The sequence below is a fragment of the Acidovorax sp. Q11 genome, from assembly GCF_054950075.1.
In genome coordinates this window covers 57,407-98,354 of sequence record NZ_JBUDZG010000018.1, presented here as the reverse complement: position 1 = coordinate 98,354, position 40,948 = coordinate 57,407, and the positions used below count along the sequence as shown (strand labels likewise).

The window sequence follows — 40,948 nt, the reverse complement described above, 5'->3', positions numbered from 1 at the left end:
CCGCCACAGACCACCAAGAAGGAGAAGACAGCCAAGAACTTATCCACAACGTGAGCGTGAAGTTCACGAGCCAGGGTGGGTCAGATCGAGATGGAAATGGTGGGTTACGGTTGCATGGAAATCAACAGCGATTCTGTCCAGTGGCTGCTGCACGCTGGGCTGCCAATCGGGGACCGGCGGAAACCGCTTTGGCGGCTCAGGCGGTTGTGGCGGCGCCTTCTTGAATAGTCCGAACAACGGTTGTCTCTCCTGATGGCTAACGATTAACTAAGCGGCGTCGCGTAGCGACGTCCGGCGGAACGAAGTGGAGCGAACTTGAGTGGTTTGTTATGTGTCATTACTTGTACGCCTCAAGCGTGTTAAAAATTTCTTTTGATACCGAGCCAAACGCACTGTGAATGGACTTTGACAATTTTTTGAAATTGTCAAAGTCAGGAGCAGGCAACAAGACAATTTCAAAAACTGAATACTTTGGCATCGACTCTTCGTTTACCCACTTTGAACCTTTTAATTTTTTCCAATTGCTAATCTGTACGTTCTTTGTTTGACCAAGCAGCCAAAGCTCGAAGTGCGCCTGCTGGTGATTTAGCACAATAGCGAACTTAAGTTTTCGTTTTTTAAGGTAATCGTTTTGCAGGTAGAAGTAGGTAAAGTCGATGTAACCGTGCAGTACATTTGCGACCGTATAATTGCCCTCACATGTTTTTAAGAAATCAGTTCTAAGGCTTTGAGCGATGCCAACTAAACTTTGATAAGTCTTTTGAATTTCCCCACTAGCAAAAGCCTTCTTATAAGCTGGTATCAGAGAATTTAAACCCTTATCTGACATAGAAATCGCTTCCTGATTTGTACTGACACATAACGTAATGTAGACCGCACCAAGCCGCAGGCCATATCTGGCGCTTGCGGTCTAAATTGGCGCGAAAAAAATGCGGAAATGGGCTTGTAGCCTAGCTTGGCGGCGTATATGCTGTATGAAAATACAGTACCAAATTCAGCCATGAAACCCGCCTCCCCTCCTGTGTTGCGCGCCACACGGTTGCTGGACCAGGTTCGTGAGCGAATTCGTTACAAACACTATAGCCTGCGCACCGAGCAAGCCTACGTGCAATGGGTGCGCATGTTCGTGAAATGGCACGGCTTGCGGCATCCACGAGACATGGGGCAGCTGGAAATCGAAGGTTTTCTAGCCATGTTGGCTAACGAGCGGCGGGTGGCGGCTGCCACACACAACCAAGCGTTGAGTGCACTGCTATTCCTCTACCGCGAGGTGTTGGGCATGGACCTGCCATGGCTCGATGGCGTGCAGCGCCCGCGCACGCCCAAGCGCATCCCCTCGGTTTTGACGGTAGCCGAGGTGGCTGCTCTGCTATCGGCGTTGCCGGCCGATATGGCCTTGCTGGGCCGCATGCTGTACGGCACGGGCATGCGGCTGATGGAAGGCCTGCGCTTGCGGGTCAAGGACGTAGATTTTGACCGTGGGGTGGTCGTGGTACGCCAGGCCAAGGGCGACAAGGATCGGGTTGTGATGCTGCCGCGCAGCCTGGCAGCCGAGTTGCGCCAACAGGTGCTGGCTGCACGCGCGCTGTGGGAGCAAGACCGGCAAGCGCAGTGCGGTGGCGTGGACGTTCCGCATGCATTGGAGACCAAATACCCCGGCGTGGGGCAGCGCTGGGGATGGTTCTGGGTGTTCCCCGCTTCATCCCTGTCGGTGGACCCTCGCACGGGTGTTTGGCGGCGGCATCACGTCTATGAGGAGCGATTGCAGCGCGCACTAAAGAAGGCTGTGGCACAGACGGGCATTTGCAAACCCGTTTCTGTGCACACCTTGCGCCACAGCTTCGCCACGCACTTGTTGCAGTCGGGCACCGACATTCGCACGGTGCAGGAGTTGCTGGGGCACTCGGACGTGAGTACGACGATGATCTATACCCATGTCCTGAAAGTCGCTGCCGCAGGAACCGCCAGCCCGTTGGACTCCTTGGCCTTGCAGTTGCGGCCTGGCTGAATGACGGCTTTGGAGCTCCTAACTGGTTGGCGGCTCAGGGCCCAAAGCTGTCCCACCCCGGCCAAGCCATATCACACGTTGTGCAGCACGTCCCCCTGCCGCACCGCCGCCCCCGACCTTACGAGGTCATCCACCAGGCTCAATAGCCACTCCCCCTCGGGCTGATCACCGAAATGCCGCTGGTGCAGCATGCCGAAATACGGCGTGCCCTGCGCCCAGGCCGTGAGGTCGGCCATGCGGATCTGCTGCCACTCCAGCAGCTTGTACTTCAGCAGCACCTTGGCCGCATACAGCGCGTGTTTGCCGGGGTTGCGCACAAAACTGTCCAGGCGGCGGCGGGCGCCGTCGATGGCGCGGGGGGTATCGGCAAACACGGGGCCGTGGCCGGGGATGATGACCTGGGGTGACAGTTTTTCGATCACGTCCAGCGTGGCGGCGACCTCGGCAAACGCGTTGTCGCCCTCCAACTCGGGGAACACCACGCCAAAGCCGTTTTCCCACAGCGCATCGGCCGAGATCAGCACGCGGCCCTGGGGCTCGAACAGCACCACCGAATGTGGGTCGTGCCCCGGCGCCGCATGCACTTGCCAGGGCTTGTCGCCCAGCAGCACACACGAGTCCGGCATCAGCAAGGTGTCGGCCCGGAACGGCGGGCATTCCTGCCCCGTGGGGGTGTAGCTGAGCGCATAGGCGTCCCACTGGCGCACATGGTCGGCCTGGCCGGGCGGGATGGCGGTGAGCACACCGGGCCAGGCCTTTTGCAGCGCCGCGTTGCCGCCGCAGTGGTCGCTGTGCAGGTGGGTGTTGAGCACGCGGTCCAGCGCGCGGCCAGCCAACGCGCCGCGCACCAGGTCCACGGTCTGGTCGGCATGGCTGCAGTAGCCGGTGTCCACGATGGCCGTGTCGTGGTGGCCGATGAAGAGGATGTTGTTGGCCGACAGCCAGCCGCGCTCCAGGACGGTGATTTCGGGGGGGAGCAAGTCGTGGGGGGCAGAACTGGGCATGGGGGCAGGCAGACGGTACCAACCCAGCGTACCGCAGGAGCACCCCTTCAGACCTTCTCCAAAACCCGTAAGCCATCGCCCCCGGCGGGGGCAGGTGGTGTCAGAACGTGACGCCTGCCACCAGGATCACGTTGGCGTACGGCGTGCACTCGCCCGTGCGCACCATCACACGGGCCTGTTGGGTCAGGCGCTTGAAATCGTCGTGCGAAACCGCCTGGGGAGTGACCGGCAGCTGGCACCAGGCGGGCAACTGGCCCCCGTTGCGTTCCACTGCTTCGGTGGCGATCACGGCTTTCTCGATCTGCATTTCTTCCAGCACCACGCGCAGCACATCGGCCACGGCCGGGATGCCGGGCGTGAGCGCCAGGTCGATGCGGCGCGGACCGGGGGGAATGGGCAGGCCCACGTCGCCAATCACCAGCATGTCGCCATGGCCCAAGGTGGCGATGGCGTGGGAGAGTTCGGCGTGCAGCAGGGCGGTGCGTTTCACAGGGGGCTCCAGGCGGGCGGTTGGGGGCTTTGCACCACGGCGGCGCGGGTGGGGATGGAGGGCTGGGCGCCCGGCTGGGTGACGCACAGCGCCGATGCGCGGATGCCTTCGCGCACGGCGGCATCTAGTGGCTCGCCGCGTGCCAGTGCCACGGTCAGCGCGCCCAGAAAGGTGTCGCCTGCGGCCGTGGTGTCCACCGCCTGCACGACCAGACCGGGGTGGTAGCGGTTGCCTGCGGCATCGGCCGCCACGGCACCGGCGGCGCCCAGGGTCACCACCACCTGGGTGGGGCCCTTGGCGCGCAGGGCCTGCGCGGCCTGCGCGGCATCGGCGGGCGTGGTCACGCTCTGGCCTGCCAGGGCGGCGGCTTCCACCTCGTTCACGACCAGCGTGTGCACCAGCGGCCACATCGCATCGGGCAGGGGCTGGATGGGTGAGGGGTTCAGCACCACCGGGCAACCCGCCGCATGGGCCATCTCGGCGGCGGCCAGTACCTGGGGCAGGGGGGTTTCGAACTGCAGCACCAGGCCGCCTGCGCCCTGCAGCGCAGCGCCCAGCGCGGCGGCGTCCAGCACAAAGCGGCCATTGGCGCCGGGCACGACCACGATGCGGTTTTGCCCTGTCGCTTCCACCGTGATGGCGGCCACGCCTGTGGTGGTGTCGGTGTCGGTCTGCACGCCGCTGTGGTCGATGCCGTCGGCATCGAGCCCGGCGCGCAGCGTGTGGCCGTAGCCGTCATCGCCCACGCGGCCAAACAGGGCCACCTGGGCGCCTTGGCGCGCGCAGGCCACTGCCTGGTTGCCGCCCTTGCCGCCGGGCACCAGGTGCAGGGCGTCGGCCAGCACGGTCTCGCCAGGGCCCGGCGCGTGTTGCACCTGCAGCACCAGGTCCATGTTCAGGCTGCCGACGACGGCGATGCGAGGTGAGGCATTCAATGGGTTGTTGCTCATGCTGCGGCCCCCGGGGCTGGCGCGGTGGAAGAGCGCACGCGCAGCTCGGGCTGCAGCATCACCTTGCGCGCGTCCTGGCGCTTGCCGTCGATGCGCTCCAGCAGCATGTCCACGGCCAGCGCGCCGATGCGTTGCTTGGGCTGGGCCACGGTGGTGAGCGGTGGGCTGGTGAAGGCGGCCAATTCGATGTCGTCAAAACCTACGATGGACAGTGCCTCGGGCACACGCAGGTCGCGCTCGTGCGCGGCGCACAGCGCGCCCATGGCCATGAGATCATTGCAGACGAAGACGGCGGTGGGCGGCTCGGGCGCGCGCAACACGGCGTGCATGGCTTCGTAGCCGCCTTGGCTGGTGAAGTTGCCGTGCCACAGCAGGCCTTCGCCGGTGCCGCAGCCCGCGTCGGCCAGGGCCGTGCGCCAGCCGGCAATGCGCTGCTCGCTGGGCGCAATGCCTTCGGGGCCGCCAATGCAGGCAATGCGGCGGTGGCCCAGCGACAGCAGGTGGCGCGTGGCCAGCAGGCCGCCCTGCATGTGGGCGGTTTCCACCAGGTCGCAGGGCTGCTGTCCGGCGATGTCGATTTCGCGGTCCACCAGCACGGTGGGGATGGACAGGCCCGCCAGCTGCGTGGCCAGCGTGGCGTCATGCCCGGTAGAGACCACGATGAGCCCGTCGATGCGCCGCTCGGCCAGCACCTGCAGGTAAGTGCCCTGGCGGTGTGCCTCGTCGTTGGTGTTGCACAGGATGACGTTGTAGCCCGCGCCAAAGCAGCGGTCTTCCACGCTGTGCACGATCTCGGCGAAGTAGGGGTTGGAGCTGTTGGGGATCAGCATGCCCAGCGTGCGCGTGTTGTTGCTTTTGAGGCTGCGCGCAATGGCGCTGGGCACATAGCCCAGGGCGCGGATGGCGGCCTCGACGCGCTCGCGCCCCTCGGGGCTCACGCGGCGCGTGCCGTTGACCACGTGCGACACCGTGGTGACCGACACCTCGGCGTGGCGCGCAACGTCCTTGATAGTAGCCATGCAAAAAAGAAAAATGAGGTCGTTGGTAGTGGGGCGGCTGGATGCGGGATCAGTCTCTCAGACCTTGGCGCGGCGCTGGCGCAGCGTGTCCACGATGACGGCCGCCACGATCACAAAACCCGTGATGATGCGCTTGCTGGGCTCGCTGGCGCCGACCTGGGCCAGGCCTGCCTCCAGCACCGCGATGATGAGCACGCCAAACGCGGTGTTGATCACCGAACCGCGTCCGCCCATGAGGCTGGTGCCGCCAATCACCACGGCCGCAATCACCTGCAGCTCCATGCCGGTTCCGGCGTTGGGGTCGGCGGCTTCCAGCCGGGCCGACTGCATCAGGCCCGCCAGGCCCGCCAGCAGGCCGGTCATGGCAAACACGATGACGCGGATGGGGCGCGGGTCCACACCGGCCAGGCGCATGGCTTCTTCATTGGTGCCAATGCCCACCACGCAGCGGCCAAACACGGTGCGCGACAGCACCAGCTGTGCTACCACCACCAGCACCACGGCCAGCAAGAACGCGAACGAGATGCCGCCAAAGAAGGGTGCCGACAGCCACGAGATCGCATCGCCCACGTACTGCGTGCGCGAGTCGGTCACCACATAGGCGCTGCCGCGCACGGCTTCGAGCATGCCCAGCGACACGATGAACGAGGGCAGCCGCCACGCCACCGAAATGGCGCCCGTGATGGTGCCGCACACCAGGCCTGTGGCCAGCGCCAGCGCGGCGGCGGCGGGCACCGTCCAGCCCCATTGCAGGATGGCGGCGGCCGAGGTCGCAGCGGCCAGCGCCATCACCGAGCCCACCGACAGGTCGATGCCCGCGATGATGAGCACAAAGGTCATGCCCACGGCCATCACGGCCAGGGCCGGGATCTCGTTGGCGATGGTGATGAAGGTTTCGGCGCTCCAGAAGTATTCGGACAGCGACGAGAACAGCGCCACCATGCCCGCCAGCACGGCCAGCAGGCCCAGGTAGGTGCCCAGCTGGCTGCGCCAGACCGAAGCGGAGGACGGCGCCGCAGCGGGCGCGGCAGATGCGGTGGGGGCGTTCATGCGGTCACAGGAGAAGAGGTTGAAGGGGTGGTGCTGGTGCGCCCGCCGGGCTCGGAGAACGCGGCCGCCAGCAGCGATTGTTCGGACCACTCGCCGCGCTCGAACACGGCCACCAGGCTGCCTGCGCTCATCACGCCGATGCGGTCGGCCATGGCCATGAGTTCGCGCAGGTCGGACGACACCATGAGCAGCGCGCGGCCTTCTGCGGCCATGCGGTCCAGCTCGCCATACAGCTCGGCGCGCGCGCCCACGTCCACGCCGCGCGTGGGTTCGTCGAGCAGCAGCACGCGGCCTTCGCGGTGCAGCCAGCGGGCGAACACCACCTTTTGCTGGTTGCCGCCCGACAGCTGCCCCACGGGCTGTTCGGCGCTGCGGCAGCGGATGCCCAGTGTGCGCACAAAGCCCTGCACCAGGCGGCTTTCGAGCCCGCGCTGCAGCCAGCCGCCGCGCGACACGGCCGACAGGTCGGACAGCGTGGCGTTGATGCGGATGGGCTGCGAGAGCAGCAGGCCCTGCGATTTGCGGTCTTCGGTAACGAGGCCCACGCCAGCAGCGATGGCCTGCAGGGGCGATGCAAAGCCCCGGGGCAGGACGCGAGAGGCAGGTGCTGCTACTGGAGTTGAATTTGCTACTGTTTTGATAGCTGATTGGGCTTGTCCATCGCGCGCAGAAGGCTGTTTTTGTTCAAATTCCGGGTGCAAGGTGACGCTTCCCTGGTCCGCCCGGTCGGCGCCAAACAACAGGCGAACCAGCTCGGTGCGGCCCGACCCGACCAGCCCGGCAATGCCGAAAATTTCACCGGCCCGCAGCTCCAGGCTCACGTCCTGCACGGCGGTGCCCCGGCCCAGGCCCTGGGCGCTCATCACCACGGGGCCGACGGGGCGGCGCGGGCGGTGGTCCAGGTCGCTCACCACGCGGCCCACCATGCGCTGCACCAGGTCGTCCTCGCTCATGCCCGCCATGGGGCGCACGTCCACCAGGCGGCCATCGCGCAGCACGGCCACGCGGTCGGCAATGCGGCGCAGTTCTTCGAGCCGGTGCGACACGTAGATGATGGCCACGCCGCGTGCGGTGAGGTGGGCGATTTGCTCGAACAGGTAGTTGGTCTCGCGCGGCGTGAGCATGGCCGTGGGCTCGTCGAGCACCAGGATGCGCGTGTCGTCCTGCAGGTTGCGCGCGATCTCGACCATCTGCTGCTGGCCGATGCCCAGCTGCGAGACCGGGGTGGCGGGGTCGATGCTGTCGAGCCCGATCTTGGCCAGCTGCGCACGGGCGGCGGCGTGCAGCACATCGCGCTGTAGCCAGCCCAGCCGGTGCGGCAGGCGGCCCATCAACAAATTCTCGGCCACGGTGAGCGTGGGCACCAGGCCCAGTTCCTGCATCACCATGCGCACGCCGTGGCGCTCGGCATCGCGGCGCGACGTGGGCGTGTAGGTTTGGCCCGCCAGCACCATGCCACCGCGCGTGGGCTGCTCCAGCCCGCAGAGGATCTTGGACAGCGTGCTCTTGCCCGCGCCGTTCTCCCCGGTCAGCGCCAGCACCTCGCCCGCAAACAGCTCCACGTTCACGCCATCGAGCACGGTGGCGGTGTAGTCCTTGCCAATGGCCTGGATGGCGAGCAGGGGTGTGGACGGGTTGGCAGGGGAGGATGTAGGCATGGTCGAAGCAGTATGGGGCGCACCCATGGCATCCCGCAATCCGTTCGGGCTGAGCTTGTCGAAGCCAACTGCGCGACGGTAGCGCAGCCCTTCGACAGGCTCAGGGCGAGCGGCAGGGGATGCTCAGCGGTGCGTTGTCGCAGTGGCCGTGGCCGGGTTACTTGCTGCCCTTGGTCACCAGCACCACGTCGGTTTTGACCAGCGCGGGCAATTGGGCTTGGGGCGTCTTGGCGGCCAGGGCCTTCTGCGCCAGCTCGATGCCAAACACGGCCTGCTTGGCGGCGTACTGGTCGGCGGTGGCCAGCACGCGGCCGTCCTGCAGCATGGGCTTGATGGCGCCGATGTTGTCGTAGCCCACCACCTGCACCTTGCCGGTCTTGCCGGCGGCCTTCACGGCGGCCACGGCGCCCAGGGCCATGCTGTCGTTGCCGGCCAGCAAGGCCACGAGGTCAGGGTGCTCGCGCATCATGCCGGCGGCCACGGTGTTGCCTTTTTCGATCTCCCAGTTGCCGGACTGCACGCCCACCACGGTGATGTTGGCGGCCTTCATGGCGTCCTGGTAGCCCAGGGTGCGCTGCTGCGCATTGAAGGTGGTGGACACGCCTTCGATGATGCCGACCTTGTCGCCCGCCTTCAGCGTCTTGGCCAGGTGGTCGCCCACCAGCTTGGCGCCTGCACGGTTGTCGGGGCCCACGAAAGGCACGGTGATGTTCTTTTCCTTCAGCGCGTCGGCATCGAGCTGGTTGTCGATGTTGACCACGAGGATCCCCTTGTCGATGGCCGTCTTGACCACGGGCACCAGCGCCTTGGAGTCGGCAGGGGCCAGCACGATGGCGCTGACCTTTTGGGCCACGGCCTGCTCGATCATCTTGATCTGGGCTGCCGTGTCGGTCTCGTTCTTGATGCCATTGGCCACCAGCGTGTATTCCTTGGCATGGGCCTTCTGGTGCGCCTTGGCGCCGTCTTCCATGGTGCGGAAGAACTCGTTGGCCAGCGACTTCATGATGAGCGCGATCTTGGGCTTGTCCTGCGCAAACGCAGGGCTGGCCAGCAGGCTGCCCACAACGGCGAGGGCGGCGGCGGTCTGAACGGAACGGCGGGTGAATCGCATGGGTTTTGTCTCCAGGTTGGAATGTGGACGAAGGCGACCGACAGCGTGGAGGGAAATCCTTGGCAGACCTTTTGAGGAAGAGCGGCTGCGGGTGCCCGGTGCCTTGTCGCGAACTGAATGATAACGAAAGCAAACGTTTGCGCAAACGTTTGCTAATCGGTAAAAACCCGGAGAAGGGGCCTGTGGTGGTCGCTGCCTGGCCCTCGCCGTCTGGGGCGCGGGGCGGGCTGCTCGTTCTCAGAGGTTGTAGCGGCCGGGCGAAAGAATGCCCTCTGGGTCCAGCAGCTGCTTGACCCTGCGGGCCAGCGCAAGCGCCGGGTCGTCCCCTTGCGATGCCAGCTTGTGGAACGCCTGCGAACCCATGCGGTAGGGCACGATGCCATGCTGGCGGCCTTCGTCGAACAGCATGTCGAAGCAGCGCTGGGCGCGCTCGTGGTCGGCGCTGGAGCGGCCGTCAAACAGCAGTGGCACGGAACTGTCGAAGCAGCGGTCAGACAGGCTGGTGAGCGTGATCAGCGGCTCAAACCCGTGCTGCAGGCAGACACGGTCCACCAGGGCTTCGAAAGTCTGCACGGTGTCGGGCACCATCGGCACCAGGGGGGCGTACCACATCAGCCCCCGCTCGCCACTTCGCAGAGCGCCGGTCAGGTCCTCGGGCAGCGGGGCGCCGGATTTCCAGTAGGGCAGGCGCAGCGCCACATCGTCGGGGATGCCCTCCATGAGGTTCAGCGCGCTCAGCATGCGCGCGGCCTGGTCCGGGCCGAAGCCCAGGCGTGCCGCGATGCCAGGAAAGCGTCCTGCAAGGCTCTGCAGCAGACCGGCTCTGCCGCGGTTCAGGCGCACGCGGCGGCCGCTGCAGTGGGCAAAGGCGCGCAGGATGGTTGCCACCGCAGCACGGGCCACGGGCGCCTCGCCATACACGCTGCCCACCACCAGGTAGGCGCCCAGCCCGTGGTCCCGCAGCAGTTCGTCCAGCTCGCGGGGCTGCAGCGGCGTGCCGCGCGCCAGGGCCGCTGCGGGGTAGGGGCAGGTCATCGACGCGAGGCGGTAGCCGTTGAGGATGTTCACACCGCCCATGACCCCGCCCGTCGTGCGCAAGAGCCCGCGCAGTGTTTGCACGGTGGGTGCCAGCTGGTCTGGCCGGTCCAGGAAGATGTAGAAGGCCTCGACATGCGGCGGGCGTTGCGCCAGGGCAATGGTCATCTGGGTGACGACCCCGAAGTTGGACTGCGAGAACAGGCCATCCAGGTACGGGCCGATGCCCCACTTGTAGCCATGCCCCACGCGGTCGCCGCCCAGCGCCCCCAGGCGCGGCCGGTACACACAGCCGTCCGACAGCACGGCCTCCAGCGCCATCACGGCGCCGAAGTGGTCTGCATGTGGGGTGATGCCATAGCCGCGCTCCAGCGCATTGCCCACCAGGCTCACGCTGGGGCCGGCGCCCGTGGTCGGGACCATGAACGGCAGGCCCCGCTGATCCAGGTGCGAGCGCAGTTGTCCCTGGGTGACGCCGGGCTCCAGCGTGGCGGTGCCCAACTCGGCGTCCACCGCAATGATGCGGTTGAGCTGGGACAGGTCGAGGACCACACAATCGTCCGAGGGCGGGAGCGCCCCCCCGTAGCCCCAGTTCCTCCCCGTGCTGATCGGGTGCAGGGGCACGCGATGCCGTGCCGCGATGCGCACGATCTCTGCCACGCTGCCAGAGCGCGTGGGGCGCAAGGCGGCGGGGATGCGGCGTGTGCCACCTGCGCCGTACAACGCGGCCGCGCTGGGGGCGGACAACACGCTGTCTGTGCCGAGCACGGAGCGCCAATCCTGCAGCGCCTGGTCCAGCGCCGATACCTTCAGCATGCAGCGGGCTCCTGTTGTTGCAGCGCGGCCTGGATGCGGTGGCGTATGCCCTGCGCTTCTGCCTTGGAGAAGCTGTGCGAGAAGAACGGCGGGGGCTCGCCCGCATCGCGGGAGCCGTGGGCATCGCGTGCCAGGAGCTGGCGCCCGATGTGATGGAAATCTGCCACCAGCAGAACCCCTGGTGCCTTCACACGCGGGTTGGACTGGGGGGCCCCGTGCGGTGTGAAGCCCAGCACTCGCGTGTAGAACGCGACATGCCGTGGGTTGACTTCCACCACCGCATGCGTGGCATGGTTGATCTGGTGCGCGAAGATGAAGGCCACGTGGAACAGGGATGCCAGCGTGGCAGGCGTTGGGGCATGGGGCGCGGTAGCGAGTTTGGTGAACTCGCACAGCGAGGCGCCACGTGCGCGGAATCCGTCAAGCTGCTCTTGAAAGCACTCGTCAGACAGCAATCCGTGCCCCCGATCCAGCTGGACGGTGAGCGTGCCGGTCACCTGCTTGTTTTCATAGGCCACGATGGTCATGCGTTCAGGCGACAAGGTCAGAGTCTGGAATCCATAGCCCCGTTGCCGATAGCGGCGGTTGAGCAGCCCCAGCGCGTCTTGCAGCACCGAAGTGCGGCGGGCGATCCGGATCTTGAACCCCATGCCGCTGGGCTGTGGGGGGAACGCCGAGTGCAAGAACAGTGTACTGGAGGGTGGGTCGCCGACCGGCGTGGCCTGCGATGGGATGCCGTGCGGGAGATAGGCGCGCTTTCGGAGTGCCTGGACCAGGTGCCTGATCGTCAATGCGTTGCTGCGGTCATGCATGGCGGGCCCCCCGCTGTACCAGCCATTCGGCCAGCGGGACAACGAAGCGTCGGCCCAGAAGCCCCACCGACAGCCACATCAGGCCCGACCAGGAGGGGATAGAGGCAGCCTCCGGTTCGGGGTAGGACCACAGGCCCTGGCTGAGGCCCACCCACTCCACAAGCAACCCAAGCACCACCGCGCACAGGCCATAGGCCAGGTCGCCCGGGCGGTGGAACATGGCGAGCAGCAAGGCGCTGGATACCGATGCGGCCAGGGTGAGTGCCTGTGTGTCGCCGCCGAACGCCGAAAATGCGATGACTGTGGCCAGCAGCCCCACCCAGGCCGTCCCGTGCAGGCGGACAGACTGGGGCGGCTGGCCCACAAAGCGCACCAGGTGCAGGTACCAGCCCATCCACAGCACAGGCTCGTGCCAGGGCATGAGCAAAAAGTCCTGCTGGTGGAAGGCAAAGGCACCCGCGCGCAGCGCCATGTAGTTCTGCAGCACAAAAAAGGGCGCGACCAGTGCGCACAGGGCCCACTCTCTGTGCTCCAGCGGGCGGAACACCAGTGCCCATTGCACGGGCAGCATGAAGGCCAGCAGCCAGGAGGTCTCGATGGTGCTGATCTGCACCAGGGTCAGGGCGAGGCTGGCGGCCACCACCACACGCTCGGGAGTGCTTTGCAGGCTGCGCGTGCTGCATGGCCTCTGGCTGTTGGCTCCTGGTGGTGGCGCATCCCCATGGCAGGGGGCACACCGGGCGATGCTGGGGGTGTCGTTCATGCCCCTGATTTCAGGCCAAAGCGGCCCGATGGGCCATTGCACTGAACGGCTAATACCTAAGTCGTAGGCCGAACGTCCAGCAGGTGCAGCAGCAAGGCGCGCAGCTTGCCGGGGCGCACGGGTTTGTGCAGGACCGCGTAGCCGCTGTGGGCGGCTTCCCGCAGGCGCTCGGGTGCGGTGTCGCCCGTCACGAGCACGCCCGGCAAGGGGCGTCCGCAGAAGGCCGTGACTTTGGCAATGGCCTGTGCGCCGGTTTCGCCGTCGCGCAGGCGGTAGTCGCTGATCACCAGGTCTGGCACCGACCCCTCCTTTGCCAGGCGGTCCAGCAGTTCGTCGGTGCTGGCTGCCGCAACCAGCGTACAGCCCCAGTGTTCGAACAGCTGGCGCATGCCTTCCAGAACGATGGGGTCGTCGTCGATGGCGGCGATGCGCCGGCCTTGCAGCGATGGCAAGCCCTCGGCCACTGGAGTGGTCGTGGCTGCTGTGGTCGGGGCTGGGGCTGTGCTGCGCGGCAGCACGATGGTGAAGGTGGAGCCGCAGCCGGGCGCCGAACGCAGCAGCACCGGATGACCGAGCATGCGGCCCACGCGCTCCACGATGGCCAAGCCCAGGCCGACACCGTTGCTGCGGTCCCGCTCCGGGTTTCTGATCTGGTAGAACTCCTGGAAGATCTCCTTGTGCAGCGGCTGCGGAATGCCCGGGCCGCTGTCGCGCACCTCGATGAGCACCTTGCCCGGGCGCAGGCGGCAGGTCACCAGCACCGTTCCTTGCCGGGTGTGCTGGATGGCATTGCTCACCAGATTGCGCACCATGCGGTCGAGAAGCGCCGCATCGCTGTGCACAACGGGCCCCTCTGCAGGCAGGCGCAGGGCAAAACGCAGGCCCTTGCTTTCGGCAACGGGGCGGAACTCTGCCTCGATCCGTGCCAGCGTTTGCTGTAGCGCAATGGCCCGCACGTCGCGGGGGATGACCCCCGCATCCAGCTTGGAGATGTCGAGCAGGGCGTTGAACAGGTCTTCCAGCGTGTGGATGGTGGCGGTGATGCTGTGCACCAGGTGCTGCGAGGCTTCGTCCTGGATGCGCGGGCGCAGCGATTCAAAAAGCAGGCCCAGTGCATGCATGGGCTGGCGCAGGTCGTGGCTGGCGGCGGCGAGAAAGCGTGACTTGGACAGGTTGGCATAGTCGGCCTGTTCCTTTTGCCGCTTCAGTGCGTCGATGAGGTCCATGTTCTCGAACCGGAGCACCAGCGAACGCTGGATCATCGCGCGCACGTTGTGCGCGAAGGCCAGTGTGGCGAAAGCCAGGGCCAGCGTCAGGCTGGCAAGGATGACCCCGTTGCGCCCCTGCATGCCTGCCGCGCCAACCAGGGTGAGGGCGAGCATGGGCACGATGTACCCATAGAACAGCCGCCGGTCGGTGGACAAGAAGGCCGCACCGCCAAAGGCCATGCCGGTGATCGCCGGGAACACGATCTGGTGGAAATGTGCGGACTGCACGAAGAATGGCAACAACCCGGCGGCGCCCCACATCGCGCCGGTGCACCATGCGATCTCTGCGAAATGGCGCGCTGCGGTCTCGACCGCCTGGGGGGCGGGCCCGGCCAGCGCATGCCGGTAGCGCCGGTAGTCCCACACTCCTTTGAGGGTGAGTGCGCCACTGAAACCACCCCATCCCACCAGCATGCTGGTGGATACCGTCCCCCACAGCGCGCCGATCACGAGCAGGCTGAGAACGAAGTTCGCGCTGAGCGTGAACGGGTAGTTGCGGTAGATCAGCCGCACCTGCTCGGTGCGCATGCGTTCGGCCCAGGCGGAGTCCGGCGGCGTCATTGCAGTGCCGTCAGGAGGGGCCGTCACCGCGCTGGAACAGCGCCACGATGGCCTGGGCGCGCGAGGTCACATTCAGTTCGCGCAGGATGGCCGTCACATGCACCTTGACGGTGTTTTCGGCCAGGTTCAGCCGGCGTGCAATCTGCTTGTTCGACTCGCCCAGCACCATGAGGCGCATCACCTCTTTCTGCCGCTGCGTCAGGTCGAGCACGCCGTTCTTCGGCAGTGCGGCAGGCGCCTGCGGGTCGAGCAGGATGTGCGAAGGCAGGTAGGTGTCGCCCGCGAGCACCAGCCGCAGCGCATGCTCCATCACCTCGGCCGAAGAGGCCTTGGGCACGAAGCCGAGTGCACCCAGGCGCAGCACAGCCATCACCTCGTGCGGGTCCTCGGAGGCCGAGACCACCACGATGGGCAGTGCCGGGTGCTGGGCACGCAGCGTGGCCAGGATCTCCATGCCGTCCAGCCCTGATAGACGCAGGTCGAGCAGCACCAGGTCCACATCGTCGGCCAGCAGGGCCTGCGCCTCGTCGTAGGAGGCGCATTCCAGCACCGTGGCCTCAGGGTCCAGCCGCAGGGTGATGGACCGGAGTGCCTGGCGGAACAGGGGATGGTCGTCCAGAAGAAGGAACTTCACGGTGCGGAAAAGGCGGCTTGGGGTGTTCTGGCGGGTGGGGCGGCGCCCGACGCGGCGCCGGGCGTGCGCAATGTAGCACCGGATGCGTGTGGTGCACAGAAGCTATGGCACCGGAGAAAAGACAGTCCGCCACTTGCGCCGAGTGCAAAAAGAGGGCACCCCGTTGCGTTGGTGCTGGAGAGACTGCTTGCCGCAGGGCCCAGGCGCGTTGGGTCGACCCCAGCCTGCGCGGGCTTGGACGATGGCCCCGAAGGGCCGACTGCAGCGGCCGCACTGCATGGCGCAGCCGCTCAGGGGGGGCCTTTACTTGCGCAGCTCCCTGCGCAGGATCTTGCCCACGTTGCTCTTGGGCAGTTCGTCACGGAACTCGATGTACTTGGGGCGCTTGTAGCCGGTGAGGTTCTGGTGGCAGTAGTTGGCCACCTCGTCCTCGGTCAGGGCCGGGTCGTTCTTGATGATGAACACCTTGATGGCCTCGCCCTGCTTCTCATCGGGAACGCCAATGGCAGCGCATTCGACCACGCCGGGGCACAGGCTGATGACCTGCTCCAGCTCGTTGGGGAACACGTTGAAGCCGCTCACCAGGATCATGTCCTTCTTGCGGTCGATGATGCGGGTGTAGCCCTGTGGGTCCATGATGCCGATGTCGCCCGTGCGCATGAAGCCGTCGGGCGTGAAGGCCTTGGCGTTTTCTTCGGGCTGGTTGTAGTAGCCCACCATCACGTTGGGGCCGCGAATGCAGATCTCGCCCGACTCGCCCTGGGGCAGGCTGTTGCCTTCGTCGTCCTTGATGGCGATATCGATGCCCGGCAGCGGCAGGCCGATGTTGCCGCTGAAGGTGGTGCTGATCACCGGATTGTTGGTGCCGATGGCGCAGGTCTCGCTCATGCCCCAGCCTTCGATCATGGTGCTGCCGGTCACCTTCTGCCACTGCTTGGCGGTGCCCTCGCTGGCCGCCATGCCCCCGGCCTGCGACACGCACAGGTGCGAGAAGTCCAGCGCCTTGAACTGCGGGTTTTGCAGCAGCGCGTTGAACAGCGTGTTCACCGCAGGCAGCATGTGGAAGGGGCGCTTCTTCAGTTCGGCAATGAACTTGGGAATGTCACGTGGGTTGGGGATCAGCGTGAGGCTGGAGCCCTGGCGGATGGCCAGCAGGCACAGCGTGAGCGCGAAGATGTGGTACAGCGGCAGCGCGGCAATGGAGTTGGCTTTACTGAGGTCTCCCACCTTGGACAGCGCCGGTGTGAACCAGGCCTCGGCCTGCAGCGTGGCGGCCACGATGTTGCGGTGGGTCAGCACCGCGCCCTTCGACAGGCCCGTGGTGCCGCCGGTGTACTGCAGGAAGGCAATCGAATCGAGCGTGGCCTGGCTCGGGGTGAGCGACTTGTGCTCGCCCAGCGACAGCGCCTTCTTGAAGGTGACGACCTTGCGGCCGTTCGACAGGGGCAGGTCATAGGCGGGCACCATCTTGGCCAGGTGGCGCACGGCAAAGGTGATCCATTTGCCAAACCAGAAGCCCAGCAGGTCGCCCATGGAGGCCATCACCACATGTTTGACGGCCGTGTGGTCGATCACATCGGCCAGCGTGTGGGCAAAGTTCTCCAGGATCACGATGGCCGTGGCGCCCGAGTCCTTGAGCTGGTGCTCCAGCTCCCGCGCGGTGTACAGCGGGTTCACGTTCACGCAGGTGTAGCCCGCGCGCAGCACGGCGGCCATGGTCACGCCAAACTGCGGGATGTTGGGCAGCATGATGGCCACGCGCGCACCGGGCTCCAGGCCCAGGCTTTGCAGATAGGCACCCAAAGCGGCCGAGCGGCGCTCCAGCTCGCCATAGGTCATCCACTGGTCCATGCAGACCGAGAACGGACTGGATGCGTGTTTGCGGAACGATTCTTCCAGCAGGTGGGCCACAGAGCGGTATTGCTCGGGCTTCACGTCGTGTGGGACGCCCGGGGGGTAGCTCTTGAGCCAGATCTTTTCCATGCGCTTGTTTCCTTGTGCTCGCCAAATGCCATTGATAGGTGGGCACAGATTGTGGAAGGCGGGCGCGTTGCGGGCTATCGGGCTTGTCCTAGTGTGTTGGCGAGCTGGGTCCCGCAGGTGACAGGATCGGCATCGAACAATTGGTCCATCAGCGCCCGCTCACGTTGCTCGATGGTGGCCAGGAACTGCTCCACGCCGCCGCGCTGGCGAGCGAGCTGGCCGAAGGTGTCAAACCCCGCCTCCAGAAACCTCTGCAGCGCGCCCATGCCGGCCGCGTTGGCCGGGCCCCGCATCATGCGCAGCATCATCCGCAGGCCGGGCGTGCGGGTCAGGCGTGCCAGGTCATTCCCCATGGCCAGCACGCGCTGCAGCTGCTGCTGGCGCGCATGGCGCTGGCCCACAGTGCGCCAGGCGGCGGTGTAGCGGGTCGGGTCGCTGGCTGCGTCCGCAGCATGCGCCAGCCACGCACGGCCCATGTCCTGGTCCAGCCCCTCGGTCTGCGCATGCAGCACCGCCAGGGCCACGGCCGTGGCCACCACGGGCTGGGGGAACATGGTCTGCAGCGTGCCGGCGATGCGGCCGAACTGCAGATCGCGGTCGGTGTAGTCGGTGTCGCTGTACAGCTCTTCCAGAAAGAACCGGGCCGCCGGGCCAAACGAGGGCGAGCCCATCAGGTCCGCATAGGTGCCCCGAAAGCGCCGTGCCTGCAGGCTTTTGACGCTGCCCACCGCCGCCCCCAGCGCCGGGTCGCCCGTGCGGTGCAGGCGCAGTGCGGTCACGTCGGCGATGCAGTCGCGGATGGTCTGGGCGGCATCCATGGGGCGGGGTCCTTTCTGCGTTCTGCGGGGTGCGGTGTCGGGCGGTGGTCAGACCGCACAATGCGGCTGGTCAATTACAACATCTGCCCATCACCACCATGATCGCGCGCTGGCAACGAATCCTGCTCCTGTTCATCCTGCTGACAATCGCCGCCTGGCTGGTGTGGCAGTGGCCCCATTCACCGTTGCGTGCCGTGCTGGGGGCACTGGTGCCGCTCAGCATTTACCTGGTGGTGATGGCGGTGGAGTTTGTGCTGATGCATATCACCAACCGTGCCGATGCTGCGCCCCGCGCCCGCCTGTCGCAGGTGGTGGGTGCCTGGTGGGCGGAGGTGTGGGTGGCGCTGCTGGTCTTCTGCTGGCGCCAGCCGTTTCGCCACATGTCCGTGCCCGACTGGCTACCCTCCAAGCCCACCGGAAAGCGCGGCGTGGTGCTCGTGCACGGCTTCATGTGCAACCGGGGCCTGTGGCTGCCGTGGTTTGCGCCATTGCAAGCACAGGGGCATGCCTATGTGGCGGTCAATCTGGAGCCGGTGATGGGATCGATTGACGCGTACGCCGACATCATCGAAGACGCTGTGCGCCAAGTGACGGCGGCCACGGGCCAGGCGCCGGTGTTGTTGTGCCACAGCATGGGTGGCTTGGCGGTGCGGGCGTGGCTGCGGGCGCACCAGGCGGATGGGCGGGTGCACCGGGTGCTGACGCTGGGCACGCCGCATGGGGGCACGTGGTTGGGGCGTTTCAGCCGCGCGGTGAATGGGCGGCAGATGAGCCTGGCGGGGGACTGGGTGGTGGCGTTGCAGCGGGCGGAGCCGGCGGGGCGGGCTGCGTTGTTTACCTGCTGGTATTCGAACTGCGACAACATCGTGTTTCCGGCGACCACGGCGGCGTTGGTGGGGGCGGACAACCGGTTGGTGGAAGGGGTGGCGCATGTGCAGATGGCGTTTGACCCTGAGGTGATGATGGCTTGTCTGGAGGAGGTCGGGCGGGGGTGAGTTTTTGATTGAAATGGTGTCTTCCGCCTGTCTATAGGGTGTTGATTGCTATCATTAGCATAGCGAATGAACAGCCGCTCTGGCTGTGCACGCCAAGGCTTCAAGAGGTTCAGCCTGCATGGCCGCTGAATGCTATGAAAATAGTAGCTATTGATGCTTTATAGACAGGCGGTAGCAGCCGATTCCATTCGGAAAAATCAAGCCGCCACAGCCTCCCGCTCATCCGCAGCAAACTCTGGCAACCCCCGCAGCCGCTCGTAGATCGGCGCAAAGTCCGCCGCCGTCATCTCAAACAGCTGCTCAAAACTGTCGATCACAAAATACGTCTGCTGGTACGTATCGATCTTGTAGCGCGTGCGCATGGTGCGCTCCAGTTGCAGCGGAATGCGCTGCGGCTCCGGGCTCTGCACCGAATACGCCAGCTCGCCCGAAGAACTCAGGATGCCCGCGCCATACGCCCGCAACTGCCCCGCTTCGCGGATCAGCCCGAACTCGATCGTGTACCAGTACAGGCGGCTCAGCATTTCGCAAGACCCCAGCCCCTGCGCCTTCAGACCCCCCTGGCCGTAGCGCTGCACATAGTCGGCAAACACCGGGTTGAACAGCAGCGGCACATGGCCGAACAGGTCGTGAAAGATGTCGGGCTCGACGATGTACTCGAACTCCTCGGGCTTGCGGATCCAGTCCGTCACCGGGAACTTGCGGTTGGCCAGCAAGGTGAAAAAGGGCACCTCGGGGATCAGCCCGGGCACGCCCACCAGCTCCCAGCCTGTGGCCTTGTAGAGACGCTCGTTGACCTCTTCGAAGCGCGGAATGCGGTCGCTGGCGCCCAGTGAGGGCAGGGCGTCGATGAACGCCTGGCTCGCCAGGCCCGGCAGCAGGGCGCGCTGGCGCTCGTACAGACGGCGGTAGGTGTCGTGGTCGGCGGCGGTGTAGCTCGCGTAGTCCTGCGGGCAGGTGTAGTCCACGTTGGCGCGCGAATAGTCGCCACGCGGTGGGCGGGTGGATTGGCCATAGACGACAGGGGCTTGTCCCATTTTTTCTCCTTTGCCGCCATGGTCGGCGCACCGCGACGGGGGTGCGCACCAGCCCAAGCAGCTGCTAATCGATCTTGATTTTTGCGGCCCGGATCAGAAACTCGTACTTGCTGTTTTCCGAGCGCACAAACTGCGCAAACCCGTCGAGCGTCAGCTCTTCGGGCGTGATGCCCATCTTCTTGAACTTCTCTTTGCCCGCAGGCGAATGCATGGCGGCCGAGAACGCGGTGGCATAGCGGCGCGCGTCGGCATCGGGCAGCGCAGCGGGCGCGAACAGCCCAAACCAGGTGGACACGTTGAAGCCCTGCACGCTGTCGTTGATGCTGGGAACATTCGGCAGTGCCTCATTGCGGCTGAGCGTGGTCACGCCCAGCGCCAGCAGCTTGCCCGACTGGATCTGCGGCAGCGCCGAGGCCAGGTTGTCGAACACCATCAGCACCTGGCCGGATTCCAGTGCCGCCAGCACGGGCTTGGAGCCCTGGAACGGCGTGTGGCCCATCCTGGTGTTGGTGAGCGACTTGAACATCTCGGCCGAGATGTGGCCGATGCTGCCGTTGCCGCCCGAGCCGTACTTGGCCTGGTCGGGGTTCTTCTTGAGGTACTGCACCAGGTCGGGCGTGGTCTTGATGCCCAGCTTGGTGGCCTGTGCCGCGCTGACCACCAGCACGTTGGGCGTGCGGGCCACCAGCGCGATGGGCTTGAAGTCCTTGATGGCGTTGTAGGGGAAGTTCTTGTACAGCCAGGGGTTCACCGCGTGCGTGGCCACTGCGCCCATCAGCACCTGGTTGCTGGCCTTCCCGGCCTTGGCGACCTGGTCGGCACCAGTGTTGCCACCCGCCCCCGGTTTGTTCTCCACGGTGATGGAGCCCAATTGCGCTGCGGCACCTTCGGCCACGATGCGGGCCGAGATGTCCAGCGGGCCCCCGGCAGGGTAGGGGACCACGATGGTGAGGGGGGCAGACGGGCTCTGCGCCAGCGCGGCAGTGGCTGCGCTGGCCAGAAGGATGCTGAACAGGGTGCTACGGAGCGACATCGGGATCCTTTTGAGTTCCGGGGAGCGCGGAGTATAGGCACCTGTTCAGGGTAAACCCTGGATGTCTGATGACTTAGGCGTTCAGCACGCCACGGCGGATCTGGTCGCGCTCCAGCGACTCGAACAGCGCCTTGAAGTTGCCTTCACCAAATCCGTCGCGGTAGTCCCCCTCGCGCTGGATGAACTCGAAGAACACCGGGCCCAACATGGGCGTGGAGAAGATCTGCAGCAGCAGGCGGGGCGTGCCGTCGGCCGTGGTGCCGTCGAGCAGGATGCCGCGCGACTGCAGTTCAGGCACGGGCTGGCCGTGGCCGGGCAGGCGGGTGTCCAGCATTTCGTAATAGACCTCGTTGGGCGCGGTGGCCAGGGGCACGCCGGCCATGCCCAGCTTGTCCACCACCTCCAGCAGGTTGTCGCAGATCAGCGCGATGTGCTGGATGCCTTCGCCGTTGAATTGCATCAGGAATTCTTCGATCTGGCCGCCGCCCTGCTTGGCTTCTTCGTTCAGCGGGATGCGGATCTTGCCGTCGGGCGCGGTCATGGCCTTGGACGTCAGGCCCGTGTATTCGCCCTGGATGTCGAAGTAGCGGATCTCGCGGAAGCCGAACAACTTCTCGTAGAAATTGGCCCAGAAGCCCATGCGGCCCCGGTACACGTTGTGCGTGAGGTGATCGATGAGGTGGAGGCCGTGGCCGACAGGGCGGCGGTCCACGCCTTCGATGAACTCGAAGTCGATGTCGTAGATGGATTTGCCGTCTTCAAACCGGTCGATCAGATACAGAGGCGCACCGCCAATGCCCTTGATGGCGGGCAGGCGCAGTTCCATGGGGCCGGTGGGGATCTCGATGGGCTGGGCACCCAGCTCCAGCGCGCGGTTGTAGGCTTTGTGCGCGTCCTTCACACGGAAGGCCAGGCCGCAGGCGGAGGGGCCATGCTCGGCGCCGAAGTAGGCGGCCTGGCTGTGGGGCTCTCGGTTCAGGATGAAGTTGATGCCGTTCTGGCGGTACAGCACCACATCCTTGGAGCGGTGCTTGGCCACCAGGGTGAAGCCGAGCTTTTCAAACACCGGTTCCAGCACGCCCGGTGTGGGCGAGGTGAACTCGACAAATTCGAAGCCCATCAGGCCCATCGGGTTGTCCCAGGCTTCGAACTGGGCGGCGGTTTCTTGCGGCAGGGCGGCGTTCATGGGGTGTCTCCGGCATTCGTTGATGAATGTCATGGACTGTAGGCGCGCCCTGCCTCATGTTTCTGGCGAAATCAAGAGGCTTTGGTCTCTGATTTGCAGGAATCTTGTGAATGGTCAAATTTTTACGCAAGGAGTCGGCGCTGTTTGCGGGTATAGGTACGCTAGGTACGGCGCGCAGGCTCAGGAGCCGGGCGTTGCGGCCTGCAGCTTGCGCAGGGCCAGCGCAGCGTCCACACGTGGCTGTTCGTCGGCAGAAAAAAGCTGCTGGCGCAATTGCTGGAGTGCGGCGGCTCCATCGCCCTGCTGTGCCCGGGCCTGGCTGTACTGGTCCAGGCGCTGCTGCCAGAGTTGCTCTTCCCGGTCGAGCCGGGCCAACGCATGCGCGGCGGCTTCGCCGTATTGGGCGCTGCGCGCGGCGTGGCGGGTGTAGGCGTCGGCGTTCTGGGTGTTGAAGGCGGCCGTTTGCGCGGCGGCGGTCAGGTGCTCGGTGGCGGCGCTGCGCTCGGCGCGGCGCTCGGGCGAGAGTTCGCGCTCTGCCTGTTGCAGCGCCTGGGTGCGTTGTTCCGGGGTGAGCTGGGCGTTGCTGGCTGCCTCCAGGCGCGCCAGGGTGTAGCGGTCCAGCTCGGCTTCGCGCGCAAACAGTGCGTCGTATTCCGCGTCATCGAACAACTTCAGGCGCACCTTGTGGCGGGCATCCATTGCATCGCGCAAGGCGCGCGGGTCGGTCAGGTCCTGGGGCGCACGCAGCTGGCCCAGGGCCACGCGGTAGTCCACATAGCGCTCGGCCAGCGCCAGCGCGCGGGCGGCGAGGGCGACGGGGAAGTGGTGACCCACCAGAGAAGCCAAGCGCTGCTTGAGCGTGGCCGGGTCGCTGGTGTCGCCTGCCTCCAGGAGCAGGTCTTCCAGCGTGTTGCGCAGGCCGTCCACCAGCAAGGGGTCGGCGGTGCTGTCGATGCCGCCGCTGCGGCGGTGCGCCCAGGCGGTCGCATCCGCCCCCTGTGTGGACACGGGGTGAAGGCCTGGGGTGCCGGTGGGCGCCGTGCCCGCGCTTACCGCCTGCGCAGGTCCGGCTACCACACCGGGCCTGCCCGCAGGACCCACCAGCCACCAGGCCACGGCGGCCGAGGCGATGACCAGGAGCAAAACAGGTTTGGCCCAGGTGCGATGGGTCATGGTTTACAGGCCTTGTTGCTTGAGGCGGTTGGCATGCTGGCGGTACAGCGTCACTGGGTCGGTAGAGAACCAGTCGCGCAGGCCCAGCAGCTGGTTCACTTCGTCGAGGTGGTTTTGGCGGTAGTCGCCCAGGTGTTTGCCCAGGCGCGACGAGCAGGCCGACACCAGGCCGTCGTTGGCCTCGCCAAAGGTCAGGCTCAGCACGCTGAGCACGCCGTCGCTGGCGTCCAGCACATTGGTCAGCGGCTGCGTGCCGGTCCAGGAGTAGTAGCGCACGCCGTTCACCAGTTCAGCGCCATTGCCGCAGCCAGAGGTGGGCACCCCCTGTGGGAAGCGGCTGTTGAATTTGGCCGAGCCCGCAGTGGTCAGCGAGTCCAGTGCGGCCGTGGGCATCTGGGGCAGGCCCGTGCCGCCCGAGGTCAGGTTGATCAAACCCACCAGCGCCTTGGCCGCCGCATTGGCCACAGCCTCGGACACCGAGCCTGCAGGCGCCGCGCCCCGCAGGATGTCGGCCACGCGCGAACCCCGGTTGACGCCCCCGATGGACGTGACCGAGGCCACCAGCTGCGGCGCCACACCAGCCACATAGCGCGTGGTGGGGCCGCCGTGCGAATGGCCCACCAGGTTCACTTTGGCAGCTCCGGTGATGGCCAGGATGGTCTTGACCTGGGTCAGCAGCTGCTCGCCCCGCACCTCGGTGCTGTTGGCGGCGGACACCTGGGCCACGTAGACCTTGGCGCCGCCCTGGCGCAGCGCGTCGGGGATGCCGTAGAAGTAGTCGATGCCCAGCGCCGAGTCAAAGCCAAAAAGCCCGTGCACCAGCACGACGGGATATCGCGTTTGCGTGTAGCCCGTTTGCGCCTGCGCGCCCCCGCCCACCAGCAGCAACCCCGCCGTTGCTGCCAGCACCAGTCGCCGCAACAAGCGGCTGAAGAATCCGATCATGTGTTTGTCTCCGTTGATGTGATTTCTTATGTTTGCAAAATAGAACGGTCGTTCTTTTTCGCAGGGTTTATTTTTTGGGGAGATGGCTGCTGTCACTATCGGGACATACCCGTGCCTGCAATATGGGCGGCGAAAAAATACCTGGATTCCGTAGAATCCTGCGCAATGAAAGCTTTTGACGCATTGGACAAGCTGGATCGCGCCATCCTGCGCCGTCTGCAAGAGAACGGCCGCGAGACCTACGACGTGATCGGCGAGCAGGTAGGCCTGTCGCCCAGCGCTGTGCTGCGCCGCGTCAAGCGGCTGGAGGACAGCGGCGTGATCGACCGCTACGTGGCCCTGGTGCCGCCCGAAGCGGTAGGGCTGGGGCTCACGGCCTACCTCAACGTGCGGCTCGAAAAACACACCGAAAGCCACAAGCGCAACCCCATGGACCTGTTCCGCGCCAGCGTGCAGACCTGGCCCGAAGTGGTGGAATGCGCCTCGCTGACCGGCGAGATGGACTACCTGCTGCGCGTGGTGGTGGCCGACATGGCGCACTACAGCCGCTTCATCATGGACACGCTGCTCAAGCACCCCAGCGTGCAGGACTGCAAGACCAGTTTTGTGCTCGATCGGGTGAAGGCGACCACGGCCGTGCCCGTGTGATAATCCGCGCGCCCTCGCCGGTGGGGGGAGAACCTGTTCAAGGTCTTTTCGGGGATCGCATTGGGGTGCAATCGGGATAAGTGGATGCCTCGGGTGCGCCGCATGGGCTCGTGCCCATGCAAGCAGCCGGGGCGGCTTTGTCGGCCGATTTCACTCCAACCCTGCGGGCAAGTGCCTTGCCGGGCGGTCTGCGGCGTTGCGGCGCTTGTGGATAGCCGGGCTATCCACTGCGCACCGCGCCTTGCATCCCATCCCGGCAAGGTACTTGTGCGACCCCGAAAATACCTTGAACATGTTCTTACGGATTGTTCATGATCGCCATCGATAACCTGCAGTTTGGCTATGGCCGCGCTGCGCTGTACCAGGGCTTTGGCGCGCGGGTGGCGCAGCCGGGCATCTACGGCCTTTTTGGGCGCAACGGCAGTGGCAAATCCACTTTGCTCAAGCTGATCTGCGGCCTGCTCACCCCGTGGGCGGGGCGTGTGGAGGTGCTGGGGCACAACTCGCGCGACCGCGCTGCGGAGCTGCTGGCGTCCATCTACATCGTGCCGGAGGAGTTCCATCTCCCGAACCTCACCTGTGCGCAGCTGGCCGCGACGCAGGGCGTCTTCTACCCCCGTTTCTCTTCGGGCCTGCTGAACGAGTACCTCGCAGAGCTGGAGGTGCCCGCGCAGGAGCGTTTCGAGTCCATGAGCCTGGGCCAGAAGAAGAAGGCCGCCATCGCCTTTGCGCTGGCCACCGGCACCCCGCTGCTGTTGATGGACGAGCCCACCAACGGGCTGGACATCGTGGGGCGCGCGCAGTTTCGCAAGCTGATGCAGCGCCCCGAACACGCGCACCGCGCCGTGCTCATCAGCACCCACCAGGCGCATGACCTGGAAAGCATCCTGAGCCACATCTGGTTCATCGACCAGGGGCGGCTGGCGTTGGCGGCCCGCATGGACGAGCTGGCGCGCCTGCTGCACATGGGCGTGGCCGCCGATGCGTCCGCGCTGCCACCGGCGCAAGGTGCGCTGCTCTACCAGGAGCGCATCGGCCAGCACCTGGCCTATGTGGCCTTGCGTGAAAACGGGGGCGCAGACCCACAAGCCAGCAGCGGCGGCGGCGTGCAGCTGGAGCTGCTGTACAAGGCGCTGAGCCTGAACCGCGACCAGGTGCTTGCGGCACTGGCCCCGCTGCACCGCCCATCTGAAGCTGTGGAGCCTGCATGACCACTGAGACCACATCGCTTCCTTTGGCGTCCCACGGCCACAGCGCCGGAGCCTTCTCCTGGCGGCGTTTTGTCCTGCTGGCCCGGGCCCAATGGGCCGAGCAGGGGCGGCAGTACCTCGCTCACCTGTTGGTGACGGGCATCCTGTACGGGGTGCTGCTGGTTTTTGCGCTGGGGGTTGCGCGCTCGTCGGCCTTCACGACCGGCGTGCAGTCGGGCTACTACTTCTGGGGGCTGTACCTGACAGGGTTTGTGTTCGCCGGGCGTTACTTCGAAGGCATGGCGCGGCGCGAGTCCGCCTTGTTGTCCCTGATGCGCCCGGCCTCGGTGCTGGAGAAGTGGCTGTTGTGTGTTCTTGTGGTGGCCGTGGCCTACCCGCTGTGTTTCACGTTGCTGTTCCTGGCGGTCTCCTGGCCCGTACAGGGGCTGGTGCTGGCGGTGCGGGCCGCCATGCTGCCGCCGACCTCCTCCCTGAATCCCCAGGACTACATCTTGTTTGTACCCCTGGTGCGTGCGCCGCACAGCGCATCGTTGCTGAGCATTCCGCAGCAGCTCGCGTTCTTCATCGGCGCCGGGGCTGTGCAGGCCCTGGCCGTCACAGGGGCGCTGTTCTTCCGCAAGGCCGCCATGCTCAAAACCCTGGTGCTGGGGGTGGGGCTGTGCATCGCCACAGCCTTGCTGTGCGCCGCAGCGGGTGCGCGTTTCGATGTGATTTTTGCGTGGTGGCTGGCCCGGCGCGCTCCGGCCGACGCTGCCGTGCACGGCTTGAATTTTGTGCTGTGGGTGTTGTTGCCCCTGCTGCTGTGGGGGCAGACCTACCGGCATCTGCGTGAGAAGGAGCTGACGTGATGCCGACGCTTTCATCGCGCCCGTTGCCCGCGCGGCCGCCGCGCACCTGGGGGGCCTGGCTGTTTGCCGGGGTCTTGCTGGCCTTCTGGGGGGTGTTGGGTCTCAGCGGGGCCGACCGCTTCAAGGCCCTTGAGCCAGATGGCCTCCGCTATGTGCTGAAGGCCGCGCAGCTGGAGGGCGTGACCCGGCTGCGTATCGAAGGAGATTTGGGGGCTGACCAGGATTACTGGCCGGTGACCCGGGTCCTGCTGGGAGGCTCGCCGGAGGTGGTGCTGAGCTTTCGTTTCCGGCACGAAGGCCCGGGCCGCGAGAAGGCCGACCTGCCGCAGGCGGCGCACCCTCTGGTGGCCACGCGTGAAGGCGACACGCTGGTGCTGCGCTGGGTGGCGCCGCCCTCCCAGGAGGCGAATCGGGCACGCGGTGAAGACGGCGAGGGGGAGGTGTGGATGGATGAGCTGGTGCTGCCCGCGCAGTTCCAGGCGCTGGCACTGCCCCACGCAGCGGTGCAGGCCCGCACCCCGCTGGAGCGGCTGGAAGTGTCTGGGCGCCAGATCGAGGTGGACGGCCCGGTGGCGCACCTGGATCTGCGCTCTACCCACTGCAAGCGTTGCCCCGTGACTCGCGCCGGGGCCGAAGAGCAGGGCGAGGGTGAATGTGGCGGACTCCCTGCATGGGTGCGCGGCGCAACGCTGGAAGTCAGCGCAAAGCGTATGCAATCGGTGCGGATTGTGGCGGCCCGGGGCGCGGTGGCGCTGAGGGACAGCCAGCACCTGCAGCAACTGGACCTGCAACTGGGGGACAGTGTGGCCTTGTCGCTGGACCGTGCCGGTGCCCTCGGACTTTTGCCGCGCAAACAGTCCGGCCCCGGTGCGGGGGATGCCTGCAACGACGAGAGCACGCCCCCCACCCATGGAGGGCGCACACAGCCGCTGGACCTGGTCCTCCTGGGAGCCCGCCCAGCCGCAGCGGATTGACAGACAGGCCGGAACCCGCCGTGCCGGGTTTTGGCGGTTGCCCCTCTCCGGTCTGCGTACTACCCTTGGTGGGTCGCATGGGAGACGCTTGGGCGGGATTTTTGAAAGCGCCTGCTCCATTTTTAGTAGCTACTGATTGTTGCTGGGTGCGCCGGAATGGCGATTTTGATGGTGATTTGAGCGAACTCACTATTTTGTTGCGGCGCAGCAATTTGGACTGGAAAAAATGAGGGAAAACCCTTATATTTGGCGGCATGTTCGCAACCAAAGACTGGCTCAAGGCATCCTGGTACGCAGGCCGGGACATGCTGCGCCCGGTAACGGGCGGCTCTTCTGCCTCTGACATTCACATCCACCAGCAGGAGACGCCCGTGATGGTTCCTATCCGCTCCCTGGGCCCCTCCTACCGGGAGCGGATCACCCAGCACCTGCTGCAGCTGGAGCCTGCAGACCGCTACCTGCGGTTTGGCTATGCCGCCAATGACGAGCAGATCCGCCGCTACGCCGAGCAGCTCGACTTCAACCGCGACGAGATCTTCGGCATCTACAACCGCCGCCTCGAACTGATCGCCATGGCCCACCTGGCGTTTTCCGAGCACCCTGAGCACAAGCAGTGCGCCGAGTTTGGCGTGTCGGTGCTCAAGCAGGCCCGGGGCCGTGGTTTTGGCGCCCGCCTGTTCGAGCGTGCCGTGATGCATGCCCGCAACGAAGGCGTGAACATGGTGTTCATCCATGCGCTGTCCGAGAACACGGCCATGCTCAAGATCGCGCGCAACGCGGGTGCCACGGTGCGCCGCGATGGTTCCGAGTCCGAGGCCTACCTGCAGATCCCGCCCGCCAGCCTCGACACGCGCATGGCCGAGATCGTGGAGCAGCAGTTTGCCGAGGTGGACTACCAGCTCAAGAAGCAGGCCAAGCAGTTCTGGGATTTTCTGGCCAACGTGCAGGAAGTGCGCAGCGGCGTGCAGCACGCGCGCCACCAGTCGGCCGAATAAAGCCTGGCTGGGCATGATGCGGGGCCGGTGCGGGCCCTGTCACCACAATCCGCTATCCTAGGGGCCCGACCCACTACCGCACGTCCTGCACCCCACGACAGTGTCTGATCCGCATCCCGGGCGCCCGCCCGAAAAGGAAGACAAACGCACCTTCCTGCAGAAGGTGGCCGAGTTCATCCACCCCGGCCCCGACTCGACCCAGGAGTTGATCGAAACCCTGGCCGAAGCCGAGGACAACCAGGTCATTGGCGCTGAGTCGCGCGTGATGCTGGAGCGCGTGATCCGCATGGCCGACATGACGGCCCGCGACGTGATGGTGGCAGCGCCGCGCATGGACCTGGTCAACATCGACTCCCCGTTCGACGAGTTGCTGCACCTGGTCATCAACACCGCGCATTCGCGGTTTCCGGTGTATCAGGGCGAACGCGACAACATCATCGGCATCCTCATGGCCAAGGATCTGCTCAAGCTGCAGCGTGCGCCCGAGTTCAACATACGCGCCCTGCTGCGCCCGGCCGTTTTTGTGCCCGAGAGCAAGGGCCTGAATGACCTGCTGCGCGAGTTCCGGGGCAACCGCAACCACCTGGCCATCGTGATCGATGAGTTTGGCCGCATGGCCGGGCTGGTCACCATCGAGGATGTGCTGGAGCAGATCGTGGGCGAGATCGAGGACGAGTTCGACATCCCCGAGGACGACGGTGACATCTTCGGCCTGGCCGACCGCACCTACCGCGTGAGCGGCGACACCTCGGTCGAGCGCGTCTGCGAGGCCTTTGATGTGCTGATCCAGAGCAGCGACCCCGGCGAAAGTTTTGACACCATCGGCGGCCTGATCGCCCATGAAATGGGCCATGTGCCCAAGCGCGGCGAACAGCTGCAGCTGGGTGGCCTGCAGTTTGTGGTGCTGCACACCAAGGGTGGCGCCGTGCGCTGGTTCAAGGTGTCCAAGGCCGAAGACGGCAGCGTTGACGGTTGATGGCGACTTGCGCAAAACAGAGTTCAAGCAAGTGATCCGCCATAGTGAGCCGTCTGTTGTTCCATCCTTATTTGCGTAAGTCCTGTTGATGTTGCGGGCTTCTTTGGCGATGCGCTGGCCCCTGCAGGCGCTGATGGCGCTGGCCGCAGGGTTGGCGCAGGCGGCGTCGCTGGCCTGGCCGGGCAATGGCCAGCCGCTGTGGTGGCTGCAGCTGCTATCCCTGGCCGTGCTGGCGCGCCTGGTGTGGCCGGGGGCGGGGGCGGTGGTGTCCTGGCAGCGGGGCGCACTCATTGGCGGCGTGTTCGCCACGGCATGGCTCTCGGGCACCTTCTGGTGGCTGTTCATTTCCATGCACACCTATGGCGGCCTGCCTGCGCCGCTGGCGGTGGCGGCCGTGCTGGGGCTGGCCGCGTTTCTGGGCAGCTACTACGCCGCTGTTTTAGGGGTTTTTTGCCGCCTTGCGCCCGCCCATCAAGGCGGAGCTGCTCTTCTTTTTGGAGCGCTCTGGCTGTTGGCCGAATTGGCCCGGGGCATTTGGTGGACGGGCTTTCCCTGGGGCGCGGGGGGTTATGCCCACGTCGATGGGCCGCTGGCGCCGCTGGCACGGTATGTGGGGGTCTATGGCCTGGGCGCGGTGGCGGCGGCTCTGGCGATGGGGGTGGTGCAGCTGCGCCCTGCCGACCTGCGCCGGGGGCGCCTGTGGGCGCTGCTGCTGGCCCTGGCGGCTGTGCTGGCCGGGGCCACGGCGCAGCGCTTCTGTGCCGTCAACCTGTGCCACACGCCCTCGCAACTCCAGCCGCCCGCGCTGAGTCTGGAGCTGCTGCAAGGCAATATTCCGCAGGACGAAAAATTCCAGCCGGGCAGTGGTGTGCCCGTGGCCCTTCAGTGGTACGCCCAAGCGCTGCGCGATGCCCAGGCTGACCTGGTGGTAGCGCCCGAAACCGCCATCCCGCTGTTGCCGCAGCAGCTCATTCCCGGGTACCTCGAAGGCATCCAGCAACGCTACGCACAAGGCCCGCAGGCCGCGCTGGTGGGGATTCCACTGGGGGATGAAACGCTGGGCTACACCAACTCGGTGCTCGGCATGGGCCCCGCCACGCAGGCCACGCCCTACCGCTACGACAAGCACCACCTGGTGCCCTTTGGTGAGTTCATCCCGCCGTTCTTCAAATGGTTCACGGCCATGATGGACATCCCGCTGGGCGACTTCAACCGGGGGGCGGTGGGTCAACCATCGTTTGCTTGGAAGGGCCAGCGCATCGCGCCCAACATCTGCTACGAGGATCTGTTTGGCGAAGAGCTGGGTGCGCGTTTCATCGACCCGGCCCAGGCACCCACGGTGTTCGTCAACTTCAGCAACATCGGCTGGTTTGGCAACTCGGTGGCGATTGACCAGCACCTGCACATCAGCCGCATGCGCGCGCTGGAGTTCGAGCGCCCCATGGTGCGCGCCACCAACACCGGCGCCACGGCCATCATCGACCACCGGGGCGTGGTCACGCACCAGCTGGAGCGCCACACCCGGGGCGTGCTCCAGGGCCAGGTGCAGGGCCGTGGGCTCAGCGCGCAAACCGGCTGGGCGATCACGCCCTATGCATGGTGGGTGGCCCGCTGGGGGCTGTGGCCGCTGTGGGCGCTCGGCGGGCTTGCACTGGCTGCAGCCGCATGGGCGCGGGGTATGCGACGGGCACAGGGTGGTTGATCCAGGTCAGCCGCCGGCCGGGCGGCAAGGGGGCCGGACAATGCCTTCTTTAGAGGCAGCTCCCTATGCCTTGATAATAGAGCCCCGCAAGCGGGGGCTTGTCTTGCGGACAACGATGATTTGAGGCGGGCGAACCCGCCGTTCTGGAGCACGACTGAAAATGGCAGATTCCTTTTCCTACGAACAACTGATCGCCTCGGGCGAGGGCCGGCTGTTCGGCGCTGACAGCGGGCGTCTGCCGCTGCCACCCATGCTGATGTTCGACCGCATCACGCACATCGACAGCGATGGCGGCGCGCATGGTTTGGGAAAAATCGTCGCCGAACTCGACGTCAAGCCCGACCTGTGGTTTTTTGCCTGCCACTTCCAGGGCGATCCCGTCATGCCTGGTTGCCTGGGGCTCGATGCCATGTGGCAGCTCATCGGTTTCTACCTCACCTGGCTGCAACTGCCGGGCCGGGGCCGCGCGCTGGGCGCGGGGGAAGTCAAGTTCACCGGTGAAGTGGGCCCGGACGTGAAGCGGGTCACCTACGAAATCGACATCAAGCGCGTGATCAAGCGCAAGCTGGTGATGGCCATTGGCGACGCCCGCCTGCTGGCCGACGACAAGGAAATCTATGTGGCCAATGACCTTCGCGTAGGTCTGTTCAAGCGCGAGGAAGACGGTAAGGACGCAGCATGACCACCAAGAAGCGCGTAGTCATCACCGGCGCGGGCATCGTCTCGTGCATTGGCAACGACCTGGCCTCCGTGGAAGCTTCGCTGCGTGCGGGCACCAGCGGCATCAAGGCCGTGGAGAAGTTCAAGGAACTGGGCCTGCGCAGCCAGGTGGGCGGCGCCCCGGAGATCGATATCGAAGCGCGCATTGACCGCAAGCAGCTGCGCTTCATGGGCGATGCGGCGGCCTATGCGCAGATCGCGCTGGAAGACGCCATCAAGCAGGCCGGCCTCACCCCTGAGCAGGTCAGCCACCCGCGCACCGGCCTCATCATGGGCTCGGGCGGCGGTTCGCCCGCCAACCAGATCGAAGCGGCAGACACGCTGCGCGAAAAAGGCATCCGCCGCGTGGGGCCCTATCAGGTCACGCGCTGCATGAGTTCTACCGTGTCCGCCTGCCTGGCCACCAACTTCAAGGTCAAGGGCATCAACTACTCCATCACCTCGGCCTGCTCCACATCGGCCCACTGCATCGGCGCGGCCGCGCAGCAGATCGCCTGGGGCGTGCAGGACGTGATGTTTGCGGGTGGTGGTGAAGAGCTGAGCTGGGGCATGTCGCTACTGTTCGACGGCATGGGCGCGATGTCCAGCAAGTACAACGAAACACCCGAAAAGGCCTCGCGCGCCTATGACGCCAACCGCGATGGTTTTGTGATCGCAGGCGGCGGCGGTGCCGTGGTGCTAGAGAGCCTGGAGCACGCGCAGGCGCGCGGCGCCACCATCCTGGCTGAGGTGGTGGGCTTTGGCGCCACCAGCGACGGCGAAGACATGGTGGCCCCCTCGGGCGACGGCGCCATCGCCTGCATGCAGCAGGCGATGGAAGGGCTCGATGCCCCCATCGACTACATCAACACCCACGGCACGTCCACACCCGTGGGCGACATGCAGGAAGTGCGTGCCATGAAGGCGCTGTTCGGCGACAAGGTACCGCCGTTCTCTTCCACCAAGTCGCTCACCGGCCACTCGCTGGGCGCAACGGGCGTGCAAGAGGCTATCTACTGCATGATCATGCTGAACCAGGGCTTCATTGCCGGTTCGGCCAATGTGGAAACGCCCGACCCGGCCCTGGGCGACATGCCCCTGGTCACGGCCACCCGCGACGCGCAGCTGACCACGGTGCTGTCCAACAGCTTCGGCTTTGGCGGTACCAACGCCAGCCTGGTGCTGCGTCGCTGGACGGGCGCCTGACGCGGTAGGCACGGCTGCTTCGTCCCAACCCGCCCCCGCTTTTGCGGCGGCGGGTTTTTTTGTGCCCGAGGGGGCTACTTGCGCGGCCGTGTTGGCGACAGTGCCTCGTGCAGCAGCGCAGGCAACATGGCCAGCATGCGCGTGGCCTGCAGGCCCGGCGGGTGGCTGCCTGCGTGGTAGCTGTACAGCGACATGGGCGGCAGGTCGGGCAGCTCCACCGCCACCATGTGCGCCGGGTCCAGGCGGATGGCGGTGAGGAAATCCACCACCGTCCAGCCCATGCCCAGCCGCACCAGCTCCAGCGCCAGGCGCGAGGTTTGCACCTGGATGCCCGGCCCGCCCGGTGTGCCCAGGCGGTTGGCCGTGTGGTCGATGGACTGGCGCATCGGGTCGTCGCCCACCAGCCGGATGGCGGGCACTTGCGCCAGCCGCGCAGCGGTGCTGGCGGCACGCGGTGCGCGGTCCCACACGGTGCGGGCCACGGCCAGCGACAGGCGGCCGCTCACCAGCAGCTCGCTGTGCACCTGCGGGTGCGGATGCTCGAAAAACCCCAGCCCAAAGTCCACGCTGCGTGTGAGCAGCGCCTGCGTCATCTGGTCCTGGTGGATGGTGCGCACCTCCACCCCCACCTGCGGGTGTTTTTGCGCATGGCGGTGCAGCAGCGTGGGCAGAAATTCGTGCGTGATGGACGGGATGGCCGCCAGCCGCACATCGCCCAGCTCGGTGGTGGCCAGGTTGCGCGCCGTGCGCTGCAGCGCGTCCAGCTGGCGGTGGATGCTGCCGGATTCCACGGCCAGCACCTGCGCCTCGGGCGTGGGCGTGAGGCCTGCCGGTGTGCGGTTGAACAGCCGGTAGCCCAGCTGCAGCTCGGTGTGGGCCACGGCCTTGCTCACGGCCGATGGCGTGATGCACAGCAGGCGGCCCGCCGCGCTCATGCTGCCGGTCTGCAAAACGGCCTGGAACACTTCGAGCTGGCGCAGGTTCATGGGAATTCCGAGAAAAAGGGGGTGTGAATTCAATTCACAGGGTGACGCCAATTATTCCACTTGGTTGTGTGTGGATTTCTCATAGGATGCCGCACCGCCCGATACCCGACCACCGGGGCCGGACGGCAGCAGGGCGCCGCACCACCCCGCAGCGCCCGAAGAATGACCCGGAGACACAACCATGCGAATTTTTTCCTCTTCTTCATCCTCGTCCATCACGCGCCGCTGGTTTGCGGGCGTGGTGCTCTCGGCCCTGTCCACCGTCGCCCTGGCCCAGGCGGCCAAGCCCCATGTGGTCGTGTTGGCCACCGGCGGCACCATTGCCGGTGCGGGCGCCTCGGCGGCCAACAGCGCCACCTATGCCGCCGCCAAGGTGCCGGTCGATAAGTTGCTGGCTGGCCTGCCCGAGCTGGCCAACGTGGCCAAGGTCTCCGGCGAGCAAGTGTTCCAGATCGCCTCCGAAAGCTTCACCAACGAGCACCTGCTGCGCCTCGGCCAGCGCGTCTCTGCCCTGTCCAAGCAGGCCGATGTGGACGGTATAGTCATCACCCACGGCACCGACACCCTGGAAGAAACCGCGTACTTCCTGAACCTCACCGTGCGCACTAACAAGCCCATCGTGGTGGTCGGCTCCATGCGCCCCGGCACGGCCCTGTCGGCCGACGGTGCGCTGAATCTGTACGACGCCGTGACCGTGGCCGCCAGCAAGGACGCTGCCGGGAAGGGCGTGCTGGTCACGATGAACGACGAGATCCAGAGTGGCCGTGACGTGAGCAAGACCATCAACATCAAGACCGAGGCCTTCAAGAGCCAATGGGGCCCGCTGGGCATGGTGGTGGAAGGCAAGAACTACTGGTTCCGCGCCCCGGTCAAGCGCCACACCACGCAGTCCGAGTTCAACATCGACGATATCAAGGCGCTGCCTGCCGTGGACATCGTCTACGGCTACGGCAACATGAACACCACGGGCATCGAGGCCTACGGCAAGGCGGGCGTGAAGGCGCTGATCCACGCCGGCACGGGCAACGGCTCGGTGGCTGCGCAGGCGGTGGAGTCGCTCAAGGCCCTGCGCGCCTCGGGTGTGCAGATCATCCGCTCGGCCCGCGTGCCCGACGGTTTTGTGCTGCGCAATGCCGAGCAGCCTGACGACAAGTACGACTGGGTGGTGGCCCATGACCTGCGTCCGCAAAAGGCCCGCATCCTGGCCATGGTGGCCCTCACCAAGACCAATGACAGCAAAGAGCTGCAGCGCATTTTCTGGGAGTATTGATCCCCGGTTTCGAGGTTTGAACGCCATGCTTTGACGCAATGCATGCGTTGACGGCCACACCCGTGTGGCCACCGGTACGCACCGGCTTATAGCTCGCGTGACTGGTTGGGAAGGCTGGGGCTCCAAAAGGGCTCCGGCCTTTTTTCATGGGCGCGGGCCGATGTTGCTGGCGCTGCCGCAGCACGCGCGGCGGCGCGCCGTAAAATCACCGGTTTGCGCGCGCGATGCCCGCCCTTCCAGCCCTGTGGGGTGGCGGGCCCTGGGTTTGCTCGCGCACCGCGTTTTCTTCTTTTCCCCTTACTTGCCCGGCCCTGGCTTGCCAGTGCCTCAGCCACAGACGCCATGTTGACATTCCAGCAAATCATTTTGAAGCTGCAGTCCTACTGGGACGCGCAGGGTTGTGCCCTTTTGCAACCCTACGACATGGAAGTGGGCGCCGGCACCTCGCACACCGCCACCTTCCTGCGCGCCATCGGCCCCGAGCCCTGGAAGGCCGCGTACGTGCAGCCCAGCCGCCGCCCCAAGGATGGCCGCTACGGCGAGAACCCCAACCGCCTGCAGCACTACTACCAGTACCAGGTGGTGCTCAAGCCCGCGCCAGCCAACATTCTGGAGCTGTACCTGGGCTCGCTCGAAGCCCTCGGGTTTGATCTCAAGAAGAACGACATCCGCTTCGTGGAAGACGACTGGGAAAACCCCACGCTCGGCGCCTGGGGCCTGGGCTGGGAGGTGTGGCTCAACGGCATGGAGGTGACGCAGTTCACCTACTTCCAGCAGGTCGGCGGCATCGACTGCAAGCCCGCCACGGGCGAGATCACCTACGGCCTGGAGCGCCTGGCGATGTACCTGCAGGGCGTGGACAACGTCTACAACCTCAAGTGGACCGACACCCTGAGCTACGGCGACGTGTACAAGCAAAACGAGGTGGAGCAGTCCACCTACAACTTCGAGCACAGCGACGCGGACTTCTTGTTCACCGCCTTCAATGCGCACGAAAAGCAGGCCAAGTACCTTATGGAGCAGCAACTGGCCTTGCCCGCCTACGAGCAGGTGCTCAAGGCCTCGCACAGCTTCAACCTGCTGGACGCACGCGGCGCCATCAGCGTGACGGAGCGCGCTGCCTATATCGGCCGCATCCGCAACCTGGCCCGTGCCGTGGCGCAAAGCTACTACGAAAGCCGTGAGCGCCTGGGCTTCCCCATGGCGCCGCGCGAGTGGGTGGAACAGATGACGAAGAAGGCTGCGTGAGAGAAATGACGATGACAACCCAAAACCTCCTCGTTGAACTGTTTGTCGAAGAGCTGCCGCCCAAGGCGCTGCAGAAGCTGGGCGATGCTTTCGCCACCGTGCTGGGCGACCAGCTCAAGGCCCTGGGCCTGGCGTCTGCTGCCTCGGTGGTCACGCCCTTCGCTTCGCCACGCCGCCTGGCTGCGCATGTGACTGCCGTGGCCGACAAGGCCGCCGACAAGGCCGTACAGCAAAAGCTGATGCCCGTGACTGTGGGCCTTCAGGCTGACGGCAACGCCACGCCCGCACTGCTGAAAAAGCTGCAGGCGCTGGGCGCCGATGTGTCCAACCCCGCAGCCGCTGTGGCTGCCTTGAAGCGTGCGCAGGACGGCAAGGCCGAAGCCCTGTTTTACGACAGCGTGGTGCCCGGTGCCACGTTGCAAGCGGGCTTGCAAAAGGCGTTGGACGAAGCCATTGCCAAGCTCCCTATCCCCAAGGTCATGAGCTACCAGCTCGAGACCGATTGCGAACTGCCCGGCTGGACCAGCGTGAACTTTGTGCGCCCCGCGCACGGCCTGGTGGCGCTGCATGGCAGCACCGTGGTGCCCGTGAAGGCGCTGGGCCTGACCGCTGGCAACAGCACCACCGGCCACCGTTTTGAAGCCGCCGTGTCGCCCGTGGTGCTGGCCGATGCCGACAGCTACGCCGCCACGCTGAAGAAGGACGGCGCCGTGATCGCCAGCTTTGCCGAGCGCAAGGCCGAGATCGCGCGCCAGCTGGCTGCGGCTGCTGCGAAGGTGGGCAACGGCGCCCGCCCCATCGAAGACGAAGCCCTGCTGGACGAAGTGACCGCGCTGGTGGAGCGCCCCAACGTGGTCATCTGCCAGTTTGAAGAGCAGTTCCTGGGTGTGCCACAAGAGTGCCTCATCCTCACGATGAAGGCCAACCAGAAGTACTTCCCGCTGCTGGACGCCGCGGGCAAGCTCACCAACAAGTTCCTGGTGGTCAGCAACATCAGCCCCGAAGACACGAGCTTTGTGACCGGCGGCAACGAGCGCGTGGTGCGCCCCCGTTTGGCCGATGCCAAGTTTTTCTTTGATCAGGACCGCAAGAAGACCCTGGCCTCGCGCGTCGAAGGTCTGGGTAAGGTCGTGTACCACAACAAGCTAGGCACGCAGGGTGAACGCGTGGAGCGCGTGCGGGCCATTGCCAAGGTGATTGCTAAAGCGCTTGCTCCAAGCTATGGCTCTCCAGTGCTGCAAGGTGCCGCGCTTGAACTCGCTGTTGACCAAGCTGCGCTGCTCGCCAAGACCGATCTCGTGACCGACATGGTGGGCGAGTTCCCTGAGCTGCAGGGCATCATGGGCGGCTACTACGCCCTGAACGACGGCCTGGGCGAGACCGTGGCGAACGCGATCGAAGACCACTACAAGCCCCGCTTTGCGGGCGACGCGCTGCCGCGCAACACGGCGGGTGTGGTGGTGGCGCTGGCCGACAAGCTGGAAACTCTGGTGGGCATGTTCGGCATCGGCAACCTGCCCACGGGCGACCGCGACCCGTTCGCGCTGCGCCGCCATGCGCTGGGCGTGATCCGCATGCTGGTCGAGAAGGATTTGCCGCTGGATCTGACGGCACTGCTGGCCGGTGCTGTGCCCGCCTTTGGCGACAAGATCACCGACGCCTCGGCGCAGCTCGCCGACTTCATCTACGACCGCCTCGCTGGCAGCCTGCGTGAGCAGGGCTACAGCGCCCAGGAAGTCGACGCGGTGCTGGCCCTGCGTCCGCAGCGCCTGGCACTGGTCGAAAAGCAACTGGCCGCAGTGCGTGCCTTCGCCGCCTTGCCCGAAAGCCCCGCCCTCGCTGCTGCCAACAAGCGCGTTGGCAACATCCTTAAGAAGGCCGAGGTCGAAGGCCCGGTGGACGCGCACGTGAACCCCGAGCTGCTGCAGGAAAAAGCCGAGCAGGACCTGTACGCTGCCCTGCAGCGCTTCGTGCCCGAAGCCAACGCCCAGTTCGATGCTGGCGACTACACCGCATCGCTGCAGACCCTGGCCGTGCTGCGCGCGCCTGTAGATGCGTTCTTTGACGATGTGATGGTCAACGCCGAGCAACTGGATGTGCGCATGAATCGCCTGGGGCTGCTCAAGATGCTGCACAACGCGATGAACCGCGTGGCCGACCTCTCGCGTCTGGCGGCCTGACCCCGAGGCTGATAGGCTGGCGGTCTGTTCTCACAAGGCACCTCCTCCTATGAAACTCGTCATCCTGGACCGCGACGGCACCCTCAACCCGCTGGGTGATGACTACATCACCTCGGCCGACGAGTGGACGGCCGTGCCTGGCGCGCTGGAGGCCATTGCGCGGCTCAACCACGCGGGCTGGCATGTGGTGGTGGCCACCAACCAGCCGGGGCTGGGGCGCGGGCTGTTTGACGTGGTGGCGCTCAATGCCATCCACGCCAAGATGCACCGCCAGGTGGCGGCAGTGGGCGGGCGCATCGACGCTGTTTTTTACTGCCCCCACGCGGCCGACGAGGAATGCGCCTGCCGCAAACCTGCCCCCGGCCTGCTGGAGCAGATCAGCGACCGCTATGGGGTGGAGCGCCACGACGTGCAGGTGGTGGGCAGCTGCGCCGCACACCTGCAGGCCGGGGCCGCGCTGGGTGCGCAGTTGCACCTGGTGTGCACGGGGCAGTCGGCGCAGGTGCACCCGATGGGGCCGCTGCCTGCAGGGCTGCCACCGGGCTTGCGGGTGCATGCGAGCCTGGGCGATTTTGTGGACCAGCTGTTGCCAGCGGTGCCCGCCACAGCGCCCCCGCTGGCGGCCACGCCCTTGCCTGCGGTGGGTGGCCTGGCCTCCTGATACTATCAATTCAATAGCTGTAATCGCTTGATGGACAGGCGGTGGCGGCTTAAAACACCATCAAAAATGGCCTTTCTCCGTTCTGTCATTCACCTTCTCTGGATGGGCATCACCGTGGTGCCTTACGCCCTGGCCATCATGCTGGGCACGTTGCTGGGGGTGCGGGGCCTGCCGCTGTACCGCATCGCGCGGGCTTGGCTGTCGCTGTGCATCAGCGGTGCGCGGACTATCCTGGGCATCCGGGTGGAGATCACCGGCATGGAGCATCTGCCCCAGGGCGAGAACGCGGGCGCGGTGCTGCTGGTCAAGCACCAGTCCACGTTCGAGACGTTTCTGATGCCCACGATCATGCCGCACCCCCTGGCCTACGTGTTCAAGAAGGAGCTGCTCTACGTGCCCTTCTTCGGCTGGGCCATCGGGCGGCTGGACATGATCCACATTGACCGCAGCCAGCGTACCCAGGCCTTCAACAAGGTGGTGCAGCAGGGCAAGGACCTGCTGGCCAAGGGCATCTGGATCATCATGTTCCCCGAGGGCACGCGCATCGCGCGCGGGCAGAAGGGCAACTACAAGACCGGCGGCACGCGCCTGGCCATCGACACCGGGGCACCTGTGGTGCCGATCGCCGTCACGTCTGCCAAGGTCTGGCCGCGCAAGGCTTTCATCAAGCGCCCGGGGGTGGTGGAGGTGTCGATTGGCCAGCCTATCTCCAGCGTGGGGCGTGAGCCCGACGAGCTGATGCGCGAGGTCGAAGCCTGGATCGAGGCCGAAATGCGCCGACTGGACCCTGGGGCCTATCCGGCAGCCCCTGCAGCCCCTGCGGCCAACACGGCCGCCCCGAGCGGGAAGTAAGCCCACCGTGATGCAGCGGCTTGTGCAGCTGGCGCTGGACCTGTTCGACCCACCGCCCGCTGCGGCGCCTGCGGCGGTGGCCCCGGCTGTCGGGGTGCCCGATACCAAGCAAAAAATGCCCCCTGCGCCCGATGGGCAAGCGC

38 protein-coding genes (1 of these 38 only partly in view) are annotated in these 40,948 nt (G+C 65.8%); 17 read left to right on the top strand and 21 right to left on the bottom strand.

The features are described 5' to 3' along the window. Window positions 1–337 precede the first annotated feature (337 nt). On the bottom strand, window positions 338–829 hold the full coding sequence (locus ACYZGB_RS15095) for a DUF7000 family protein (protein WP_462389391.1): 492 nt from the start codon (window positions 827–829) through the stop codon (window positions 338–340). 138 nt (window positions 830–967) lie between these two features. Here ACYZGB_RS15095 and ACYZGB_RS15090 point away from each other — a divergent pair, with 138 nt between their 5' ends. After that, window positions 968–2,008 carry an integron integrase gene (locus tag ACYZGB_RS15090; protein WP_462389396.1) on the top strand — a complete coding sequence of 347 codons (1,041 nt, stop codon included), beginning with the start codon at window positions 968–970 and terminating at the stop codon, window positions 2,006–2,008. Between the two features lie 71 nt (window positions 2,009–2,079). Here ACYZGB_RS15090 and ACYZGB_RS15085 read toward each other — a convergent pair whose 3' ends face one another. The 14 genes from ACYZGB_RS15085 to ACYZGB_RS15020 all read right to left on the bottom strand — a co-directional run bounded on the left by ACYZGB_RS15085 (window position 2,080) and on the right by ACYZGB_RS15020 (window position 17,980). After that, window positions 2,080–3,012, bottom strand: coding sequence for an MBL fold metallo-hydrolase (locus tag ACYZGB_RS15085; protein ID WP_462389389.1), 933 nt, complete (start codon window positions 3,010–3,012; stop codon window positions 2,080–2,082). Window positions 3,013–3,112: 100 nt separating this feature from the next. After that, window positions 3,113–3,502, bottom strand: coding sequence for a D-ribose pyranase (rbsD, locus tag ACYZGB_RS15080; protein WP_462389387.1), 390 nt, complete (start codon window positions 3,500–3,502; stop codon window positions 3,113–3,115). Next, window positions 3,499–4,452, bottom strand: a complete 954-nt coding sequence (gene rbsK / locus ACYZGB_RS15075; RefSeq protein WP_462389385.1) for a ribokinase — start codon at window positions 4,450–4,452, stop codon at window positions 3,499–3,501. Before rbsK ends, rbsD begins: the two co-directional genes overlap by 4 nt. After that, the gene (locus ACYZGB_RS15070; RefSeq protein ID WP_462389384.1) at window positions 4,449–5,471 is read right to left on the bottom strand and encodes a LacI family DNA-binding transcriptional regulator; all 1,023 of its coding nucleotides are present in this window, start codon (window positions 5,469–5,471) and stop codon (window positions 4,449–4,451) included. The genes rbsK and ACYZGB_RS15070 overlap by 4 nt, the downstream gene beginning before the upstream one ends. Window positions 5,472–5,528: 57 nt before the next feature. After that, complete coding sequence (locus tag ACYZGB_RS15065; protein ID WP_462389383.1) at window positions 5,529–6,521, bottom strand: ABC transporter permease; 993 nt, start codon at window positions 6,519–6,521, stop codon at window positions 5,529–5,531. Then, entirely contained in the window at window positions 6,518–8,179 is a 1,662-nt protein-coding gene (locus tag ACYZGB_RS15060) for a sugar ABC transporter ATP-binding protein (protein WP_462389381.1), read from the bottom strand. The genes ACYZGB_RS15065 and ACYZGB_RS15060 overlap by 4 nt, the downstream gene beginning before the upstream one ends. A 157-nt stretch (window positions 8,180–8,336) precedes the next feature. Beyond that, window positions 8,337–9,290: a substrate-binding domain-containing protein gene (locus ACYZGB_RS15055; protein ID WP_462389379.1), complete on the bottom strand. Its 954-nt coding sequence runs from the start codon at window positions 9,288–9,290 to the stop codon at window positions 8,337–8,339. Window positions 9,291–9,527: 237 nt separating this feature from the next. Next, complete coding sequence (locus ACYZGB_RS15050) at window positions 9,528–11,141, bottom strand: FAD-binding oxidoreductase (RefSeq protein WP_462389377.1); 1,614 nt, start codon at window positions 11,139–11,141, stop codon at window positions 9,528–9,530. Beyond that, the gene (locus tag ACYZGB_RS15045) at window positions 11,135–11,791 is read right to left on the bottom strand and encodes an N-acyl amino acid synthase FeeM domain-containing protein (protein WP_462389376.1); all 657 of its coding nucleotides are present in this window, start codon (window positions 11,789–11,791) and stop codon (window positions 11,135–11,137) included. The genes ACYZGB_RS15050 and ACYZGB_RS15045 overlap by 7 nt, the downstream gene beginning before the upstream one ends. A 154-nt stretch (window positions 11,792–11,945) precedes the next feature. After that, entirely contained in the window at window positions 11,946–12,716 is a 771-nt protein-coding gene (locus tag ACYZGB_RS15040) for a hypothetical protein (RefSeq protein ID WP_462389374.1), read from the bottom strand. Window positions 12,717–12,772: 56 nt separating this feature from the next. Then, entirely contained in the window at window positions 12,773–14,545 is a 1,773-nt protein-coding gene (locus ACYZGB_RS15035; protein WP_462389373.1) for an ATP-binding response regulator, read from the bottom strand. A 10-nt stretch (window positions 14,546–14,555) separates the two neighbouring features. After that, window positions 14,556–15,179 (bottom strand): response regulator, encoded by a 624-nt coding sequence (locus ACYZGB_RS15030; RefSeq protein WP_462389371.1) that lies wholly within the window; start codon window positions 15,177–15,179, stop codon window positions 14,556–14,558. A gap of 303 nt (window positions 15,180–15,482) precedes the next feature. Further along, window positions 15,483–17,162, bottom strand: a complete 1,680-nt coding sequence (locus ACYZGB_RS15025; protein WP_462389370.1) for an AMP-binding protein — start codon at window positions 17,160–17,162, stop codon at window positions 15,483–15,485. A 74-nt stretch (window positions 17,163–17,236) separates the two neighbouring features. Then, entirely contained in the window at window positions 17,237–17,980 is a 744-nt protein-coding gene (locus tag ACYZGB_RS15020) for an FFLEELY motif protein (protein ID WP_462389368.1), read from the bottom strand. Window positions 17,981–18,078: 98 nt separating this feature from the next. Here ACYZGB_RS15020 and ACYZGB_RS15015 point away from each other — a divergent pair, with 98 nt between their 5' ends. Further along, the gene (locus ACYZGB_RS15015; protein ID WP_462389366.1) at window positions 18,079–18,975 is read left to right on the top strand and encodes an esterase/lipase family protein; all 897 of its coding nucleotides are present in this window, start codon (window positions 18,079–18,081) and stop codon (window positions 18,973–18,975) included. A gap of 197 nt (window positions 18,976–19,172) precedes the next feature. Here the strand turns inward: ACYZGB_RS15015 and phhA are convergent, their stop codons facing one another. From phhA to ACYZGB_RS14990, 5 genes are all read right to left on the bottom strand, one after another. Then, window positions 19,173–20,012 (bottom strand): phenylalanine 4-monooxygenase, encoded by an 840-nt coding sequence (phhA, locus tag ACYZGB_RS15010; protein ID WP_462389364.1) that lies wholly within the window; start codon window positions 20,010–20,012, stop codon window positions 19,173–19,175. Between the two features lie 64 nt (window positions 20,013–20,076). Then, window positions 20,077–21,045: a Bug family tripartite tricarboxylate transporter substrate binding protein gene (locus ACYZGB_RS15005; RefSeq protein WP_462389363.1), complete on the bottom strand. Its 969-nt coding sequence runs from the start codon at window positions 21,043–21,045 to the stop codon at window positions 20,077–20,079. A 73-nt stretch (window positions 21,046–21,118) separates the two neighbouring features. Further along, window positions 21,119–22,231 (bottom strand): 4-hydroxyphenylpyruvate dioxygenase, encoded by a 1,113-nt coding sequence (hppD, locus tag ACYZGB_RS15000; protein ID WP_462389361.1) that lies wholly within the window; start codon window positions 22,229–22,231, stop codon window positions 21,119–21,121. Between the two features lie 180 nt (window positions 22,232–22,411). Next, a complete protein-coding gene (locus ACYZGB_RS14995) occupies window positions 22,412–23,404 on the bottom strand; it encodes a lipase secretion chaperone (RefSeq protein ID WP_462389359.1) in 993 nt (330 codons plus the stop codon). Window positions 23,405–23,407: 3 nt separating this feature from the next. Next, complete coding sequence (locus ACYZGB_RS14990; protein WP_462389358.1) at window positions 23,408–24,349, bottom strand: esterase/lipase family protein; 942 nt, start codon at window positions 24,347–24,349, stop codon at window positions 23,408–23,410. A gap of 165 nt (window positions 24,350–24,514) precedes the next feature. On the opposite strand from ACYZGB_RS14990, the gene ACYZGB_RS14985 reads away from it, so the two are divergent. From ACYZGB_RS14985 to fabB, 9 genes are all read left to right on the top strand, one after another. Further along, window positions 24,515–24,997: an Lrp/AsnC family transcriptional regulator gene (locus ACYZGB_RS14985; protein WP_109790902.1), complete on the top strand. Its 483-nt coding sequence runs from the start codon at window positions 24,515–24,517 to the stop codon at window positions 24,995–24,997. Between the two features lie 311 nt (window positions 24,998–25,308). After that, complete coding sequence (locus tag ACYZGB_RS14980) at window positions 25,309–26,208, top strand: ATP-binding cassette domain-containing protein (RefSeq protein WP_462389356.1); 900 nt, start codon at window positions 25,309–25,311, stop codon at window positions 26,206–26,208. After that, the gene (locus ACYZGB_RS14975; protein WP_462389354.1) at window positions 26,205–27,056 is read left to right on the top strand and encodes a hypothetical protein; all 852 of its coding nucleotides are present in this window, start codon (window positions 26,205–26,207) and stop codon (window positions 27,054–27,056) included. The genes ACYZGB_RS14980 and ACYZGB_RS14975 overlap by 4 nt, the downstream gene beginning before the upstream one ends. Further along, window positions 27,056–28,030, top strand: coding sequence for a hypothetical protein (locus ACYZGB_RS14970; RefSeq protein WP_462389352.1), 975 nt, complete (start codon window positions 27,056–27,058; stop codon window positions 28,028–28,030). Before ACYZGB_RS14975 ends, ACYZGB_RS14970 begins: the two co-directional genes overlap by 1 nt. A gap of 254 nt (window positions 28,031–28,284) precedes the next feature. Then, window positions 28,285–29,025, top strand: a complete 741-nt coding sequence (locus ACYZGB_RS14965; protein WP_094288933.1) for a GNAT family N-acetyltransferase — start codon at window positions 28,285–28,287, stop codon at window positions 29,023–29,025. 100 nt (window positions 29,026–29,125) lie between these two features. After that, complete coding sequence (locus ACYZGB_RS14960) at window positions 29,126–30,001, top strand: HlyC/CorC family transporter (RefSeq protein WP_462389350.1); 876 nt, start codon at window positions 29,126–29,128, stop codon at window positions 29,999–30,001. A 109-nt stretch (window positions 30,002–30,110) separates the two neighbouring features. After that, window positions 30,111–31,703 carry an apolipoprotein N-acyltransferase gene (lnt, locus tag ACYZGB_RS14955; RefSeq protein ID WP_462389348.1) on the top strand — a complete coding sequence of 531 codons (1,593 nt, stop codon included), beginning with the start codon at window positions 30,111–30,113 and terminating at the stop codon, window positions 31,701–31,703. Window positions 31,704–31,863: 160 nt separating this feature from the next. After that, entirely contained in the window at window positions 31,864–32,385 is a 522-nt protein-coding gene (fabA, locus tag ACYZGB_RS14950; protein WP_462389346.1) for a bifunctional 3-hydroxydecanoyl-ACP dehydratase/trans-2-decenoyl-ACP isomerase, read from the top strand. Continuing rightward, complete coding sequence (gene fabB / locus ACYZGB_RS14945) at window positions 32,382–33,608, top strand: beta-ketoacyl-ACP synthase I (protein ID WP_462389344.1); 1,227 nt, start codon at window positions 32,382–32,384, stop codon at window positions 33,606–33,608. The genes fabA and fabB overlap by 4 nt, the downstream gene beginning before the upstream one ends. A gap of 74 nt (window positions 33,609–33,682) precedes the next feature. Here fabB and ACYZGB_RS14940 read toward each other — a convergent pair whose 3' ends face one another. Next, window positions 33,683–34,594, bottom strand: coding sequence for a LysR family transcriptional regulator (locus tag ACYZGB_RS14940; RefSeq protein ID WP_462389343.1), 912 nt, complete (start codon window positions 34,592–34,594; stop codon window positions 33,683–33,685). Window positions 34,595–34,775: 181 nt separating this feature from the next. Between ACYZGB_RS14940 and ACYZGB_RS14935 the strand changes: the two genes are divergently transcribed. The 6 genes from ACYZGB_RS14935 to ACYZGB_RS14910 all read left to right on the top strand — a co-directional run. Then, window positions 34,776–35,864 (top strand): type II asparaginase, encoded by a 1,089-nt coding sequence (locus ACYZGB_RS14935; RefSeq protein WP_462389342.1) that lies wholly within the window; start codon window positions 34,776–34,778, stop codon window positions 35,862–35,864. Window positions 35,865–36,206: 342 nt separating this feature from the next. Continuing rightward, window positions 36,207–37,112 (top strand): glycine--tRNA ligase subunit alpha, encoded by a 906-nt coding sequence (gene glyQ / locus ACYZGB_RS14930; protein ID WP_462389341.1) that lies wholly within the window; start codon window positions 36,207–36,209, stop codon window positions 37,110–37,112. An 11-nt stretch (window positions 37,113–37,123) separates the two neighbouring features. Further along, a complete protein-coding gene (gene glyS / locus ACYZGB_RS14925) occupies window positions 37,124–39,292 on the top strand; it encodes a glycine--tRNA ligase subunit beta (RefSeq protein ID WP_462389339.1) in 2,169 nt (722 codons plus the stop codon). Between the two features lie 49 nt (window positions 39,293–39,341). Beyond that, on the top strand, window positions 39,342–39,953 hold the full coding sequence (gmhB, locus tag ACYZGB_RS14920) for a D-glycero-beta-D-manno-heptose 1,7-bisphosphate 7-phosphatase (RefSeq protein ID WP_462389337.1): 612 nt from the start codon (window positions 39,342–39,344) through the stop codon (window positions 39,951–39,953). 66 nt (window positions 39,954–40,019) lie between these two features. After that, the gene (locus ACYZGB_RS14915) at window positions 40,020–40,805 is read left to right on the top strand and encodes a lysophospholipid acyltransferase family protein (RefSeq protein WP_462389335.1); all 786 of its coding nucleotides are present in this window, start codon (window positions 40,020–40,022) and stop codon (window positions 40,803–40,805) included. Between the two features lie 10 nt (window positions 40,806–40,815). Further along, window positions 40,816–40,948 carry the start of a M48 family metallopeptidase gene (locus ACYZGB_RS14910; RefSeq protein WP_462389395.1) on the top strand. It continues 824 nt past the right edge of the window, so 133 of the gene's 957 nt are visible here — the first part of the coding sequence; its start codon is at window positions 40,816–40,818; the stop codon falls past the right edge of the window.

What these genes read in the sequence shown, in the direction of transcription:
- ACYZGB_RS15095 (WP_462389391.1), bottom strand. Translation starts at nt 829, where the DNA reads ATGTCAGATAAGGGTTTAAATTCTCTGATACCAGCTTATAAGAAGGCT.
- ACYZGB_RS15090 (WP_462389396.1), top strand. Translation starts at nt 968, where the DNA reads ATGCTGTATGAAAATACAGTACCAAATTCAGCCATGAAACCCGCCTCC.
- ACYZGB_RS15085 (WP_462389389.1), bottom strand. Translation starts at nt 3,012, where the DNA reads ATGCCCAGTTCTGCCCCCCACGACTTGCTCCCCCCCGAAATCACCGTC.
- rbsK (WP_462389385.1), bottom strand. Translation starts at nt 4,452, where the DNA reads ATGAGCAACAACCCATTGAATGCCTCACCTCGCATCGCCGTCGTCGGC.
- ACYZGB_RS15070 (WP_462389384.1), bottom strand. Translation starts at nt 5,471, where the DNA reads ATGGCTACTATCAAGGACGTTGCGCGCCACGCCGAGGTGTCGGTCACC.
- ACYZGB_RS15065 (WP_462389383.1), bottom strand. Translation starts at nt 6,521, where the DNA reads ATGAACGCCCCCACCGCATCTGCCGCGCCCGCTGCGGCGCCGTCCTCC.
- ACYZGB_RS15060 (WP_462389381.1), bottom strand. Translation starts at nt 8,179, where the DNA reads ATGCCTACATCCTCCCCTGCCAACCCGTCCACACCCCTGCTCGCCATC.
- ACYZGB_RS15055 (WP_462389379.1), bottom strand. Translation starts at nt 9,290, where the DNA reads ATGCGATTCACCCGCCGTTCCGTTCAGACCGCCGCCGCCCTCGCCGTT.
- ACYZGB_RS15050 (WP_462389377.1), bottom strand. Translation starts at nt 11,141, where the DNA reads ATGCTGAAGGTATCGGCGCTGGACCAGGCGCTGCAGGATTGGCGCTCC.
- ACYZGB_RS15045 (WP_462389376.1), bottom strand. Translation starts at nt 11,791, where the DNA reads ATGGGGTTCAAGATCCGGATCGCCCGCCGCACTTCGGTGCTGCAAGAC.
- ACYZGB_RS15040 (WP_462389374.1), bottom strand. Translation starts at nt 12,716, where the DNA reads ATGAACGACACCCCCAGCATCGCCCGGTGTGCCCCCTGCCATGGGGAT.
- ACYZGB_RS15035 (WP_462389373.1), bottom strand. Translation starts at nt 14,545, where the DNA reads ATGACGCCGCCGGACTCCGCCTGGGCCGAACGCATGCGCACCGAGCAG.
- ACYZGB_RS15025 (WP_462389370.1), bottom strand. Translation starts at nt 17,162, where the DNA reads ATGGAAAAGATCTGGCTCAAGAGCTACCCCCCGGGCGTCCCACACGAC.
- ACYZGB_RS15020 (WP_462389368.1), bottom strand. Translation starts at nt 17,980, where the DNA reads ATGGATGCCGCCCAGACCATCCGCGACTGCATCGCCGACGTGACCGCA.
- ACYZGB_RS15015 (WP_462389366.1), top strand. Translation starts at nt 18,079, where the DNA reads ATGATCGCGCGCTGGCAACGAATCCTGCTCCTGTTCATCCTGCTGACA.
- phhA (WP_462389364.1), bottom strand. Translation starts at nt 20,012, where the DNA reads ATGGGACAAGCCCCTGTCGTCTATGGCCAATCCACCCGCCCACCGCGT.
- ACYZGB_RS15005 (WP_462389363.1), bottom strand. Translation starts at nt 21,045, where the DNA reads ATGTCGCTCCGTAGCACCCTGTTCAGCATCCTTCTGGCCAGCGCAGCC.
- hppD (WP_462389361.1), bottom strand. Translation starts at nt 22,231, where the DNA reads ATGAACGCCGCCCTGCCGCAAGAAACCGCCGCCCAGTTCGAAGCCTGG.
- ACYZGB_RS14995 (WP_462389359.1), bottom strand. Translation starts at nt 23,404, where the DNA reads ATGACCCATCGCACCTGGGCCAAACCTGTTTTGCTCCTGGTCATCGCC.
- ACYZGB_RS14990 (WP_462389358.1), bottom strand. Translation starts at nt 24,349, where the DNA reads ATGATCGGATTCTTCAGCCGCTTGTTGCGGCGACTGGTGCTGGCAGCA.
- ACYZGB_RS14985 (WP_109790902.1), top strand. Translation starts at nt 24,515, where the DNA reads ATGAAAGCTTTTGACGCATTGGACAAGCTGGATCGCGCCATCCTGCGC.
- ACYZGB_RS14980 (WP_462389356.1), top strand. Translation starts at nt 25,309, where the DNA reads ATGATCGCCATCGATAACCTGCAGTTTGGCTATGGCCGCGCTGCGCTG.
- ACYZGB_RS14975 (WP_462389354.1), top strand. Translation starts at nt 26,205, where the DNA reads ATGACCACTGAGACCACATCGCTTCCTTTGGCGTCCCACGGCCACAGC.
- ACYZGB_RS14970 (WP_462389352.1), top strand. Translation starts at nt 27,056, where the DNA reads ATGCCGACGCTTTCATCGCGCCCGTTGCCCGCGCGGCCGCCGCGCACC.
- ACYZGB_RS14965 (WP_094288933.1), top strand. Translation starts at nt 28,285, where the DNA reads ATGTTCGCAACCAAAGACTGGCTCAAGGCATCCTGGTACGCAGGCCGG.
- lnt (WP_462389348.1), top strand. Translation starts at nt 30,111, where the DNA reads ATGCGCTGGCCCCTGCAGGCGCTGATGGCGCTGGCCGCAGGGTTGGCG.
- fabA (WP_462389346.1), top strand. Translation starts at nt 31,864, where the DNA reads ATGGCAGATTCCTTTTCCTACGAACAACTGATCGCCTCGGGCGAGGGC.
- fabB (WP_462389344.1), top strand. Translation starts at nt 32,382, where the DNA reads ATGACCACCAAGAAGCGCGTAGTCATCACCGGCGCGGGCATCGTCTCG.
- ACYZGB_RS14940 (WP_462389343.1), bottom strand. Translation starts at nt 34,594, where the DNA reads ATGAACCTGCGCCAGCTCGAAGTGTTCCAGGCCGTTTTGCAGACCGGC.
- ACYZGB_RS14935 (WP_462389342.1), top strand. Translation starts at nt 34,776, where the DNA reads ATGCGAATTTTTTCCTCTTCTTCATCCTCGTCCATCACGCGCCGCTGG.
- glyQ (WP_462389341.1), top strand. Translation starts at nt 36,207, where the DNA reads ATGTTGACATTCCAGCAAATCATTTTGAAGCTGCAGTCCTACTGGGAC.
- glyS (WP_462389339.1), top strand. Translation starts at nt 37,124, where the DNA reads ATGACAACCCAAAACCTCCTCGTTGAACTGTTTGTCGAAGAGCTGCCG.
- gmhB (WP_462389337.1), top strand. Translation starts at nt 39,342, where the DNA reads ATGAAACTCGTCATCCTGGACCGCGACGGCACCCTCAACCCGCTGGGT.
- ACYZGB_RS14915 (WP_462389335.1), top strand. Translation starts at nt 40,020, where the DNA reads ATGGCCTTTCTCCGTTCTGTCATTCACCTTCTCTGGATGGGCATCACC.